48 protein-coding genes, 11 tRNA genes, 3 rRNA genes and 1 other annotated feature (2 of these 63 only partly in view) are annotated in these 57,671 nt (G+C 52.5%); of the genes, 59 read left to right on the top strand and 3 right to left on the bottom strand.

Annotated elements, in window-relative coordinates; genetic code table 11:
* From minC to yajC, 44 genes are all read left to right on the top strand, one after another.
* A protein-coding gene (gene minC, locus MKX76_RS15190) for a septum site-determining protein MinC (protein ID WP_007130724.1) crosses the window boundary here: on the top strand, positions 1-50 show its 3' portion. 613 nt of this gene lie to the left of the window's left edge; the window shows 50 of its 663 coding nt (coding positions 614-663); the start codon falls outside the window, past its left edge; its stop codon occupies positions 48-50.
* A 3-nt stretch (positions 51-53) separates the two neighbouring features.
* A complete protein-coding gene (gene minD / locus MKX76_RS15185; protein ID WP_007130723.1) occupies positions 54-848 on the top strand; it encodes a septum site-determining protein MinD in 795 nt (264 codons plus the stop codon).
* A 280-nt stretch (positions 849-1,128) separates the two neighbouring features.
* Positions 1,129-2,049 carry a M23 family metallopeptidase gene (locus MKX76_RS15180; RefSeq protein WP_341034089.1) on the top strand — a complete coding sequence of 307 codons (921 nt, stop codon included), beginning with the start codon at positions 1,129-1,131 and terminating at the stop codon, positions 2,047-2,049.
* Entirely contained in the window at positions 2,042-2,896 is an 855-nt protein-coding gene (locus MKX76_RS15175) for a M50 family metallopeptidase (protein ID WP_007130721.1), read from the top strand. The genes MKX76_RS15180 and MKX76_RS15175 overlap by 8 nt, the downstream gene beginning before the upstream one ends.
* 123 nt (positions 2,897-3,019) lie before the next feature.
* Positions 3,020-4,261, top strand: coding sequence for an Rne/Rng family ribonuclease (locus tag MKX76_RS15170; RefSeq protein WP_210095141.1), 1,242 nt, complete (start codon positions 3,020-3,022; stop codon positions 4,259-4,261).
* 56 nt (positions 4,262-4,317) lie between these two features.
* Positions 4,318-4,402: a sequence feature (ribosomal protein L21 leader region), on the top strand.
* Between the two features lie 13 nt (positions 4,403-4,415).
* Complete coding sequence (rplU, locus tag MKX76_RS15165; protein ID WP_007130719.1) at positions 4,416-4,727, top strand: 50S ribosomal protein L21; 312 nt, start codon at positions 4,416-4,418, stop codon at positions 4,725-4,727.
* Between the two features lie 13 nt (positions 4,728-4,740).
* The gene (locus MKX76_RS15160) at positions 4,741-5,073 is read left to right on the top strand and encodes a ribosomal-processing cysteine protease Prp (protein WP_077569218.1); all 333 of its coding nucleotides are present in this window, start codon (positions 4,741-4,743) and stop codon (positions 5,071-5,073) included.
* A gap of 17 nt (positions 5,074-5,090) precedes the next feature.
* Complete coding sequence (rpmA, locus tag MKX76_RS15155; protein WP_007130717.1) at positions 5,091-5,402, top strand: 50S ribosomal protein L27; 312 nt, start codon at positions 5,091-5,093, stop codon at positions 5,400-5,402.
* Positions 5,403-5,706: 304 nt separating this feature from the next.
* Positions 5,707-6,447 (top strand): Spo0B domain-containing protein, encoded by a 741-nt coding sequence (locus MKX76_RS15150; protein ID WP_007130716.1) that lies wholly within the window; start codon positions 5,707-5,709, stop codon positions 6,445-6,447.
* Positions 6,448-6,460: 13 nt separating this feature from the next.
* Positions 6,461-7,771, top strand: coding sequence for a GTPase ObgE (gene obgE, locus MKX76_RS15145; RefSeq protein ID WP_007130715.1), 1,311 nt, complete (start codon positions 6,461-6,463; stop codon positions 7,769-7,771).
* 254 nt (positions 7,772-8,025) lie between these two features.
* Positions 8,026-9,357: an SPFH domain-containing protein gene (locus MKX76_RS15140; protein ID WP_341034087.1), complete on the top strand. Its 1,332-nt coding sequence runs from the start codon at positions 8,026-8,028 to the stop codon at positions 9,355-9,357.
* Positions 9,354-10,118 (top strand): hypothetical protein, encoded by a 765-nt coding sequence (locus tag MKX76_RS15135; RefSeq protein WP_210095139.1) that lies wholly within the window; start codon positions 9,354-9,356, stop codon positions 10,116-10,118. The genes MKX76_RS15140 and MKX76_RS15135 overlap by 4 nt, the downstream gene beginning before the upstream one ends.
* A gap of 28 nt (positions 10,119-10,146) precedes the next feature.
* The gene (locus MKX76_RS15130; protein WP_341034085.1) at positions 10,147-10,896 is read left to right on the top strand and encodes a hypothetical protein; all 750 of its coding nucleotides are present in this window, start codon (positions 10,147-10,149) and stop codon (positions 10,894-10,896) included.
* Positions 10,897-11,142: 246 nt separating this feature from the next.
* Positions 11,143-11,439 (top strand): transposase, encoded by a 297-nt coding sequence (locus MKX76_RS15125; protein WP_341034084.1) that lies wholly within the window; start codon positions 11,143-11,145, stop codon positions 11,437-11,439.
* A gap of 11 nt (positions 11,440-11,450) precedes the next feature.
* Positions 11,451-12,311 (top strand): IS3 family transposase, encoded by an 861-nt coding sequence (locus MKX76_RS15120; RefSeq protein WP_341035047.1) that lies wholly within the window; start codon positions 11,451-11,453, stop codon positions 12,309-12,311.
* A 450-nt stretch (positions 12,312-12,761) separates the two neighbouring features.
* Positions 12,762-13,199, top strand: a complete 438-nt coding sequence (locus MKX76_RS15115; protein WP_077569210.1) for an ACT domain-containing protein — start codon at positions 12,762-12,764, stop codon at positions 13,197-13,199.
* Between the two features lie 60 nt (positions 13,200-13,259).
* Positions 13,260-14,546 carry a homoserine dehydrogenase gene (locus MKX76_RS15110; RefSeq protein WP_007130710.1) on the top strand — a complete coding sequence of 429 codons (1,287 nt, stop codon included), beginning with the start codon at positions 13,260-13,262 and terminating at the stop codon, positions 14,544-14,546.
* Positions 14,547-14,615: 69 nt separating this feature from the next.
* A complete protein-coding gene (gene thrC / locus MKX76_RS15105) occupies positions 14,616-15,689 on the top strand; it encodes a threonine synthase (protein ID WP_028407032.1) in 1,074 nt (357 codons plus the stop codon).
* The gene (gene thrB, locus MKX76_RS15100; RefSeq protein ID WP_028407031.1) at positions 15,686-16,654 is read left to right on the top strand and encodes a homoserine kinase; all 969 of its coding nucleotides are present in this window, start codon (positions 15,686-15,688) and stop codon (positions 16,652-16,654) included. Before thrC ends, thrB begins: the two co-directional genes overlap by 4 nt.
* Positions 16,651-17,538: a prephenate dehydratase gene (pheA, locus tag MKX76_RS15095; RefSeq protein ID WP_007130707.1), complete on the top strand. Its 888-nt coding sequence runs from the start codon at positions 16,651-16,653 to the stop codon at positions 17,536-17,538. The genes thrB and pheA overlap by 4 nt, the downstream gene beginning before the upstream one ends.
* Positions 17,539-18,423 carry a branched-chain-amino-acid transaminase gene (ilvE, locus tag MKX76_RS15090; RefSeq protein WP_007130706.1) on the top strand — a complete coding sequence of 295 codons (885 nt, stop codon included), beginning with the start codon at positions 17,539-17,541 and terminating at the stop codon, positions 18,421-18,423.
* A gap of 165 nt (positions 18,424-18,588) precedes the next feature.
* Complete coding sequence (locus tag MKX76_RS15085; RefSeq protein ID WP_341034082.1) at positions 18,589-20,334, top strand: LysM peptidoglycan-binding domain-containing protein; 1,746 nt, start codon at positions 18,589-18,591, stop codon at positions 20,332-20,334.
* 621 nt (positions 20,335-20,955) lie between these two features.
* Positions 20,956-22,509 (top strand): 16S ribosomal RNA (locus tag MKX76_RS15080).
* Between the two features lie 439 nt (positions 22,510-22,948).
* Positions 22,949-25,994 (top strand): 23S ribosomal RNA (locus tag MKX76_RS15075).
* A 254-nt stretch (positions 25,995-26,248) separates the two neighbouring features.
* Positions 26,249-26,365, top strand: a 5S ribosomal RNA gene (rrf, locus tag MKX76_RS15070).
* The 16S, 23S and 5S rRNA genes sit together here with 11 tRNA genes alongside, the layout of an rRNA operon.
* Positions 26,366-26,374: 9 nt before the next feature.
* A tRNA-Asn gene (locus MKX76_RS15065) sits at positions 26,375-26,450 on the top strand.
* Between the two features lie 5 nt (positions 26,451-26,455).
* Positions 26,456-26,547: transfer RNA gene (locus MKX76_RS15060), tRNA-Ser, on the top strand.
* A 17-nt stretch (positions 26,548-26,564) separates the two neighbouring features.
* Positions 26,565-26,639 (top strand) — tRNA-Glu (locus tag MKX76_RS15055).
* A gap of 4 nt (positions 26,640-26,643) precedes the next feature.
* Positions 26,644-26,719 (top strand) — tRNA-Val (locus MKX76_RS15050).
* Between the two features lie 70 nt (positions 26,720-26,789).
* Positions 26,790-26,866 (top strand) — tRNA-Met (locus tag MKX76_RS15045).
* A 29-nt stretch (positions 26,867-26,895) separates the two neighbouring features.
* Positions 26,896-26,972: transfer RNA gene (locus MKX76_RS15040), tRNA-Asp, on the top strand.
* 14 nt (positions 26,973-26,986) lie between these two features.
* Positions 26,987-27,062 (top strand) — tRNA-Lys (locus tag MKX76_RS15035).
* 22 nt (positions 27,063-27,084) lie between these two features.
* Positions 27,085-27,159, top strand: a tRNA-Gly gene (locus tag MKX76_RS15030).
* A 3-nt stretch (positions 27,160-27,162) separates the two neighbouring features.
* A tRNA-Arg gene (locus MKX76_RS15025) sits at positions 27,163-27,239 on the top strand.
* Between the two features lie 50 nt (positions 27,240-27,289).
* A tRNA-Leu gene (locus tag MKX76_RS15020) sits at positions 27,290-27,369 on the top strand.
* 10 nt (positions 27,370-27,379) lie between these two features.
* Positions 27,380-27,453, top strand: a tRNA-Pro gene (locus MKX76_RS15015).
* Positions 27,454-27,588: 135 nt separating this feature from the next.
* Positions 27,589-28,302, top strand: a complete 714-nt coding sequence (locus tag MKX76_RS15010) for a BofC C-terminal domain-containing protein (protein ID WP_007133158.1) — start codon at positions 27,589-27,591, stop codon at positions 28,300-28,302.
* Positions 28,303-28,641: 339 nt separating this feature from the next.
* Positions 28,642-29,145: a crossover junction endodeoxyribonuclease RuvC gene (gene ruvC, locus MKX76_RS15005; protein ID WP_028404989.1), complete on the top strand. Its 504-nt coding sequence runs from the start codon at positions 28,642-28,644 to the stop codon at positions 29,143-29,145.
* Entirely contained in the window at positions 29,142-29,759 is a 618-nt protein-coding gene (gene ruvA / locus MKX76_RS15000; RefSeq protein WP_007133161.1) for a Holliday junction branch migration protein RuvA, read from the top strand. Before ruvC ends, ruvA begins: the two co-directional genes overlap by 4 nt.
* 34 nt (positions 29,760-29,793) lie before the next feature.
* The gene (gene ruvB, locus MKX76_RS14995) at positions 29,794-30,801 is read left to right on the top strand and encodes a Holliday junction branch migration DNA helicase RuvB (protein ID WP_077569201.1); all 1,008 of its coding nucleotides are present in this window, start codon (positions 29,794-29,796) and stop codon (positions 30,799-30,801) included.
* 60 nt (positions 30,802-30,861) lie between these two features.
* Positions 30,862-32,943 carry a SpoIID/LytB domain-containing protein gene (locus MKX76_RS14990; RefSeq protein ID WP_341034080.1) on the top strand — a complete coding sequence of 694 codons (2,082 nt, stop codon included), beginning with the start codon at positions 30,862-30,864 and terminating at the stop codon, positions 32,941-32,943.
* A 6-nt stretch (positions 32,944-32,949) separates the two neighbouring features.
* Entirely contained in the window at positions 32,950-33,981 is a 1,032-nt protein-coding gene (gene queA, locus MKX76_RS14985; protein WP_341034078.1) for a tRNA preQ1(34) S-adenosylmethionine ribosyltransferase-isomerase QueA, read from the top strand.
* 19 nt (positions 33,982-34,000) lie between these two features.
* Positions 34,001-35,140: a tRNA guanosine(34) transglycosylase Tgt gene (tgt, locus tag MKX76_RS14980; RefSeq protein WP_007133165.1), complete on the top strand. Its 1,140-nt coding sequence runs from the start codon at positions 34,001-34,003 to the stop codon at positions 35,138-35,140.
* Between the two features lie 48 nt (positions 35,141-35,188).
* Positions 35,189-35,491 (top strand): preprotein translocase subunit YajC, encoded by a 303-nt coding sequence (yajC, locus tag MKX76_RS14975; RefSeq protein WP_007133166.1) that lies wholly within the window; start codon positions 35,189-35,191, stop codon positions 35,489-35,491.
* An 87-nt stretch (positions 35,492-35,578) separates the two neighbouring features.
* Here the strand turns inward: yajC and MKX76_RS14970 are convergent, their stop codons facing one another.
* Positions 35,579-35,968, bottom strand: a complete 390-nt coding sequence (locus MKX76_RS14970; protein WP_007133167.1) for a TIGR04086 family membrane protein — start codon at positions 35,966-35,968, stop codon at positions 35,579-35,581.
* A gap of 449 nt (positions 35,969-36,417) precedes the next feature.
* On the opposite strand from MKX76_RS14970, the gene MKX76_RS14965 reads away from it, so the two are divergent.
* A complete protein-coding gene (locus MKX76_RS14965) occupies positions 36,418-37,365 on the top strand; it encodes a DUF421 domain-containing protein (RefSeq protein WP_007133168.1) in 948 nt (315 codons plus the stop codon).
* On the opposite strand, the gene spoVB is transcribed toward MKX76_RS14965, so the two are convergent.
* A complete protein-coding gene (gene spoVB, locus MKX76_RS14960; protein WP_251537947.1) occupies positions 37,362-38,960 on the bottom strand; it encodes a stage V sporulation protein B in 1,599 nt (532 codons plus the stop codon). The two genes, MKX76_RS14965 and spoVB, sit on opposite strands and share 4 nt — an antisense overlap.
* Positions 38,961-39,164: 204 nt before the next feature.
* Between spoVB and MKX76_RS14955 the strand changes: the two genes are divergently transcribed.
* The 6 genes from MKX76_RS14955 (at position 39,165) to MKX76_RS14930 (ending at position 45,784) form a co-directional block, all read left to right on the top strand.
* Entirely contained in the window at positions 39,165-39,425 is a 261-nt protein-coding gene (locus MKX76_RS14955) for a post-transcriptional regulator (RefSeq protein WP_007133170.1), read from the top strand.
* 131 nt (positions 39,426-39,556) lie between these two features.
* Positions 39,557-40,807 (top strand): protein translocase subunit SecD, encoded by a 1,251-nt coding sequence (gene secD / locus MKX76_RS14950; RefSeq protein ID WP_007133171.1) that lies wholly within the window; start codon positions 39,557-39,559, stop codon positions 40,805-40,807.
* Positions 40,797-41,717 (top strand): protein translocase subunit SecF, encoded by a 921-nt coding sequence (gene secF / locus MKX76_RS14945; RefSeq protein WP_007133172.1) that lies wholly within the window; start codon positions 40,797-40,799, stop codon positions 41,715-41,717. The genes secD and secF overlap by 11 nt, the downstream gene beginning before the upstream one ends.
* Positions 41,718-41,813: 96 nt before the next feature.
* Positions 41,814-42,782, top strand: coding sequence for a cation diffusion facilitator family transporter (locus MKX76_RS14940; RefSeq protein ID WP_007133173.1), 969 nt, complete (start codon positions 41,814-41,816; stop codon positions 42,780-42,782).
* 60 nt (positions 42,783-42,842) lie between these two features.
* Positions 42,843-45,242, top strand: coding sequence for a single-stranded-DNA-specific exonuclease RecJ (gene recJ / locus MKX76_RS14935; protein ID WP_007133174.1), 2,400 nt, complete (start codon positions 42,843-42,845; stop codon positions 45,240-45,242).
* Positions 45,243-45,268: 26 nt separating this feature from the next.
* Positions 45,269-45,784 (top strand): adenine phosphoribosyltransferase, encoded by a 516-nt coding sequence (locus tag MKX76_RS14930; RefSeq protein WP_007133175.1) that lies wholly within the window; start codon positions 45,269-45,271, stop codon positions 45,782-45,784.
* A 330-nt stretch (positions 45,785-46,114) separates the two neighbouring features.
* On the opposite strand, the gene uraA is transcribed toward MKX76_RS14930, so the two are convergent.
* Positions 46,115-47,416 carry a uracil permease gene (uraA, locus tag MKX76_RS14925; RefSeq protein ID WP_007133176.1) on the bottom strand — a complete coding sequence of 434 codons (1,302 nt, stop codon included), beginning with the start codon at positions 47,414-47,416 and terminating at the stop codon, positions 46,115-46,117.
* A 334-nt stretch (positions 47,417-47,750) separates the two neighbouring features.
* Here uraA and MKX76_RS14920 point away from each other — a divergent pair, with 334 nt between their 5' ends.
* The 8 genes from MKX76_RS14920 to MKX76_RS14885 form a co-directional block, all read left to right on the top strand.
* A complete protein-coding gene (locus MKX76_RS14920; protein ID WP_341034074.1) occupies positions 47,751-49,937 on the top strand; it encodes a RelA/SpoT family protein in 2,187 nt (728 codons plus the stop codon).
* A 116-nt stretch (positions 49,938-50,053) separates the two neighbouring features.
* Positions 50,054-50,500 carry a D-aminoacyl-tRNA deacylase gene (gene dtd, locus MKX76_RS14915; protein WP_007133178.1) on the top strand — a complete coding sequence of 149 codons (447 nt, stop codon included), beginning with the start codon at positions 50,054-50,056 and terminating at the stop codon, positions 50,498-50,500.
* A gap of 473 nt (positions 50,501-50,973) precedes the next feature.
* Positions 50,974-51,480 (top strand): type 1 glutamine amidotransferase domain-containing protein, encoded by a 507-nt coding sequence (locus MKX76_RS14910; RefSeq protein ID WP_007133181.1) that lies wholly within the window; start codon positions 50,974-50,976, stop codon positions 51,478-51,480.
* A gap of 78 nt (positions 51,481-51,558) precedes the next feature.
* Positions 51,559-52,005 carry a hypothetical protein gene (locus MKX76_RS14905; protein WP_007133182.1) on the top strand — a complete coding sequence of 149 codons (447 nt, stop codon included), beginning with the start codon at positions 51,559-51,561 and terminating at the stop codon, positions 52,003-52,005.
* 692 nt (positions 52,006-52,697) lie between these two features.
* Complete coding sequence (gene hisS / locus MKX76_RS14900; RefSeq protein WP_007133183.1) at positions 52,698-53,951, top strand: histidine--tRNA ligase; 1,254 nt, start codon at positions 52,698-52,700, stop codon at positions 53,949-53,951.
* A gap of 47 nt (positions 53,952-53,998) precedes the next feature.
* Entirely contained in the window at positions 53,999-55,774 is a 1,776-nt protein-coding gene (aspS, locus tag MKX76_RS14895) for an aspartate--tRNA ligase (RefSeq protein ID WP_007133184.1), read from the top strand.
* A 31-nt stretch (positions 55,775-55,805) separates the two neighbouring features.
* Complete coding sequence (locus MKX76_RS14890) at positions 55,806-56,561, top strand: tRNA threonylcarbamoyladenosine dehydratase (protein ID WP_007133185.1); 756 nt, start codon at positions 55,806-55,808, stop codon at positions 56,559-56,561.
* 230 nt (positions 56,562-56,791) lie between these two features.
* A protein-coding gene (locus tag MKX76_RS14885) for a HelD family protein (RefSeq protein ID WP_341034072.1) crosses the window boundary here: on the top strand, positions 56,792-57,671 show its 5' portion. Its footprint extends 1,292 nt past the window's final position; 880 of the gene's 2,172 nt are visible here — the first part of the coding sequence; its start codon is at positions 56,792-56,794; the stop codon falls past the right edge of the window.

The raw sequence follows: 57,671 nt of genomic DNA, 5'->3' as shown, positions 1-57,671 counted from the left end.
GCAACATCTCACGTTTGGGTCGGGATTTTAATGTGTTTAAAGGGGTGTAGTACATGGGAGAGGCAATCGTCGTAACTTCTGGTAAGGGCGGAGTCGGTAAAACGACGACATCGGCGAACATCGGCACAGCTTTAGCACTCTTGGGAAAAAAAGTGTGTTTGGTGGATACGGATATCGGTCTGCGCAATTTGGATGTCGTCATGGGCCTGGAGAACCGGATTATTTACGACATATGCGACGTTGCAGAAGGGCGATGCCGGCTCAATCAAGCGTTGATCAAGGACAAGCGCTTTGACGATCTGTATATGCTGCCTGCAGCCCAGACGAAGGATAAGAACGCGATTTCTCCGGATCAAGTGAAGGATATCGTTCTCGAACTCAAGAAAGAATTCGAATACATCATCATCGATTGCCCTGCAGGAATCGAACAGGGCTTCAAGAATGCAATTGCCGGCGCCGATAAAGCCATCGTCGTTACGACGCCGGAGAACGCAGCCGTTCGGGACGCAGACCGGGTTATCGGGCTTCTGGAGAGCTCCCATGTGGAATCGCCGAAGCTGATCGTGAACCGGATCCGTCCGAACATGGTGAAGACCGGCGACATGCTCGAGATTGAAGATGTGCTGCAGGTGCTGAACATCGATTTGATCGGCATCGTGCCCGATGACGAGAAGGTGATCAAGGCGGCCAATAGTGGGGAGCCGACCGTAATGAATCCGGATTCCCAAGCGGCGATCGCCTATCGGAACATCGCACGCCGAATTCTTGGTGATACCGTGCCTCTGATGCAGATTCATCAGAAAAAGGGCATGTTCACCAAGTTCAAGAAGTTTTTCGGAATGGGTTAAGCGAAGTTTCAGTTTCATATAGAGCAGCAGGGGTATCCCAACAGATCTTGGATCTGGCGGGATACCCCTTTTTTTCTGTTGGAAGCCGCTCCGTATAGAAAAGGTTCTCGACAGCCTGAGGGGTTCTCAAGAAGGCAACGGCATTTCTACCGGATCCGGCTCATCAAGATGAGCAGGGCTTGTTCTAAACGGCTTTCCCTCCCTCATATGATAGGACAAGAAGAGATCTGCCGAAGGATCTTGAGGCAGACAGACAAACAAGCCCCAAGGGGGAGAGCTTATGGACGTTAAATCCTCAGTGAAACATCGTAGGGAAGCCCGAATCCGGGAGCTGCTCGAGGGCGGGCAGCATTCGCTCCCGCCGGACAAGTCGTGGCCGGCGCTGCCTGGACAAGCGGAGACGGTCAAGCCGGAAGCCAAAGAGCCCGAGGGGGCTCAGAATTCGAAAGTCAGACCGGCATTGCCCGATCGGTCCTCGGCCGATATGGAGCCGGATCCCGAGCGGCTCTGGAAGCAGCAGGGATATCGCGGCTGGTACGACACTATAGATCCCGGCGACGCTCCGAATCCGCCGCGAAGGGGATCCTTTCTGCCCGGCCTTGTTCGACGCCTCGTCGTGAGCGCGCTGCTGTTCGGCATCGTGTGGGGGATATTTTCCATGCAGCAGCCATGGGCTCTGCGAACGCAGGCCTTTATCATCGAAGGGCTGAGCCGTGAGATGGATTTCCGCGCGGCCCAGGTATGGTACGAAGAGCATTTTGGAGAAGCTCCATCCTTTATTCCGATTTTCGGGCAAACCGATGAGCACTCCACCAAAGTGAATGCATCCACATCGCTCATTCCTCCGCTTGAAGGCAGGTTGGTGCAATCCTTTGCTGTAGATCTGAAGGGAATCGTGCTGGAAGCCGCAGGAGGATCGTTATCCCAGCGGGCGGTCAGAAGCATTGAGACCGGCCGGGTACTGGAGGTGACAGAGCATCCGGAGAACGGGATATCGGTTTTAATTCAGCATACGGGAAACCGGAAGGCGATTTACAGCAGACTGGCGGAGACCGGGCTGAAGGTCAACGATTGGGTGCAGGGCGGAGATCCGATCGGTACGCTTCAATCGACGGATTCGGGCAGTCCCCCGACGCTTTATTTTGTTCTCAAAGAGGGCAACCGGGACGTGGACCCTGCGGAAGTGATGCCGCTTGATTAATTTTAAGGGGACAGCCCTGTCGCTGCATCCGCTTTTTGTCATCGTCATGCTGGCTTCCGTCGTAACGGGACGTTTTCTCGAGCTGCTTACATTATTCATCATCGTCTTTATCCATGAATTAGGTCATGCCGCCGCCGCTGCAGCGATGGGGTTCAAGGTGAGAGCCATTCAGATGCTGCCGTTCGGCGGCGTTGCTGTTATAGAGGACGATGGGCGGATGACGGCATGGAAGGAAATCGTCATCGCGCTTTCAGGTCCGCTCCAAAATGCCATCATGATCGGACTTGCCCTCTGCTGCCGCTGGGCCGGCTGGGGAGACGAGGCGATGCTGGCTTATATTATCCAGGGAAATGTGATGATCGCTCTATTCAATCTCCTGCCGATTCTGCCTCTTGATGGAGGAAAGGTGCTCCAGGCGCTGATCAGTTTAATCGCTCCTTACCACGCAACGCTGGTATGGACTTCCCGGGCCGGCATATGCGGCAGTCTGCTGATGATCGCTTACGGACTTGCTCCCTTATCCTCCGGCGGCGGGATCCGCCTCAACCTGCTGATGATCGGGCTGTTTCTGGCATACTCCAACTTTGAGGATCACCGGAATGTACCTTACCGTTTTCTCCGATTTCTTGTGCAGCGCAGCGAGATTTATGAACGAAATTTGGAGCGGCTCGGACCTGCACAGCCGATCGTAGCCGATTCTGCGAAACCTTTGAGTGATATCATGCGTCTATTTAAAAGAGAGAAGTATCATTTGATATATGTGATGGGCGGACCGGGCCGTTTGCTCGCCGTTGTGCCTGAACAGCATGTCATCTCTTCGTACTTCGCATCAAATGGACCACCCTGATATGCGTAAAATCGTAAACATCATGAGGGAGACACAGGGTGGGGCCGATTCTGTCTGCTTCATTCATCCAAATTGTGGTAGGATAGAATCATAGAGTTCGTCTTCCGTTTGTGAGGTGAAGCCATGAGGCAAATGATCGTTCATTGTGAACATGAGAACATTCAGATGGCTCTCATCGAGGATGGGAGATTAGCGGAGTTCGCGGTTGAGCGAAATTCCGAGCAGAGTGTAGTCGGAAGCATTTACAAGGGAAAGGTTGTCAATGTGCTGCCCGGGATGCAGGCAGCCTTTGTCGATATCGGACTGAAGAAGAACGCATTTTTATATGTTGATGATGTGCTTCATCCGCATCTTGAGAAACAGCCGAAGCAGAAACCCTCGATCTCGCAGCTGCTGACCGTCGGCCAAGAGCTGATCGTTCAAGTGATGAAAGAGCCGAGAGGAGGCAAGGGAGCCAGGGTGACAACGCATTTCTCCCTTCCGGGCAGATGCATGGTATACATGCCGACAGCCGATTATGTCGCCGTCTCGAAGAAGATCGAGCGCGATGCGGAGCGCAGCCGGCTGAAGGGGATTGGAGAGCAGCTGCGGACCGGGGAAGAGGGCATCATTATCCGGACGGTTTCGGAGGATGAGCCCATCGATTTTATCCGCAGTGATCTTGAGTTTTTAAGGGAAGAATGGGCGAGAATAACGGAAAAGGCACGGAAGCTTCAAGCTCCCGCTTTGCTCCATCGGGATCTTGGCCTTTTGCAGCGCCTGATCAGGGATTCATTTGATCCTTATGAGGATGAGCTCGTGATTGACAGCCTGCCCAAAGCCGAGGAGACGATTAGCTACCTGAAGGACAGCGTCCCGGGCATCGAGCCAAAGGTTATCCATTATTCGGAGAGCGTCCCGCTCTTCCAGGCTTACGGGATTGATGATCAGCTGAAGACCGGCTTCGCAAGAAAGATTGCGCTGCCGGAAGGGGTTACGATCGTCATTGACCAGACGGAAGCGATGACCATTATCGATGTCAATACCGCGAAATATATCGGCGGGGATAATCTGGGCGAGACGATTCTCCAGACCAACCTGCTGGCCGCTCGCGAGATTGCACGCATATTGCGGCTGTGGGACATCGGAGGGATCATCATCGTCGACTTCATCGATATGGAGCGCGAGGAGCATCGGCATCAGGTAGCGGCGGCAATGGAGGAGGCGATCCGGAAGGATCGGAGCAAGACCTTTGTCGTAGGCTGGACCAAGCTGGATTTGCTGGAAATGACCCGTAAGAAAGCGAGAGAGAGCATGCCGCTGCCCTTTGCCAAGCCTTGCGGTGCCTGCGGAGGGAGAGGCTTTGTTCTTCCTTCTGGAGGTTGACGTTGAATAAGGATTATGATATTATCATTGGGTATGTGTGAAGTAATCTATTGCTGCACATGCTGTAACCGCTCCGGTTGGGTTTATAAGCGCTGTTCAGGTAAGGACAGTCACCTTTTCCAGGCGAGTCTGAGACATAGGGAGGTGCAAGCAAATGTACGCTATTATCGAAACAGGCGGTAAGCAATACAAAGTTCAAGAGGGCGATGTATTGTTCATCGAGAAGCTGAATGCAGGTGACGGAGAGAGCGTGACTTTCGACCGTGTACTGGCCGTTTCCAAAGAGGACGGACTGGTAGCAGGTACTCCGGTTGTAGCCGGTGCAACTGTGACTGCGAAAGTGGAGAAGCACGGTAAAGGCCGCAAGGTCGTTGTATACAAATACAAGCCGAAGAAGAACTACCACAAGAAGCAAGGTCATCGTCAGCCTTATACGAAAGTAACCATCGAGAAGATCCAAGCGTAAGAGGGTGCGGTAAGTGATTACGGTACAGATCCTGCGCGGGGAAGATGGACGAATCCGTAGCTTTAAGGTTGAGGGACATGCGGGCTATGCCGATCCCGGACAAGATATCGTGTGTGCCGGAGTATCCAGCATCACGGTGGGGACGGTCAATTCCGTCGAGGCTCTTACCGGAACCGTTATGGAGACCCGGATGAAGGGCGGCTTTCTCAGCGCGAATCTTCCGAAGAGTGCAGACGAATCTGCATCGGGTCAAGTTCAGCTGCTTCTCGAGTCGATGGTTGTCATGTTGCAGGGAATTGCCGATTCATACGGCAAATATATACGAATACAAGAATTGACTACTTAAAGAAGGAGGTAGACAACATGTTGAAATTGGATCTTCAGTTATTCGCATCGAAAAAAGGTGTAGGTTCCACGAAGAACGGTCGTGACAGTGAAGCGAAGCGCCTTGGCGTGAAGCGTGCGGACGGTCAAGTTGTGACCGGCGGCAGCATCTTGGTTCGTCAACGCGGTACGAAAATTCACCCAGGCACGAACGTGGGTATCGGTAAAGACGATACTTTGTTTGCGAAAGTGGACGGCGTTGTGAAATTCGAACGTTGGGGCCGTGACCGCAAGAAAGTGAGCGTCTACCCGGTTGAAGTCGCTCCTGTAGCGGCTGCAGTGGAAGCTTAATCGTTTCTTATACTGCTTACAGAAGAAGCCTTTCGGCATCGTTGCCGGGGCTTCTTTTTTTAATTATAAGAAGGGGCTTGCTTCACTCCGTGGGCGGGGTATCCGGTCGTCGAGTTGGTTAGCATCTTCGAAGCCAAGGTGGAGTAACCGTTAGCCTGCAGCGCCTTCGATCGCTGGCCTTCCACCGTAATTCGTATTGAAATTTGCCAAGATCATCATCCAGGGGATGAACCGTGCGGAAAGACTGTGATATACTGAGATCTGGTGAATGTAACCAATTGCTGTTGAAAGACGAGGAGAAGCGATGAAATCCTGGATATGGATAACGGCTGGGGCCGGTTTAACCTCAGTCTTGCCGGTAGCATGGATGGTATGGAAGCCTAGTCTCGCAGCGGGTGCCGTAACGGCGATCTGGGCTGCGGCTGCTTCGGTTGGCGCTGCATGGCTTGTGCTGCGGTCGGAGAAGCGCAGGCAGCAGGCGATCGTTCGGAATATGGAGCACGCGTCGATTCGGATGTTGAATCATCACCGACATGATTGGATGAATGAACTTCAAATTTTATACGGCTATATTCAATTAGGCAAGCTTGATAAATCCGTGGCTTGTGTGGAAAGAATAAAAGAGCGGATGGCGCTGGAGAGCAAAATATCCAAGCTGGGCATCCCTTCTCTGGTTTTTTATTTACATTCATACCGGACCTCCGGCAACAATCTGCAGCTGGAAGTTGACATTGTGGATCAAGTCCAGTTGGAAGGCAAGGTCTCGCCAGGAACGGCCGATCGGGTGGCCGAAACGATTATTCGGACGGTCAAGGCTTTCCAGATGAGCGGGAAGGCGTCATGGGGAGAAACCCGGGAGTTAGCGTTAACATTTATGCAGCAGGAGCATGAGCTGATTGTATGGGCACAGGGTGAAGGAGACTTCGGAGAACCCGACAGCTTAAGGCTTCAGATCGAACAAGCCGTACAGGACGAAGGCGTTCGGGTGGAACAGACGGAGCCGGGGGAACCCACGTACCGCTTATACCTGCCGTTAGTGACTTGAGGAAGGTGATATCATGTTTGTAGATAAAGCGAAAGTTTACGTAAAAGGCGGAGACGGAGGAGATGGCCTCATTGCATTCCGCCGTGAGAAGTATGTGCCTGAGGGCGGCCCTGCCGGCGGTGACGGCGGCAAAGGCGGCGATGTCATATTTCGAGTGGATGAAGGACTGCGTACGCTGATGGATTTCCGTTACCAGAAGCATTTTAAGGCCAAGCGCGGAGAAAAGGGACGGAACAAAAGCCAGCATGGCGCCAACGCTGAAAATTTGATTGTGCGCATACCGCCCGGCACGATCCTGATGGATGACGACACGGGCGAAGTGATCGGGGATCTGACCCGGCATGGGCAGCAGGTCGTTGTAGCCAGAGGCGGACGCGGGGGACGGGGAAATATCCGTTTCGCAACGCCAAACAATCCTGCGCCGGAGCTCGCCGAGAACGGTGAAGAGGGCGAAGAGCGATACGTCGTAATGGAGCTTAAGGTTATGGCCGATGTCGGCTTGGTCGGCTTCCCGAGCGTCGGCAAGTCTACGCTGTTATCGGTCGTTTCCGCCGCGCAGCCTAAGATTGGAGCCTATCATTTTACGACCATCACGCCAAATCTCGGTATGGTGGAAGTGGGCGATGGCCGAAACTTCGTCATGGCCGATCTGCCCGGATTGATCGAGGGCGCCCATGAGGGCGTCGGACTCGGACATGAGTTCCTCCGGCATGTAGAGCGGACGCGCGTCATTATTCATGTGGTAGATATGGCCGGTACGGAGGGCAGGGACCCGTTCGAGGATTGGGAGAAGATCAATGATGAGATCAGGCTCTACAATGCGGCTCTGATGGACCGCCCGCAAATTGTGGCTGCCAATAAGATGGATATGCCTGAAGCCGAAGAGAATCTGGCCGTCTTCACCGAGAAGGTAAAGGCGATCCGCCCGGACATTGAAGTTATGCCCATTTCTTCACTGACCCGTCAAGGGATCCAGGAGCTTCTGTACCGAACGATGGATATTCTTGAGAGCATGCCGGAAGAGCCAACGGTGGAAGAGGTGACCGAGGTTGCCGAGCGGAAGGTCTACAAGTTCAAAGCCCAGAATGACAACTCGTTCACGATTACCCGCGACAATGAAATGTATGTCGTGCACAGCGAACGGATCGAGCGGATGCTGAAGCGGATGCAGATGAATTCGCATGACGCGATTCTGAAGCTTGCCCGGACCATGCGCCATATGGGTGTGGACGAGGAGCTTCGCAAGCGCGGTGCAACGGAAGGAACAATTGTACGAATCGGCGATTTTGAATTCGAGTTTGTTGAAGGAAGCAGCTATTATTAAGAGCAGAACAGAAGGATGGAACATCCCCCAATCGGGGCCTTCGAGCGCCGCTGATTTTGTTTGATAAAGAGATACCGCTAAGTCTGTATGCAAGCAGGATTGGCGGTTTTTTTGTACGCTAAAGAGCGCGAATATGCCCGCATTCCCAAATTTTTCATCCATTTACCAGTCAAATCGTATACAATAGTAGTACATTTGTACCTTTTTTTATTGATCATCAGATCGGACGAACCGTGCAAAAGGAGAGCAGAACTATGGCAATCATTGACGTTGTTAAATTTGAAGGCCCGCCGGATGTGTTTGCTTGGCGTTATCCGAACCAGGAACTGGGCACCTGGACCCAACTTATCGTTCATGAATCGCAGGAGGCGATTTTATATAAGGGCGGCCAAGCCTTGGATTCCTTCTCTGCAGGCAGGCATACGCTAAGCACTGCAAACATTCCGATTTTATCGAATATCATCAATCTTCCGTTCGGCGGCAAATCCCCGTTTACCGCTGAAGTATGGTTTATCAACAAAATGCGCTCACTGGATGTGAAGTGGGGGACGAGCGCGCCGATACAGCTCCAGGATCCCAAATATAATATTATCGTCTCCGTGCGGGCATTCGGACAGTTCGGGGTCCAGATCAGCGATCCGAGAAAATTTTTGGGGAAAATGGTCGGCACGCTGCCAACCTTTGATCAAAGCACCTTGGTCAAATATTACCGGGGGGTGCTTATGTCCAATATTAAGGATATCATCTCCTCGTACATCATTTTCAAAAAAATCAGCGTCGTCGAAATCAGCGCCTATATGACGGAAATATCAAAGCACATTATGGAAGCGATTGCTCCATCGTTCGATGAGATGGGGATTACGCTGCTCAATTTCTTTGTCGATTCCATCAACATACCGGAAGATGACCCCGCGGCTCTTCGAATTAAGGAAGCATTGGCGAAGAAAGCGGAAATGGACATTATCGGCTATACATATCATCAGGAGCGGACCTTCGATACGCTGGAAGGAGCCGCGAAGAATCCCGGGAGCCCGGCGGGAATCATCGGCAGCGGGCTGGGCGTAGGGATCGGCATGGCTGGTCCGGTATATGAGACGATGACCCGAGTGTTAAGGGACACTGAGGTACCGACTGCGGACGGCCCCGGACTGAAGCCAAGAGCCTGTACCGAGTGCGGAACGTTGATCGACGAGCATTCCCGGTTTTGTTCAGGCTGTGGTCAGCCGGCCCATGTGCAGAAGCCGGACAAGCCGGCTCGCGATATTTTGTGCACCGATTGCGGTCATGTGATCCCCCGTCATGCGAAGTTTTGCCTGAACTGCGGAGATCCGTACAGAGCCTGCCCATCCTGCGGCTATGATTATCCGGCGAATGCCAAGATATGCGCGGAATGCGGCGCCCAGCTGCCAATCCCTTGCCGGGAATGCAGCAACTTGCTGGACCCGGGGGCGAAATTCTGTCCGAACTGCGGAGCAAGCCATAGGCTTCAATGCACTAACTGCAATCATGAGGTACAGCCGGGGCAGAAGTTCTGCATGGAATGCGGGCATCGGTTAATGGAAAGTGAAAGCGGTGATCCATCATGACGTCAAGAGTCGCAACTCGAAACGGTTTCTGGTTGGCTGCCGCGATCGTGCCGGTGGCAACGATACTGCTATTCGGTTTTATTGGCGGGCTGACCGATATCAACGCGTGGATGTCCGGCATTGCCATTGGTTTCGCTGAGGCGTCTGTGCTTCTTTTTACCGGATCCTGCATCCATCAACGCAGACGCAAAGCTGCTGCCTCCAAGGCCCCTTTTACGATCGCCATGGGCTTCATTATCGGGGTGTATGCCGTATCCGTCATCCTTGAGGTGATTTTGCTGGGAAACCTGTTTAAGCTCTCAGGGCCGGCGTATCTCAAAATCCATGCGATGACGTTATTGGGATTTGCCGTTGTTTTGGCTTTAGTCTCTCTGATCGGCAGGTATGCATTCGCTCATGAGGAGAAGGAGGGGGAGCACACAGCAAGGAAGCGTGAAACGGTCGCTTGGGTTGGAGCGATCCGGGGAAAGCTGAACCTGCTGTCAGGCGAGGATATCCCCTTGCTGGACCGGGATTTGGCTGAACTGGAGGAGACGCTTCGCTACAGCGATCCCATTCCCCATGCCTCCCTCCATGAAATGGAGCATTTGATCCGGGAGAAAATCGCGGTATTGGAGGATCAGGTGACACTGATCGGTGAAGTCAGCGCCGAAGCCCGCCCGGAGGTGGCCGAGGAAACGGCACGCATGATCCGGGATATCCTCAGAACGGTGCAGGACCGTAATATGCAGCTTTTACATGCAAAAGCAGGTTCTACATAAAAGCAGATCAAGGAGATAACGTATGGGTATGCCTTTGAAACCTTATAAATTGAAATTTTCCACAACCGATGCCCTTATCCTCGTGGCTGCCGTTTTATTTTTTCCGCTAGCTATGGTGCTGGCCGCCATTCGAATGATTGCCACCCAGCGACGAAACAGCTGCAAGGGGAGAAATTACAGGCTCTTGGGCTGGGTATTGCTAATTACGTTTATGGTCCTTGAGTTTTTGATGATCGTCGGCAGCACCGGCACCGGGGAGACCGGGAGTCTTACGGAAGTCACGATCTTCTTGGGAATCGTTTTTCTGCTTCCGGCAGTCATTTTGTTCGTGATCGGACACAAGCGGGACCAAAGCTTCGGAATGCTGATCGAGGTTTATACGGATGCCATCGTGCGAAGGAGGCTGTTCCATATCCCGTACATTGCCCAGGCGGTTAGGCAGGGACCGGAGCAGGTGATCCGGGATTTGAATGATATGTTTCGCATGCATTTGCTCCCCCATGGACGGATCGAGAACGGCGTCGTGAAAATCCCGTCCTTGCGGAGCCGGGAAGACTTCAGCGAAACCAGTGGTGCACAGAGCCTTGATGAGCAGCTGAACTCGGTCCTGAATCAAGCAGCCGTGATTTTGACGGCAGAGCGGACGGAGACACCGGAAGAGGACGGCCCGTATTGGATAGAATGCCCCGGATGCGGTGCGAAATCGTCCGTGGCCCGCGGCGAGCACAAGGAGTGCGACTATTGCGGCACGCTGCTGAGGCACAGCAGGATCGGGTAGACGGAGGGTTCGAAAAAGGGGGATCTGCCCAAGCCCCTTCTAAAGCACTGGTCGCCTTGATCGAGTGGCCCCAAGCGTGTAAGGATAAAAGCCGGCCTGCGCGACAAGTCCCTTTTAGGGACTTGTTTGCTACTGTGGCGCTGGATTGGGCGCGACAAGTCCCTTTTTGCAGCTAGAATAAAAAGTGGACACCCCTTAGTGATAAAACGATAATGAAACAAAGCAGACGAGAGGGTGTCAAAAAAAATGAGTGGCAATAGACAACATTACAACGAGACATTTAAGCGTGAAACCGTAAAGTACGTGCAAGAACAGTTTAAGACGCTGGAGCAGATCGCCGATGAGTTGAACATTAATCCAGGCACATTACGCAACTGGGTCAAAAAGTATCGAACATTCGAGCACGAGCCTGTCAATCATGGGGAAACCTTACGTCAGCAAACCCAACTTATCGAAGATCAGAAACGCGAAATTGATGATTTGAGAGAAGAAATTGCGATCCTAAAAAAGGCCATGCACATCTTCAGCAAAGAAAAGAACTAAGGTTCCAGTTTATCGAAGATCATCGCTCCGAGTTTCGATTGGAGAAGATGTGCGTTCTCTTTCACGTGTCTCGGAGCGGTTATTACAAATGGCGTACCTCTGAAGCTTCTGAACGGGAAAAACGTAAGGCAACGCTGGCTGAACGTGTGAAATGGCACTTCTATGACTCCGATGAAACCTACGGCAGTCCCCGAATACGAAACGAGCTGGTGAAGGAAGGATGGACGGTATCGGAACGTACGGTGGGCCTCATTATGCGCGAACATGGCCTTCGTTCATGCATGGCCCGTAAGTTCCGAGTGGTTACGACCGATTCCAAGCATGATCTCCCGATTGCCCCTAACGTGTTGGAACAAAATTTCAAAGCCACAAAGCCCAACGAAAAGTGGGTCGCTGACATCACGTACATCCCCTGCCGCCAAGGGAAACTCTACCTTGCGAGCATCCTGGATCTGTACACCAAACAAATCGTCGGTTGGAAGCTAAGCGATCGGATGACCACAAACCTTACCCTCGATGCCCTAAAGATGGCGTATGCTGCTAAGAAGCCTCCGAAGGGATTGATTCACCATTCCGACCGCGGTTCGCAATATGCCGCTAAAGAGTACCGTGAACAGTTGAAGCAATTTAACATGAAGCCCAGTATGAGCCGCAAAGGAAACTGCTACGACAACGCCTGTATTGAAGCGTTTCACAGTATCCTAAAGCGAGAATTCATTTACAGCAAACCTAAGTTTAAAACAAAAGAGGAAGCCGGGCAGAAGCTGTACCGTTACCTTGAATTTTTTTACAACCGAAAACGTTCTAACAGTACGATTGGGTATATGTCCCCGGTGCGTTTTGAGCAGTGCTATTACGAGTACATAGCTTAGCTTAGAGGTGTCTACTTTCTTGACAGAAGAGCATTTAGGGACTTGTTTGCTACTGTGGCGCTGGATTGGGCGCGACAAGTCCCTTTTAGGGACTTGTTTGCTATTTCAGCGCTGGATTGGGCGTGACAAGTCCCTTTTAGGGACTTGTTTGCTTCTTCAGCGCCGGATTGGGCGCCACAAGTCCCTTTTAGGGACATGTTTGCTGTCGCGGGCCCGAGTACTTCATTCTCAACTTTAAGCGTAGTATGGGCGTTTTTTCTTCGCTAAATTTACAATTTTACAGGGTTAACGATGAGTTCCTATAAAATTTGCGATATAGTATAGGTTATAGCCTGGACATGAAGATGCTGCCAACGCGAAAAAAGGGACATTTATGTATTGCCCTTGCCCGATATATCCAGTATAATGTCCACTATACGAAAACAGTAGTCTTTGAGGAGAGGACGTTTTGTGAAGGAACGCTATTATTTGGTCCGGGAAGACATCCTTCCCGAAGCTGTGGTCAAAACGATGCAGGTGAAGAAGCTGCTGGCCTCCGGCGACGTCAAGACGGTCCATGAAGCTGTTGAGCAGGTAGGGCTTAGCCGCAGCGCCTTTTATAAGTATAAGGATGGCATCCATCCGATCAATCAGCTGGAGCGGGATGAAATTGTCACCATATCGATTGATATGGAGCACCGTTCGGGGATGCTGTCAGAGGTGCTTGGATTGGTTGCCGGTGAAGGCGGCAATGTGCTGACCATCCACCAGAGCATTCCTTTACAGGGGATCGCAAACGTGGTGATCTCTGTTGAGGTCTCCCGTTTGATTGAAGAGCTCGACGATTTGTTGGACGGTCTGCGCCGGATCACCGGCGTACGCAAAGTACAGATGATCGGGCAAGGATAATTCGTTTCATAAGTTAAGTAAATCGCTTATTGTGATGGGATACGGGAGGTAATTGTAGGAATGAAGCCGGTGAAGATAGGACTTTTAGGATTGGGAACAGTAGGAACTGGGGTTGTGCGAATTGTAGAAGGTCATCAGGAGGATCTGAGCAGCCAGGTCGGATCACCGATCGTGATCGAGCGGATTGCGGTGAAGCATCTGGAGAAATACCGCAGCGTCAGTGTGGATCAGAGCAAGCTGACGGAGGATCCGTGGGAAGTGATCCGGGATCCGGAGATTGATGTCATTGTGGAAGTTATGGGCGGCATCGATCAGACGAAGACGTACATTTTGGAAGCGCTGGACCGCGGCAAGCATATCGTGACGGCGAATAAGGATCTGATGGCTCTGCACGGCGCCGAGATTTTGGCAAAAGCGCAAGAGAAGCAGTGCGATGTATTCTATGAGGCAAGCGTAGCCGGCGGTATTCCGATTATCCGGACGCTGATTGAAGGCTTCTCATCGGACCGCATTATGAAGATTATGGGGATCGTGAACGGTACGACCAATTATATTTTGACGAAAATGAGCCAGGAGGGCGCATCCTTCGAGGACGTACTGGCTGAAGCGCAGGCGCTCGGCTATGCGGAGGCAGACCCGACCTCAGATGTGGAGGGCCTGGATGCGGCACGCAAGATGGCGATTCTCGGAACGCTTGGTTTCCGGACGAATGTCGAGCTGCAGGATGTATCGGTCAAGGGAATCTCTCAAGTAACCAAAGAAGACATTTCGTACGCCAAACGTCTGGGCTATGAGATGAAGCTGCTCGGCATCGCGGAGCGTCAGGACGACGAGGTCAGCATCAGCGTGCAGCCGACCATGGTACGCACGGGACATCCCATCGCAGCCGTTAACGGTGTTTTCAACGCCGTCTACGTCTATGGGGAAGCTGTAGGGGAGACAATGTTCTACGGTGCGGGTGCCGGCGAGATGCCGACGGCGACCTCCGTTGTGGCGGATCTGGTCGCGATCATCAAAAACTTGAAGCTTGGCGTGAATGGTCTGAAAGCGATCGTTCCGTATAAACAGAAGAAGCTTAAGACGGATGAGCAGATTTCGTATAAAAACTTCATTCTGCTGCATGTCGATGATAAAGCGGGAGTACTCGCCCAAATCACCCAAGTGTTTGCACAGCATGACGTAAGCCTGGAATCGGTCGTCCAGCAGCCGAATGACCAGAATCCGGATGCAGAGATCATCATCGTCACGCACCATGCGAGCAAGGCAAATATGGATAAGGTGCTGAATCATTTCGAGGGCCTGGAGGTTATTCGGCGGATCAAGAGCGTCTACCGCGTAGAAGGCTAACCCATAAGACCGCGAAGTGAGCATCAGAGCCGAGACTATATTTTTTCATAGAAAAGGAGATCATGAGAGATGCCGTACGAAGGACTGCTTCAAACTTATAAAGAATATTTACCCGTTAATGAACAAACCCCGCTGCTGACCCTTAAAGAGGGGAATACGCCCCTGATCCGCGCCGAAAACCTGTCGGAGGAGCTAGGAATCGATCTGCACTTTAAATTTGAAGGCCTGAATCCTACAGGCTCCTTTAAAGACCGGGGAATGGTGATGGCGGTAGCAAAGGCGATGGAGGAAGGCAGCCGCACCATTATGTGCGCCTCGACCGGCAATACCTCCGCTGCAGCGGCTGCTTATGCGGCGCGTGGCGGGTTGAACTGCATCGTTATTATCCCGAACAACAATATTGCCCTGGGCAAACTCGCACAGGCGATGATCTACGGCGCCAAAGTGATTGCCATCGACGGCAATTTTGACCGCGCACTGGAAATCGTCCGGGAGATCACGGCTAAGCATCCGATTACCCTCGTCAACTCCGTGAACCCGTACCGGATTGAAGGGCAGAAGACGGCTGCATTCGAAGTGGTTGATCAGTTGGGAAAAGCGCCGGACGTGCTGGCGATCCCGGTTGGGAATGCGGGCAATATCTCCGCATATTGGAAAGGCTTCAAGGAATACCATGCAGCCGGCAAAGCGGCTTCGCTTCCTAAAATGCTCGGCTTTGAGGCCGAAGGAGCCATGGCCATCGTGAAAGGCGAGCCGATTGCTAATCCGGAAACGGTCGCAACGGCAATCCGAATCGGCAATCCGGCCAGCTGGAAGACGGCGGTTGCTGCAGCCGAGGAGTCCCGCGGCCAGATTAACTATGTAACCGATGAGGAAATATTGGAAGCCTACCGCAAAATCGCGTCACGTGAAGGAATCTTTGCCGAGCCGGGATCCGCAGCTTCGATTGCAGGCGTATATAAAATGAAGCGGGAAGGATATTTTAAAGGCGGGGAATCCGTTGTCTGCGTTCTGACTGGACATGGATTGAAGGATCCGAACATCGCGATTTCAACCGTCAAATCGGAACCGCTGGTCGTATCCGATACGGAGTCCGCAGTCATGGAAGCCATCGCGAAGCTTGAAGGGGCTGCGCAGGTATGAGTTTGTCCCAAGGCGTAAGGGTGAAGGTTCCGGCCAGTACGGCCAACCTCGGTCCCGGATTTGATACGCTCGGCATGGCATTGTCACTATACTCCTGGATCGAGCTGAAGCCGGCTGATCGCACTGAATTTCATCTCTACGGGGACGAGATGAAGGGAGTGCCGGTCGACAAAAGCAATTTGATCTATAAAGTGGCGCAAATGGTGTTCGATGAAGCAGGAGAATCGGTTCCCGAGCTTGAAATATCGATGTATTCCGACATTCCGTTGGCCCGGGGACTCGGCAGCAGTGCTTCCGCCATCGTTGGCGCCTTATTCGCGGCCAATGCGTTGATCGGCTCTCCGTTGTCTGAGGCCAAGCTGTTCGATATGGCGACTGCCCTCGAGAAGCATCCGGACAACGTTGGCGCCTCGTTATTTGGCGGCATTATTACGGCGGTATGGGATGGAAAGCATGCGGATTATATCCGGATCGACCCGCCGGCCCGTCTCGGGACGGTGGTCGTCATTCCGGATTTCCACCTGGCCACGTCCAAAGCACGGGAGGCGCTGCCTGCCCAGGTCAATTTGGCCGATGCCGTATATAATATTAGTCGATCGTCCTTGATGACGGCTGCCCTGTCGGCAGGCCGCCTGGATCTTGTACGTGCAGCGATGCAGGACCGCATTCACCAGCCTTACCGGGCACCGCTCGTGCCCGGGATGCCGAGAATTCTGGCGGAAGCGCCTGATCAAGGCGCACTGGGGGTCGCGCTCAGCGGAGCAGGCCCGACGATCATCGCTTTCGTGGATCGTGACGATCGGCGTGTGGATGATCTCAAGGCTTACTTGGTGAAAGCGATGGAGGCCGAAGGCATTTCGGCCTCGTGCTTCTGTCTGGACCCGGCAGCCGAGGGCGTCCGGACGATGGACGACATCAACAACAGATCCTTTTTGGATATGATTAGAGGGGAAGTTACCGCATGAAAAAAATAGCCTTGTTGCCCTCAGGATCGGTATCTCATGAAGCGATACGATATCTTCTTGGCGATCAGCCTGTCGAGCTGGTCCACTACAAACTGATCTCTGATGTGTTCATGTCTACGGTCGAAGGCAAGAGTGATTATAGCGTCATTCCGATTGAGAATACGATTGAGGGCTCTGTAAGCCTCCATATGGATTGGCTTGTCAATGAGGTGGATATGCCGATGCAGGTGGAGTGGGTGTATCCGTCGATTCAAAATTTGATCGGCAATGCTTCGGAATTCCGCGGACCCGATGGAATGATGGATTTCAGCAAGATTACGAAAATCTGGTCCCATCAGGTTGCGACTGCCCAGTGCCGCCAATTCCTGGCCAAAGCAGCCCCTCAGGCGGAGCTTGAACAGGTTGGCAGCACGTCCGAAGGCGTTAAAATCGTAAAAGAAAATCCGGGCAAAGGGTGGGCGGCCATCGGAACATCCCTCGGTGCAGCGGAGCATGGATTGGATCTGCTCGCAGAGCGGATTACGGATCACGACAACAATTACACCCGGTTCGTGCTGATCGGCCATGAGCCGATCGCCATTGACCGTTCACCGGAGCATGTCAAGACGAGCATTCTGGTTACGCTGCCGGAAGATGTGCCGGGTGCGCTGCATCAGGTGCTTTCGGCATTTGCGTGGAGACGGCTGAACCTGACCCGAATCGAATCCAGGCCGACCAAGAAAAAGCTCGGCAACTATTATTTCTATATTGATGTAATGGCTCCGGCCGATTCCGTTCTGTTGACGGCCGCCATGGGAGAAATCGAAGCGCTCGGATGCCAAGTCCGCACGCTTGGATCGTATCCGGGTTACGCCTACGAAAGCGAGAAATTGGGGGTAAAGTAAATGTCTGAGCAATGGATCTATTTAGACGGAGAATTTGTCACGAAAGAGAATGCGAAAGTTTCGGTATTTGATCACGGCTTCCTGTACGGGGACGGCATTTTCGAAGGCATCCGGATTTATAACGGCAACATCTTCAAATGCAAAGAGCATTTGGACCGTTTATACGATTCGGCCAAGTCTATCGATCTAGTTATTCCATTGGCCTACGATGAGCTGCTGGAGGCAATGGCGGAGACGATTCGCCGCAACGATATGAGAGACGGCTACATCCGCCTCGTCGTGTCGCGCGGTGCCGGCAATCTGGGGCTTGATCCACGTCGCTGCCCGAAACCGACGGTGTTGATCATTGTCGAACAGTTGGCAATCTATTCTGAGGAAGCTTATTTGAACGGCTTGCGGGCGGTTTCTGTGGCCCAGCGCAGAAACATTCCGGATGCGCTCAATCCGAAGATCAAGTCGCTGAACTATTTGAACAACATCCTCGTTAAGATCCAGTCAAACTTCGCAGGGGCCGATGAAGCCATTATGATGAACGCTCAAGGGTATGTTACGGAGGGTTCGGGAGACAATATTTTTATCGTGAAAAATGGTGTCGTCACAACGCCGCCTTGTTACCTGGGCGCACTTGAAGGCATTACGCGCCAGGCGATTATCGAGCTGTGCGGCAAGCTTGACATTCCGCTTAAGGAAGAGCCTTTCAGCATGCATGATGTGTATATCGCCGACGAGGTATTTTTCACAGGTACGGCCGCCGAGGTCATCGCTGCACGCGAAATTGACGGGCGCACCATCGGAAAAGGGCAAGCGGGTCCGATTACGCTCCGATTGCTTGAAGAATTCCGGAAAATCGTTGAGATTGACGGGTATAAAGTTTGGGAATCCTAAAGATTACGGACAAGTAAATCAAGCTTATTGAACAATCCTTTCATGTCGATGAAAGGATTTTTTTTGTATCGAGGGATGTCAATCGCCCATTTCTTGCATAGGATGTAGTAACGAACACGGGCGAATAACCATGACGCCTAGAAGAGTGTAGGAGGTTTTAGCGGCGTGAAGATACACATCGTCAAGGAAGGCGACACCCTATATGAGCTGTCCAAAAAATTTGACGTACCGTTAACGAAGATCATCGTTGCCAACCCGCAGCTGGTCGATCCGAATAAGCTTGATGTCGGGGCTAAAATTAAAATTCCGACAGAGCCCGTTCCGGTACCTGGCGGCAGCCAGCCAATTATCCATAAGCACACGGTAAAGCAAGGGGATTCTCTATGGAAGCTGTCCAAAGCTTGGGGAGTGACCCTGAAAGAAATTATCGATGCCAACCCGCAGCTTAAAAATCCGAATGCCCTTTTGGTGGGAGAGATTGTGAACATCCCGTCATCTGGCATTTATACGGAGACGGGGGACAGCGATGGCGTAACGATGAGTGCTGAAATGGCTCCAGGCAAAAAGAAGCCGGGCAGCAAGGATTACACGGGCGTCAAAGAAGAAATTACCCAGCCCGTACCGCAGCCGCCGGTGGCCCCGCCACAGCCAATGCCAGAGCCGCCTGTGTTACCGAAGCTACCGGAGATTGCGCCTCTGCCGGAGGAGCCTAAAAAGGTAGAGCCGGAGTACAAACCGGAGATTAAGCCCGAGATTAAGCCCGAGTACAAACCTGAGATTAAACTCGAGTATAAACCGGAGATTAAACCCGAATTTAAACTAGAATACAAACCGGAGTATAAGCCAGAGTTCAAGCCAGAATTTAAACCGGAGTATAAACCGGAATACAAACCGGAATACAAACCGGAATACAAACCGGAATACAAACCGGAATACAAACCTTTTGAGCCGGAGCAAATGTATCCGTTAAAGACAATGCCAATGCCGCATCCGGTTCTTCCGGTCGATGAACCATGCCCGAAGGTTGCTGATTTCCATGTCCAACCTTTCATGCATCCATGTCCGGAGTTTCCGATTCACCATGTTCCGGATCATCCATGTCTTGGTCCGTACCAACATCACCATCATCATGGATATCATGAGCCTCAGTTTACGATGCCGCAATACGGTTATCCGGAATCCCCATGCGGGTGCCATGAACCGGTAAAATGGCAAGGAGAGAGCGTTCATCCATACTACCACGTGCCACAGCCGGCCGTTCCGGCGTCCTATGGAGAAGCTTGGGGAAATGCAGCGGGAGGTTATCCGGGATTGTCCGGGGACTCGGTTGGGATGGAGTATTCCCAGGTATCCGTTTCCGAGTCCTATACGGCAGGAGTTACTTCTAACTATATGCCGTACTCGGAACATCACGGGATTTCGCCGCTTGGCTACGCCTCTTCACCTTGCGGCTGTCAGGGCGGAGAAGTTAGTCCTTTTTACGGTATGCCTCAAAGTTATCCATATGCTAACCAGGGCGCATCGGAGAATGCAATGCCTTATAATTGGCAGCATGGTGCCATGAATTCGTCGGGTGCCTACAGCGTTCCTTCGGCACCGATTGGAGGTTTCGGCGCAAATCCATCATTCATGAACCCTTATGAACAGATGTGGATAGACCGTCAAAATGAAGAACAAGGAGTAGGAATTGCTTCAAGCTTTACGGAAGATGCATCTCCAACGAATCATTCAGTTGAAGAGAGCGATCAGGAAGCTGAAATTCGTGACGCTGCAATTGAAGAGAATAGTAAGACGGCCAAGGCAAAGGTTCATCGTCAGACGGGGGGGAAAGCCTCCAGAACTGCAGCCAAGAAAACACGGAAGCCGCAGTCGGCAAAGAACAAACAGCAAAACCCATGGATAAAAGGATAAAGGTTTAGCGAAAAAATAAGGGGTAACAGCTTAGAGGTAAGTTGTGAGTGGTTTAGAGCCATGTTAGGATTTTTAGTAGAAGGGCGGCCGGTCACCGGCCGTCTTGTCTCATTATAGTAGGGATACAAAGCGTGGTAAAATATAGGGCGGAACGAGCTTTAAGTGCTTTGAAAGCCACTCTTTAATTAGTACAAGCTGCAATAATGGATTTGGAAAAAATTATGCATTGTTAAACAGTATTGATTCATGATATATTATAAATCTAGTCGCGAAACGAACGCCTTTGCGGCAGGGAAGAGGTCGATGAATAATTTTTGGTTTCGATTTTAAGAAATCAAAAAAACTTTAAAAAACCTCTTGCATTATCGAAATGAATATGATATATTATAAGAGTTGCTGATGCGAACGAGATTCGCCGGTAACGAAAAGGTTGATCTTTGAAAACTGAACAACGAGTGAGTAAAACGAACCGCTTCGGCGGGGAGTTACAATAGAGGATTGAACAAATTCTCGTCAGTTTTTCTAAATGAGCTTAATCGCTCTTTCAAGACTCACCAGATTTGATTCACTCATCCGAGTGGAACCCAAATCCGGCGAGGTCGATCGTCCTTCGGACGATCTTTATTGGAGAGTTTGATCCTGGCTCAGGACGAACGCTGGCGGCGTGCCTAATACATGCAAGTCGAGCGGACTAATGGTTTCCTTCGGGAAACCGTTGGTTAGCGGCGGACGGGTGAGTAACACGTAGGCAACCTGCCCTCAAGACTGGGATAACTACCGGAAACGGTAGCTAATACCGGATAATTAAACCTGCTGCATGGCGGGTTTATGAAAGGCGGAGCAATCTGTCACTTGAGGATGGGCCTGCGGCGCATTAGCTAGTTGGTGAGGTAACGGCTCACCAAGGCGACGATGCGTAGCCGACCTGAGAGGGTGAACGGCCACACTGGGACTGAGACACGGCCCAGACTCCTACGGGAGGCAGCAGTAGGGAATCTTCCGCAATGGGCGAAAGCCTGACGGAGCAACGCCGCGTGAGTGATGAAGGTTTTCGGATCGTAAAGCTCTGTTGCCAGGGAAGAACGTCTCATAGAGTAACTGCTATGAGAGTGACGGTACCTGAGAAGAAAGCCCCGGCTAACTACGTGCCAGCAGCCGCGGTAATACGTAGGGGGCAAGCGTTGTCCGGAATTATTGGGCGTAAAGCGCGCGCAGGCGGTTCTTTAAGTCTGGTGTTTAAACCCGAGGCTCAACTTCGGGACGCACTGGAAACTGGGGAACTTGAGTGCAGAAGAGGAGAGTGGAATTCCACGTGTAGCGGTGAAATGCGTAGATATGTGGAGGAACACCAGTGGCGAAGGCGACTCTCTGGGCTGTAACTGACGCTGAGGCGCGAAAGCGTGGGGAGCGAACAGGATTAGATACCCTGGTAGTCCACGCCGTAAACGATGAATGCTAGGTGTTAGGGGTTTCGATACCCTTGGTGCCGAAGTTAACACATTAAGCATTCCGCCTGGGGAGTACGGTCGCAAGACTGAAACTCAAAGGAATTGACGGGGACCCGCACAAGCAGTGGAGTATGTGGTTTAATTCGAAGCAACGCGAAGAACCTTACCAAGTCTTGACATCCCTCTGAATCCTCTAGAGATAGAGGCGGCCTTCGGGACAGAGGAGACAGGTGGTGCATGGTTGTCGTCAGCTCGTGTCGTGAGATGTTGGGTTAAGTCCCGCAACGAGCGCAACCCTTGATCTTAGTTGCCAGCACTTCGGGTGGGCACTCTAAGGTGACTGCCGGTGACAAACCGGAGGAAGGTGGGGATGACGTCAAATCATCATGCCCCTTATGACTTGGGCTACACACGTACTACAATGGCTGGTACAACGGGAAGCGAAGCCGCGAGGTGGAGCCAATCCTAAAAAGCCAGTCTCAGTTCGGATTGCAGGCTGCAACTCGCCTGCATGAAGTCGGAATTGCTAGTAATCGCGGATCAGCATGCCGCGGTGAATACGTTCCCGGGTCTTGTACACACCGCCCGTCACACCACGAGAGTTTACAACACCCGAAGTCGGTGGGGTAACCCTTACGGGAGCCAGCCGCCGAAGGTGGGGTAGATGATTGGGGTGAAGTCGTAACAAGGTAGCCGTATCGGAAGGTGCGGCTGGATCACCTCCTTTCTATGGAGAATCGTCTTCTGCAACGAAGACATTCAAATATGGCTGACCGCAAGGTCGCCGATTCCTTTGCGAAAGCAAAGAACCAAATCAGGTTTAGGCCTGTTGCTCACTCGTTGGTCAGTTTTGAGAGTTCAACCTCTCAAGCTTGTTGATTCCAGATCTTTCTTGTAGACAAGATCGCTGAGAATTGATAAGATATTATTCCGGTCGTTAAATGACCGAATGAATTTGATCCTTGAAAACTAGATAACGAAACGAATTTGCGTTTTAGAAATATCCTTTTAGCTGAACTTGTGTCAAAACAAGTTTCAATAAAAAAGTAGCACGCGAAGGTTTTGGGATCATCGATCCTTTGGGAGCTTGTTTCACCATTGAGTGGTTTTATCCAATCAGGAAACAAGCGGACAACAGAGCGATGAGCACAATAACCGGAGCATAAGGTTAAGCTACTAAGAGCACACGGAGGATGCCTAGGCGCTAGGAGCCGATGAAGGACGTGGCGAACAACGATACTGCCTCGGGGAGCTGTAAGCAAGCTTCGATCCGGGGATGTCCGAATGGGGAAACCCAGCTGGTGTAATAGCCAGTTACCCGTATCTGAATACATAGGATGCGAGGAGGCATACCCAGGGAACTGAAACATCTAAGTACCTGGAGGAAGAGAAAACAAGAGTGATTCCGTCAGTAGCGGCGAGCGAACGCGGAACAGCCTAAACCAGAGAGCTTGCTCTCTGGGGTTGTGGGACGTCTCACATGGAGTTACAAAGGTTTAGATTAGACGAACAGGTCTGGAAAGGCCGGCCATAGAAGGTAAAAGCCCTGTAATCGAAAATGTGAACCCTCCGAGACGGATCCCGAGTAGTGCGGGGCACGTGAAACCCCGTATGAATCCAGCAGGACCATCTGCTAAGGCTAAATACTCCCTAGCGACCGATAGTGAAGCAGTACCGTGAGGGAAAGGTGAAAAGCACCCCGGAAGGGGAGTGAAATAGAACCTGAAACCGTGTGCTTACAAGAAGTCAGAGCCCGATCTATGGGTGATGGCGTGCCTTTTGTAGAATGAACCGGCGAGTTACGTTCCCATGCAAGGTTAAGGCGAGAAGCCGTAGCCGCAGCGAAAGCGAGTCTGAATAGGGCGCTTTAGTATGTGGACGTAGACCCGAAACCGTGTGATCTACCCCTGTCCAGGGTGAAGGTGCGGTAACACGCACTGGAGGCCCGAACCCACGTACGTTGAAAAGTGCGGGGATGAGGTGGGGGTAGCGGAGAAATTCCAATCGAACTCGGAGATAGCTGGTTCTCCCCGAAATAGCTTTAGGGCTAGCCTCGGAAATTAGAGTCGTGGAGGTAGAGCACTGATTGGGTGCGGGGCCCGCAAGGGTTACCAAGCTCAGTCAAACTCCGAATGCCATAGACTTATATCCGGGAGTCAGACAGTGAGTGCTAAGATCCATTGTCAAAAGGGAAACAGCCCAGACCATCAGCTAAGGTCCCCAAGTGTGTGTTAAGTGGGAAAGGATGTGGAGTTGCACAGACAACCAGGATGTTGGCTTAGAAGCAGCCACCATTTAAAGAGTGCGTAATAGCTCACTGGTCGAGTGACTCTGCGCCGAAAATGTAACGGGGCTAAACACACCACCGAAGCTATGGCTTGAATCGACTTCACTGCTTCTTTGAGGTAGTGAGCCTGAGTTGAATATTTTTGTCAGACTTGAAATGAAATCAAGGATGACCAAATGCTCTCAGGGGTTAAACACACTTCGAAGGCGGAGTGAAGTCGATTCAGGGGTAGGGGAGCGTTGTATGCAGGTTGAAGGTGTACCGTAAGGAGCGCTGGACAGCATACAAGTGAGAATGCCGGTATGAGTAACGAAAAGATCAGTGAGAATCTGATCCGCCGAAAGCCCAAGGTTTCCTGAGGAAGGCTCGTCCGCTCAGGGTAAGTCGGGACCTAAGGCGAGGCCGAAAGGCGTAGTCGAAGGACAACAGGTTGAAATTCCTGTACCACCGTAAACCGTTATGAACGATGGGGTGACGCAGGAGGGTAGTGACGCGGACTGATGGATGTCCGTCCAAGCAGTGAGGCTGATGTGTAGGCAAATCCGCACATCGTAAGGCTGGGCTGTGATGGGGAGTGAAAATTACAGTAGCGAAGGTCATGATCTCACACTGCCAAGAAAAGCCTCTAGTCAGGTGAAGGTGCCCGTACCGCAAACCGACACAGGTAGGCGAGAAGAGAATTCTAAGGCGCGCGGAAGAACTCTCGTTAAGGAACTCGGCAAAATGACCCCGTAACTTCGGGAGAAGGGGTGCCTCGGTAGGGTGAATAGCCCGAGGGGGCCGCAGTGAAAAGGCCCAAGCGACTGTTTAGCAAAAACACAGGTCTGTGCGAAGCCGCAAGGCGAAGTATACGGGCTGACGCCTGCCCGGTGCTGGAAGGTTAAGGGGAGCGGTTAGGGGTTAAACCCGAAGCTGTGAACCGAAGCCCCAGTAAACGGCGGCCGTAACTATAACGGTCCTAAGGTAGCGAAATTCCTTGTCAGGTAAATTCTGACCCGCACGAATGGCGTAACGACTTGGGCGCTGTCTCAACGAGAGATCCGGTGAAATTTTAATACCTGTGAAGATGCAGGTTACCCGCGACAAGACGGAAAGACCCCATGGAGCTTTACTGCAGCTTGATATTGGATTTGGGTACGATCTGTACAGGATAGGTGGGAGCCTAAGAAGCATGAGCGCCAGCTTGTGTGGAGGCGACGTTGGGATACCACCCTGATCGTATCTAGGTTCTAACCTGGTACCGTGATCCGGTACGGGGACAGTGTCAGGCGGGCAGTTTGACTGGGGCGGTCGCCTCCTAAAGAGTAACGGAGGCGCCCCAAGGTTCCCTCAGAATGGTTGGAAATCATTCGAAGAGTGCAAAGGCATAAGGGAGCTTGACTGCGAGACCTACAAGTCGAGCAGGGACGAAAGTCGGGCTTAGTGATCCGGTGGTACCGCATGGAAGGGCCATCGCTCAACGGATAAAAGCTACCCTGGGGATAACAGGCTTATCTCCCCCAAGAGTCCACATCGACGGGGAGGTTTGGCACCTCGATGTCGGCTCATCGCATCCTGGGGCTGAAGTAGGTCCCAAGGGTTGGGCTGTTCGCCCATTAAAGCGGTACGCGAGCTGGGTTCAGAACGTCGTGAGACAGTTCGGTCCCTATCTGTCGTGGGCGTAGGAAATTTGAGAGGAGCTGTCCTTAGTACGAGAGGACCGGGATGGACGTACCGCTGGTGCACCAGTTGTTCCGCCAGGAGCATGGCTGGGTAGCTACGTACGGACGGGATAAGCGCTGAAAGCATCTAAGCGTGAAGCCCCCCTCAAGATGAGATTTCCCAGTATGTAAGACCCCTTGAAGACGACGAGGTAGATAGGTTGGAGGTGGAAGTGCAGCAATGCATGGAGCTGACCAATACTAATCGGTCGAGGGCTTATCCTAAAAGCTTTCTGAAAGAAAGCTCGCTACGGAAGCATGAACAAACACCCCAAAAAGTGAAGCGAAGCTTTGAAGCGGATGCCGAATACTTTTCGGGGACCCCGATCCAACATTCGGGAAATGCTACGGATTCTAATCAACGCAAAGACGTTTCGTATCTAGTTTTCAGGTGATCAAACCCGATTTGCAGGTGTACAAGCTGCACATGCAATGAAGATGATTACGGCATTTGGCGATGCCGCATCCTGAATTTAACGTTTGGTGGCGATGGCGGAAGGGTTCCACGCGTTCCCATACCGAACACGACCGTTAAGCCTTCCAGCGCCGATGGTACTTGGACCGAAGGGTCCCGGGAGAGTAGGACGCCGCCAAGCGGTACATATTCCCTGATAGCTCAGTTGGTAGAGCACTCGACTGTTAATCGAGTTGTCACAGGTTCGAGTCCTGTTCGGGGAGCCACTTATGGAGAGGTGTCCGAGTTGGCCGAAGGAGCACGATTGGAAATCGTGTAGGCGTCAAAAGCGTCTCGAGGGTTCGAATCCCTCTCTCTCCGCCAGCAAGGACTTTATATACGGCCCGTTGGTCAAGGGGTTAAGACACCTCCCTTTCACGGAGGTAACAGGGGTTCGAATCCCCTACGGGTCACCAACATGGAGGCTTAGCTCAGCTGGGAGAGCATCTGCCTTACAAGCAGAGGGTCGGGGGTTCGATCCCCTCAGCCTCCACCATTAAATATCCCCAAAAAGATAAAGCAAAGGCTTTACAAGTGGTTTTATTAGGGGAGCTTATACACAATGACGCGGGGTGGAGCAGTTCGGTAGCTCGTCGGGCTCATAACCCGAAGGTCGCAGGTTCAAATCCTGCCCCCGCAACCAATTATATCGCATTAGCGATCAAGCCTCATGGAACTGTGGTGTAGAGGCCTAACATGCCTGCCTGTCACGCAGGAGATCGCGGGTTCGAATCCCGTCAGTTCCGCCATTTTTAACAAATGGGAGCCATTAGCTCAGTTGGTAGAGCACCTGACTTTTAATCAGGGTGTCGAAGGTTCGAGTCCTTCATGGCTCACCAGTGTTACATAAATCTTGATATTGCGGACGTGGCTCAGCGGTAGAGCATCGCCTTGCCAAGGCGAGGGTCGCGGGTTCGATTCCCGTCGTCCGCTCCATTTGCGCCCTTAGCTCAGCTGGATAGAGCGTTTGACTACGAATCAAAAGGTCGGGAGTTCGAATCTCTCAGGGCGTGCCATTGATTGATGTGCGCATTCATCATGAATTAACTTAAATGATTATCCTTACGCCGGTGTGGCGGAATTGGCAGACGCGCGCGACTCAAAATCGTGAGGGAAACCGTGGGGGTTCGAGTCCCTTCACCGGCATTTTAAATAACGGGACGTAGCTCAGCTTGGTAGAGCACCTGGTTTGGGACCAGGGGGTCGCATGTTCAAATCGTGTCGTCCCGATTGAAGCAAGGACCATTTTCAGAATTTCTGAAGATGGTCCTTTTGTCGTTGCGCACTTTCGGTACAAGGGATGTCTGAATAATTTGGCAGCCTTGCGGTCACAATATGAAAAACATTGAATAGAAGGGGATAACCTTGAGTGTTTTTCAATTCCTAAGAAAAGTGTTCCGCAAACGACGGAGACGCTGGAGACGGGCCATCTGGTCCAGTTCGATCCTTGCAGCGGCCATGATCTTCATTTGGTCTGGCCAGACGCTGAAGGATCAAATGAATATGCTGCTCACCGATAGCCGCGGTGAAAAACCGCTCGCGCTCGAGACGATGCATTATTTGCAGATGGAAGAAGAGAAGCAAGAAGAGCGGACTTCCGAGCAGAGAAAGTTTATGCAGGAACTGAACGCATCAAAGGGGAAGAAGAAAGTACATCTGCGCACTACCTATGTATGCGGGGTGGAAGAGCAGAATATCGGGCGCCTGAATGCAGACGGCATCTATGAACTGATGAATAAAAACCCATTATGGCAGGGCCGCCTGGATGACAAAGGGGAAGTTTGGCTGGAGCAAACGGTATCCGATCTCTCCCCCAACTGCAAGAAGCAAGCGTACATGAGCGTGGATGCAAGCGGAAATTTAACTTTGTTTGAGGGACCTCCCGAAGAAGAGAAGGTTCTCCGCACCTTTTTCCAATTAGATATCGGTTCGATGGAGTCCTCCTTGCCAAAGGATGTCATCCAGCAGCTTCAGGAGGGGATCCGGATTCAGGATATGGATGAATACAACAGCGTCTTGTCGACGTTTAGTGATTATGCGCGGGATATGGCCGAAAATGTGATGAAGCCCAGCTCCTGAGCGAATCCGGACGAACCGGGTCGACCGTTTTTCGACAATGCCACATTTTTGCTGCTCTATTGTTACACCGCAACACCGCAACTGTCTGGTGCTGATCTGCACCAGGCAGTTTTTCTTTTTCAGTTGCGCGCAGCAGGCCATGCGGTCAAGAACGGAGCGCAATTTATCCGCCCACAAGCCTAATAGAAGCCTCCCTTAAAAAAGGAATCATAAGCTTAGGGAAACAATGTGAAAATAGGCACAAGAAAAGGTTCAAAGTTTTTCCTCAACTAAAGGTCGATCTTTTGTTATAATGGGAGAACGATACATATGTTCGCTTCATCAGAGGAGAGGTTAGTATTGCGTATTTTAGGCATTGACCCGGGGATTGCCATCGTTGGCTTCGGGTTTATTGATAAGACGGGGAGCAAGGTGTCGCCGGTGCAGTACGGCTGTATCCAGACCGAAGCGCATACGCCCGAAGAGGAAAGACTTCATCAGGTTTATGAGGGCATGCTGCAGTTGATTGATAAATATGAGCCGGAAGCCGTGGCTTTCGAGAAGCTTTTTTTTAACCGGAATGTAACGACGGCGATGACGGTATCCCAAGCAAGAGGCGTGCTCATTCTCGCAGCCGTTCAGCGGGGACTTCCCATTGCCGAGTACACGCCTATGCAGGTTAAGCAGGCGATTGTAGGCTATGGGAAGGCGGAGAAGAAACAGGTACAGGAGATGGTAAGGATGTACCTGAAGCTTGCGAGCATACCGAAGCCCGACGACGTGGCTGATGCGCTTGCTGTCGCTATATGTCACGCCCATTCCTATACGTTAAATTCCAGATTAAACGAGGTATTGAGAAAATGATTGATTTTTTACGTGGACAAGTCGTCCATCTCGAGAGTGAATATATCGTGCTGGATGTGCATGATGTAGGGTATCGCATCTTCTGCCCGAACCCGTATGCCTTCGCCAAAATGGAAGGAGTCGTCACGGTGTATACCCACCATCATGTACGCGAGGATGCGATTCTGCTGTTCGGCTTCCCGACACGGGAAGAGCAGCGGTTATTCCGCAAGCTCATCGAAGTATCCGGCATCGGCCCGCGGGTGGCGCTCGGAATATTGGGCGGCGGCTCGCCGGATCATGTGGTATCGGCCATCTACCAAGAGAATATTTCATTTCTGATCAAGCTGCCGGGGATCGGGAAGAAGACCGCCCAGCGCATGATTTTGGATCTGAAGGACAAGCTGGACGGCTTCAGCGATGCCGCTATGGCGACAGGACTGTTCGCCCTGCAGCAGGAGCAGCCGGAAGAAAGCGGTTCGGCTTGGACAGAAGCCCGCGAGGGGCTGAAGGCGCTCGGGTACACGGACAGCGAACTGGATAAAGTATGGCTGAAGATTAAGGATTCCATAGGCAGCGGAGAATCGGTCGATGTATTGATGAAACGGGCACTGCAGCAGCTGTATGCCGGTTAATAGCGTCGTCTGCAGGAGAGGAGTTTAACTTAAGATGGACGATCGAATTATTACTGCGAATTTAATGATGGAGGACCAGGCGGTAGAGCTCAGCCTGCGTCCCCGGTATTTGGCCGAATATATCGGACAAAATCAGGTAAAAGAGAATTTGAAAATCTATATCGAGGCAGCGAAGATGCGCAAGGAAGCGCTGGACCATGTGCTGCTGTACGGTCCCCCGGGACTGGGGAAAACGACCCTTGCGAACATTATCGCCAATGAGCTTGGCGTAAATCTGCGTACGACCTCGGGACCCGCCATCGAGCGTCCCGGCGATTTGGCTGCCCTTCTTACGAATCTGCAGGAGGGCGATGTTCTTTTTATCGACGAAATCCATCGGTTGCATCGGACGGTCGAGGAGGTCATGTATCCGGCAATGGAGGATTTTGCGCTGGACATCATGATCGGCAAAGGGCCGAGCGCACGCTCGGTCCGGCTGGATTTGCCGCCCTTCACGCTCATAGGCGCCACCACGAGAGCGGGATTGCTCTCCGCCCCGCTGCGCGATCGCTTCGGGGTTGTCAGCCGGCTGGAATTTTACACGGTGGATGAGCTAAGTTATATCGTGTCCCGCGGCGCGGACATTTTAGGTATCGAAATATTAGGGGATGCCGCAGAGGAAATTGCCCTTCGTTCGCGGGGGACGCCGCGGATTGCAAACCGGCTGCTGAAGCGCGTCCGCGATTTCGCACAGGTACGAGGCGACGGGATGATTACGACCGACATTGCAAAGGAAGCGCTGAGAATGCTGCAGATCGACCCGATGGGGCTTGATCTGATCGATCATAAAATGCTTCATGCCATGATCAAGAGCTTCCGCGGCGGGCCGGTCGGCCTGGATACGATCGCGGCTACGATCGGCGAAGAGAGCCAGACCATCGAGGACGTGTACGAGCCGTATCTGCTGCAGATCGGGTTCCTGCAGCGTACACCGCGGGGGCGGGTCGTGACACCGAACGCATACCATCATTTAGGCATCCCGGTTCCGGAGGATCGCCGTTAGAAGTTTTAAAAGGACAATAGCTTATCATTCTATCCTTACAGCTCCAGGAGGTTTGTAGACATGAATATAAAGGGGAAGAGGTCATTTCTCCGCAGAACTGCCGCAGGCATGGCGGCAGCTGCTCTTGCCGCAAGCATTTGGGCCGCACCTGCCGCGCACGCTGCCGCCCCGTCACTTGACACGATTCGGGTAGCGATGTTCCTGGATCTTGGAAGCCAGTACAGATCCACAGTGAATGCCGTTACCCTGCAATCCGAGGAGGCCCTGACGGTTGCATTAGACAATGCCGGAGCCCAGGACGCGATGACAAGCATACCGGCTAACCAACAAACGCGCATGAGCGTCGATTCTTACCGGGTGAAGGTACTGGAGACGACAGATTGGAAAACGGCTGCCGAAGCCGCCAAAAAGCTGCAGGCAACGAGCGATAAACCAATGCTGTTTGTGGACGGCAAGGTGTACAAGCTGTATACGGGCATGTATGCATCGGAGAAGGCTGCATCCGATGCGGCAGCGAGAACAGCCAAGACGGCGGCTGCCCATTTGAACGGTCAGACCCCTTCGGTACGGGGCGGACTCCATCTGTCCGCAGGCTCCTTCGCAACGGAAGCGCAGGCGGAAGCAGCGCGTGCAGCCTATGCTGCTGCCGGCGTTGACGCATTTAACGTCATGACCCAGGCAGGTTATGAGGTTTGGGTCGGGGAGGCTGCCAATGCATCGGATTTGGCCGCTGTCCAGCAGCAAGCCGCTGCTGCAGCGCCGAATCCCCTTGTTGAGACGAATACCAAGACCCCGGGATTGATCCTCCGCAGGGACGCCGGTCTGAACCTGGCGGCTGCTCAAGAGGTTCAGCACTTTATGCTGTCAGGTGAGCTGGCCACGCTCAAGGTGTCGGGGACAGCGGGCACCGGAATCCATGTGAAAGAACGTTCCGACCGAACTTACCGCGGAGCGATGGAGATCGGCAAGAAGAACGGGCAATTGTATTTGGTTAATGAGCTGCCGTTCCAGCAGTATCTATATTCGGTAGTAGGAGCCGAAGTGCCTTCCTCATGGGGGGCCGAGGCTTTGAAGGCACAAGCCGTTGCCGCAAGAACCTATGCGCTGTTCCAAGGAACCAAGTTTGAGGTCGCCAATGTCGTCGATACAACGCTGAGTCAGGCTTACTACGGTACGGCCTACGAGTATCCGAGCGTCGTGCAGGCGGTGGACGCCACTGAGGGAGAAGTCGTCATGAAGGACGGCAAGCTGGTCGAGACGGTGTTCTCCTCCAACGCGGGAGGCATGACCTCTGACCCTGCAGAGGTATGGGGCAATGCCAACAATGTATTCGCGGCAGTCGAGAGTCCGGGCGATACGTCGGCACAAGCCGCGTTGAAATCGTGGTACCACGTTCTTCTGCCCAGCGGGCTCACGGGCTATGTCCGGGAAGATAACGTGAAGGAGACAGGCAGCAAGACTGCCGCAGACCTCCCTTATATGACCGTTACGTCTAAGGACACGAATGTGCGTCCGCTGCCCCTGATTCAATCCGATGCTAAGCCTGTAGCCCAAATGAATCCGGGCGATACGGCGGTCGTTCTGGACAAGGTGGCGGAATCGAACAGCTATGCGTGGATTCGGGGCCCGTTCACGTCCGAGCAGCTGCTGGCTTCGCTGAAAGGGAAGACGTCTAGCGCCCTCCCTTCAGCCATAACGTCGCTGACGGTGACCGAGCGCGGTCCTTCAGGCCGGGTTTTGTCCGTCAACGCCAATGGCCAGCAGCTGGATGTGAAGTACCCGGATGTGTACCGTTCGGCATTTAACGGACTGCCCAGCACCTTGTTTGATATTGAACCGACCGGAAGTTATACTGTATTGAGCGCGAATGGTGCAGAATCAACGGTTTCGTCCGGAGAGAGCGTTACGGTTGTCTCAGGCAACGGAAGCGCCAGCGTAAAGGGCGCCGGTACCGTTATTTTGAGCGGTGAAGGACAAGCCAGAGCCGTTGACAGCAAGGCTGGCTTTAAATTTACGGGCAAAGGGAACGGCCACGGCCTGGGCATGTCCCAATGGGGCGCCAAAGGAATGGCGGATCAAGGGTATGATTATAAGCAGATCCTGCAACACTATTACCGCGACACGATTATTACGAAGGAATGACCGATCATGAATGTGGATTTATACGATTTTGAATTGCCGGAGCGTTTGATTGCGCAGACTCCCTTAAAGGAACGCAGCGCTTCCCGGCTTCTTGCCTTGAATAAAGAGGATGGAGCGATGTCCCACGGGACCTTTGCCGATATCGTTGGTTTTCTGAATCCGGGTGACACCCTCGTTCTTAACGATACCAAGGTCATCCCCGCCCGATTGTTCGGCGAGAAAGAGGAGACGGGTGCGAAGGCGGAGGTGCTGCTTCTGAAGAACCTTGGGGAAGACCGCTGGGAAGCGCTTGTCAAGCCGGGCAAGAAGCTGAGACGCGGAAGCACGATCTCCTTCGGAAACGGGAAGCTCAAAGCCGTTATTGAAGAAGAGGGGGATATGGGAGCTCGGACGCTTCGATTCACCTATAAAGGAATTTTCCAGGAGATCCTGGATGAACTGGGTCAGATGCCGCTGCCTCCTTACATTAAGGAGAAGCTCGATGACCGTGACCGGTATCAAACTGTGTATGCCCGGAATGAAGGCTCCGCGGCTGCTCCGACGGCAGGACTTCATTTTACGGAAGCACTTCTCGACGAGATTAAGGCCAAAGGCGTGAATATCGCTTTTATTACGCTGCATGTCGGGCTTGGAACTTTCCGCCCGATGTCCGTTGAGCGGGTTGAGGATCATGTCATGCATGAAGAATACTATTCCCTCTCCAAGGAAACGGCTGAGCTCCTCAATGAGACCAAGCGTCGGGGAGGAAGAGTAATCGCGGTAGGAACGACGTCTTGCCGAACGCTCGAAACCGTGGGCGAAGCTCATAAGGGAGGCCCTCTCAGCGAGAGCAGCGGATGGACTAGCATTTTTATCTATCCAGGATACTCATTTACCGTGGTGGATGCGCTCATCACGAATTTCCACCTTCCCAAATCGACGCTGGTCATGCTCGTAAGCGCGCTGGCCGGACGCGAGCATATTCTGGAAGCTTACCGTGAAGCAGTCCGGCAGGAATACCGCTTCTTCAGCTTTGGGGACGCAATGTTTATTTATTAACTTCGGAGGTTGGTTGGACATGGCAGCTGCTGTTACGTACGAACATATAAAAACCTGCAAGCAGTCGGGAGCGAGGCTGGGAAGGGTTCACACCCCCCACGGCGTGATCGATACGCCGACGTTTATGCCGGTCGGCACGCTTGCAACCGTCAAAACAATGAGCCCGGAAGAGCTGAAGGCGATGGATGCCCATATCATTCTGAGCAATACCTACCATCTTTTTCTTCGCCCCGGGCATGAGATCGTCAAGGAGGCAGGCGGGCTGCACAAATTCATGAATTGGGACCGGCCCATCCTGACCGACAGCGGCGGATTCCAGGTATTCAGCCTTGCGGAAATGAGAAAAATTTCGGAGGAAGGCGTGCATTTTCGATCCCATTTAAACGGAGACAAATTGTTCATCTCCCCGGAAGTAGCGATGGAGATTCAAAATGCGCTCGGCTCCGATATTATGATGGCATTTGATGAATGTCCGCCTTACCCGGCGGAATACGAATACGTGAAACAATCCACTGAACGGACCTCACGCTGGGCCGAGCGGTGCCTTCAAAGCCATGCCAGACCGAAGGATCAGGCGCTCTTCGGAATCGTCCAGGGAGGGATGTACGAAGATCTCCGCCGGCAAAGCGCCGCTGATTTGACTTCCATGGATTTCCCGGGTTATGCTATTGGTGGACTTAGTGTGGGAGAATCGAAGCAGCTGATGTATGAAGTGCTGGATTACACGGTGCCCCTGCTGCCGGACAATAAGCCGCGCTATTTGATGGGAGTCGGATCACCCGACGCTTTGATCGAGGGCTCGATTCGTGGCGTGGATATGTTCGATTGCGTGCTTCCGACACGGATTGCCCGTAACGGAACAACGATGACAAGTCAAGGCCGTCTTGTCGTTCGAAATGCTCAATACGCCAGGGATTTTGGACCGCTGGATCCGGAATGTGACTGCTACACTTGCCGTAACTACTCGCGTGCGTATCTGCGTCATCTGATCAAGAGTGACGAGACGTTCGGGCTTCGTTTAACGACGTATCACAATCTTCATTTCTTGCTCGATCTGATGCGGAAAGTGCGTCAAAGTATTATGGAAGACCGTCTGCTTGATTTCCGCGATGAGTTTTTTGACAAGTACGGCCTTCATGATAATGAAAAAGGTTTCTAAGTAAGCTAATGACCCATGGGGTTTGTCGTTGAAGGGGGGGAAAGAAATATGCTTGATCAACTCGCAGCAGCACCGAATCAAGGCGGCGGAGGTCTTCTTGGCTTGATTCTGCCGTTCGTTCTGATGTTCGTCATCTTCTATTTCTTGCTGATTCGTCCGCAACAGAAGAAGCAGAAGCAGAGAACTGCAATGCTGAGCGCTTTGCAGAAAGGCGATAAAGTGGTAACTATCGGTGGCCTTCACGGTACGATTGTGGAAATTACCGATGATATCGTCGTTTTGAAAGTGAATGATGTAACGAAGTTGACGTTCGATCGCAATTCGATCAGCCATAGTGTAAACAATACGTAATCCTCAAGGCATACATATGTCCTTCGAGGGACTTGATTTGCAAGCGAAAGGCCGACTCTATTCTGGAGCCGGCCTTTTTGCTTGCTTTTATTTTTTCAAGTTAACGCCGAACATGCCTCCGATCGCACCGGCGATAAAGACGGTGGCCAGCAGGGTCAGGTCTCCAAGCGCCAGCGAGCTGTCCAGCGCAAGGAATCCGATAGCAAGCAGCGTAACACCGTACAGAAGCCCGGTTAAGCAGCCGTAATACCAGCCTCTGTTTCCTGCACGCTTTCCGCCAACACAGCCTCCGATAAACGCGGAAAGAGCATGTACGAGAAAGGTGTAGAACGATAAATCCTCTTCCGTCAAGCCGCTGCTCCACAGCAGGAGGGAGAGCGCCAGCGCGCCAAGAAACATCCAAAAAAATGAATACAAAAGTCCTGAAAGAATGGGATTGGTAACGCGAAAGGTGAATACTCGCCGGATCGGTTCCATGAATCGTTCCCCCTTAACGAATATATTAGTGCGAGTTCAAAAAGTCGGTTCTTCAGCACCGAAGCTTATGCTTCCGAAGTGCGTTTTTTCAAAACGCTTTAGGTTAGATAAAGCTAGGGCCTGAGGAGCGGAGCTACACGTTTTCTCAGAAAACGCCTTCGAAAGCATCTGCTAGTTTTGGGTACGTGAGCATCCGAAGGCCCGGCCGAATTCAAGATTCGATGCCGGGGTGCTTCTTGATTCACTGCGTGATCAAAAGACGACTTTTTGAACAACCTCTATTAGTAAATATTGTATGGCCAAGCCTGGTCAGATAGTACAACGGAAACCGCCAAATTCGATATTTGTAAGATTGCCATTAATTAATCGTCAATCTTCGAATGGGAATGGATGCCGAAGGTCAGAATAGCTGTACATGAGAATGTTCGACCAGCTAGGAGGGATTGATTATGTCTCATATTACGATTCTGATACTGCGGACGATTCTGATGTATGCGGTTATTTTTGTGACGATGCGCATTATGGGAAAAAGAGAGATCGGAAAGCTGTCCATATTCGATCTTGCCATCTCGATTATGATTGCAGAGATTGCAGCGTTTGTTCTGGAGGATGTCAACAAGCCGATTTGGGAAGGTCTCGCCCCGATTATCGTCCTCGTTGGGATTCAAGTGGGGCTGGCCTATCTTGGATTAAAATTTCGAAATATCCGTCTGTTGGCTGACGGCAAGCCTAGCATCCTAGTATCCAAGGGGAAGCTTCACCGCAAGGAGATGGCGAGGCTCCGCTACAATCTGGATGATCTGATGCAGCAGCTTCGCGGCAAGGATATAGACAGCCTGGCCGATGTAGAGTTTGCAATATTGGAAACGACCGGTCAGCTAACCATTATTCCTAAAGACAAAGAGGATGCAGCAGGCTCCTCGGCCAGCTCCTCAGGCTCGGATGATCAGGGCGGGGTTGTCGTGTCCGGCAGCGAGCAGGACAGCTCTGGATCCAGCAGCACGGCTTCCAGGTCCGATGCGGAGGCTTCCGTAGGTGGCAGTCAGCAGGGCATTTCCGGATCCAACAGCAACCCTTCGAGTTCCGGCAGCGGCTCTTCCACCTCCACCGGTGGTGCTTCCTCTGGTAACGGCAACGGGCAAACCATGTCCACCCGCAGTGCTTCACAAGAGGCAATTATCGATATTCCTTACCATAAGGTTACCTATGAAGGGATGCCGATCCCGCTGATCATGGACGGAAAGGTGCAAGATGAAAACCTGAAGCTCATCGACAAAAACCGGCCATGGCTCCAAGGCGAAATCCGAAAGTATGGTTTTAACGATTTCGAGGATGTATTCCTCTGCTCCATTGATCATAAGGGACGGATCTACCTCGACGGGAAAGAGCAGGATTAACGGCGGCTGCTGCGGTTGAGCCAAGCTCCCACCACGGGAACGCGCTCCAGATCGCGCGGCGTCACCAGTCTGGTCATAAAGATGACGGCCAAATAGACGGCGAAGCCTACGGTAACGGACGTAAGAAATTGAAGCCATGGCTGTGTACTAAACGGCAGATGGTTATATCCATAGAGAATCGAAGCCCCCATGATCAGCATGACGGCCGCCGTTTTGATGTAATCGAGCCAACGGAAGCGAAATCCGATCAGCCGGGACAGACTGAAGCCGTGCAGCACGGTGACCGCAACGCTGTTCACGAGAATGGCTATGACCGCCCCCTTGATGCCGAAGGCCGGATTGGATGCCAGATAGACGATCAGGCTCATTTTAATCAGGGCTCCGATCAAAGTGTTGACAAGGGCTCTTCCTGGCCGATCCAGCGCCTGCAGCGCTGCTTGTAGCGGGGACTGCACGTAAAGAAACAGCGCGAAGGGAGCCATTATTTTAAGCATGGTTCCGACCTCCCGGTTATCGTACAGAAGCAGGCACAGCGGTTCGGCCAGGACATACATAACAACGGCAAAGGGGGCGCCTGATACGAGAGCCAGTCGAAGTGACTGGTTCATCCGTTTATGTATGGTCACCCGGTCATTACGCGCGGAGGCCTCCGAGAGAGAAGGAACCAGGGAGATGGCGAGTGATACCGTGAGCGCCCCCGGAAGCAGCAGCAGCGGTATGACCATCCCCTGAAGGGCGCCGTATTGGGCGGTCGCGACGGTTGTAGCGATGCCGGCCAGAGCAAGGCTGCGGTTCGTAAGAATGGTTTCAAGCAGGTAGGAGAAGGAGCCTACCATTCGGCCTCCGGTGACCGGAATCGCGATTCCTGCCAGCCGCTTCAGAATCCCTCGGGTTGTATCCGCTGATTCTTTTAACCCGGATGTGTCCGGAGGAGGCGATTTGGGCAGGAGCTTGCCGTTTCGGCGCTCTTCGCCGGCATACTGCAGCAGCAGGGCAACCATCCCGATCAGTTCGCCTACGGCAGTGCCAAGCATTGCTCCAGCCGCTCCGTACTCGATGCCTTTAGGCATGAGGAGATGGGCAAACCACAGCATGCATACGATTCGGACGATCGTCTCGATGACGGAGGAGCTCGCGGAGGGAATCATGTTTTGTTTGCCCTGGAAGTAGCCCCTGTATACGGAAGAGACCGCGATGATAATAAGCATGGGCGTCATGCTGATGAAGGTCTGGAACACCCGCTCGTCCGGCAGAAGGACCCCCGTGACCCAAGGAGCCAGCAGCAGGCTCAATGCCATAAAGAGCGTTCCGGCTGTCAGCGTCAGCATCAGGCTGACTTGGAGAATTTGCTTGGAAGCATCCCGCTTTCCGGCGCCTTCCGCTTCGGCGACCATTTTGGCAATGGCAAGCGGAATTCCGCCGGTAATGATCGTAACAAGAACGATAAAGAAGGGATAACCGAGCTGGTAAATGCCAACGCCTTCCGGACCGATGATTCGTGGCAGGGCGATGCGGGGAATGAAACCGAGGATACGGTTCAGTATGCCTGCAGCTAGTAAGATTAATGTTCCTTTGATAAACGATTGCTTGTTCACTGTCCATCCCACTCCCTGGTTGAGGCTGAATTTAAGGGCTTGTTTTCCTGTATGAACCGCCAAATTAACGTTATTCTTATGGATATGCCCTACCTGTCCCATATGATGACTTTACTTTTTGACGCGGTCATGGTACGAATAGAAGGAAACAGGCTTTAGGAGTCGAATCTATCAAAGGAGACGACAGGGAGGAGGCTATACGTCATGGAACAACTGACACCTATGACTGAGGACGAATTGATGAGCACCATCGAAATGGTATGCCAAAGCAAAGTCGAGGAGATGCACCTCATAGGCTACGAGCACGTGACGACGGATGATATCTGGAACTGCGTCAATAGCAAATATGAGAAGGAAGGCGTTCCGTCCCTCCATAAACTGGTCAACGATATCTTATCTTTAAAGGCAATGAGCTTAATGAATTATATGACAATATCAGCATATAAGGGATCGTCTTTCGATTAATGAAAGAGGTCCCTTTTTGACTTGCCGTATATATGATTGATCCTCATCCCGACAAATTTTGATAAATTGACTGGGTTTTATGACATCGCTATAATAGGAATATTGAGTAAAAAGGGGGAAAAAGGGACGGCATGAAAAGAATCATCAGTTTCATCGTTACCGTGCTCGGGCTTACCATTATAATGGCCGTTACAACTCCAGGCTTGCTGAAAGATGTCCGCCTAGGTCTAGATCTGAAGGGCGGCTTTGAAATACTTTATGAAGCGGAGCCGTTGATGGAAGGGCAGCAAGTCACGAAAGAAGCATTGCAGGAAACTGCGAAGAGCTTGCAAAAGCGCGCAGATGCGCTCGGCACAACAGAGCCGGAGGTTACACCGGAAGGAACCAACCGCATTCGTTTGAAAGTGGCCGGCGTGACGGATGAGGCCGAGGTTCGGAAGACGATGAAGGAACCTGCAAACCTTACATTCCGAAGCAATGACGGCTGTAAAGAAGGCGAGGAGTTCTGTAAAATCGAGCTTCGGGGCAATGATTTTGTGGAGAATGGCGCATCCATTGCCTATGACCAACTGAATCAGCCTATGATAGACATTAAGGTGAAAGACAAAGCAAAGTTTGCTGAAATTACGGAACGCCTGCTCGGTCAGGAATTGGCAATCTTTATGGATGACCAGCTGCTGTCCGCTCCGACGGTACAAGCCGTGCTGACGGATGGTTCCGCTCAAATTACAGGTAGTTATACGCTGGATGAGGCGAAGCAAATCCGCGATACGATCAACCTTGGCGCATTGCCGCTCAAGCTGGTTGAGAAGTATTCGCAGAGCGTTGGGGCTACCCTTGGCATGCAGTCTCTAACGAAGACGCTTCAGGCAGGTCTTTTGGCGTCGGTTGCAATCCTGCTGTTTATGATCATCCGATACCGCATTCCTGGCTTGCTGGCAAGCTTTGCACTCATTCTGCATACATGGCTGCTGATTCTCGTGTTTGTATGGGCAGACTTTACCTTGACCCTGCCGGGGATTGCAGCGTTCATTCTCGGGGTAGGTATGGCGGTTGACGCCAACATCATAACCTATGAACGGATCCGGGAAGAGATTAGAACAGGTAAGAGCGTCGCTTCTGCGGTAAAAGCCGGAGGCAAGTCTTCGCTGCGCGCGATCATGGACTCGAACGTGACGACGATTCTCGTTGCGGCTGTCATGTTCGCATTCGGTACGGGTGCCGTTAAAGGCTTCGCCATCGTATTGATTTTGGAGATCCTTATCAGTATCGCCACGAACGTTTATTTCTCCCGTTTCTTGCTCAATCTACTTGTGAGAATAGGTTGGGCCGGCAAACCGAGCCATTACGGTGTAAAGGAGCGTGACATTCGTGAGCTTTAAAAACTTCAATTATGTCGGCAAAAGTAAAATCTTCTTTATCTTCTCTATTGTCATAACCGTTCTGGGCTTGGTATTCCTGCTGATGCGGGGGCTGAACTACGGCGTTGATTTCCGCTCCGGTTCGAACGTAGACATATCTTTTAAGCAGCAGCTGACGAGCGAACAGGTTCAGCCGGTGCTGAATGAAATCGGGATCGGCGAGGATGCCAGCATCACGGAAGGGACAGACCGCATCAATATCCGGTTCAGCGACGTGCTGAGCGAGGATCAGGACAGCAAGCTGCGGACGGCGGTTCAAAAGCTGGACCCCTCGGCTACCTTTGAAGTCAACACGGTAGATCCCGAGATGGCTAAGGAGCTTGGACGCAACGCTATCTATGCGGTGCTGCTGTCCTGTATCGGGATTATCATTTATGTCAGCATTCGGTTCGAGTGGCGGTTCGCCCTTGCAGCCATCGTAGCATTGCTGCATGACGCCTTTGTCGTCGTCAGCATATTCTCGATTCTGGGGCTGGAGGTCGACCTTACCTTTATTATCGCGGTGCTGACCATTATCGGTTATTCGATCAATGATACGATTGTTATCTTTGACCGGATCCGGGAAAATCTGCGCTTTGCCAAAATTAAACGCCGTTCCGATTTGGTCGAGCTGGTCAACAAAAGCTTGTCCCAGACGATTGGGCGTTCGATCTATACCGCATTGTCGGTGTTTATCGCTGCATTGTTCATGCTTATACTCGGCGGTGAATCGATTCGGATGTTCTCCTTGGCGATCTGTATCGGTCTCTTGATCGGTGCGTACTCGTCGATCTTCATCGCAAGCCCGTTGTGGCTTGTGCTTAAAGGGAAAAATGTCAGCAACAAGCCGCAAAAAGCAGTGAAGCCGAACAAAGATAAAATCGAGATTTAATCACATCGATCCTATACACATGAAAGCCGCGTCGCAGGCGACGCGGCTTTCAAAAGTTAGCTGCCTTATAGCGTGCATGATTGGGGGGGACCTCAAGTGAGGAACGGACGATCGAACCAAACGGAAGCTGTCCTCTGGACAGGCATTGTGACAGATTTCGCCTTGGCAGTCTTCAAAGGCATTGCCGGCTATCTGTTAAACAGTAAGGCTTTGATGGCAGATGCCATGTATTCGTCAGCAAGCGCTGCGTCGCTGCTGGCGGACCGTTTGCCGCATCTCCGGGTATTCGGGAGAAGCAGCGCTGAACGAAATAAGCAAGGTCCATCCATGCAGTCTGAGTCTGTGATCTCCATCCTAATCGCTGTATTGATTATGATGGGCGGCCTTCAAATCGGAGTTTCCGCGATCCAAACGTTTGCTTCCGGAGTCCCGGAAGCACCGGATAAAACGGCGCTGCTTGCCGTGCTCATCTCATTGGCCATCAATGAAGCGGTATTTCAGTACCAGTATCATCATATGAAAAAGAACAGAGACCATCGACTGCAGTCGATATTGGAGAACCACCGCTTTGCGTTATATTGCTCGATCACGGTCATCATCGGCGTTTTCTTGTCATTCATATCGGGGGTGTATTTTGACGGGTACGGACTTATTTATATGGATTCCGTGGCGGCTCTGATTGTGGCGTGCCTCGTGATTCGCAAAGGGTATATCTCCATCATTCATTCCGTATACGGTACGCTGACGGAAGAGAAGCGGCATGAATTCGAGCCCGAATTTATGGATACGATCCAGCGCGTTCATGGCGTCATTACGGTCGAGAAACTTAAAGTTCAGGAGTACGGCCAGGTTCGCCAAGTCAATCTGGAGGTTATGGTCAGCGTCAACCCGCGCACGTCGGTGCTGGAGGCTCAAGAAATTGCCGAACGCATTCGCAAGCTTCTGACCCATCGGTTTATGCTCGTTTCGGATGTCAAGGTTTCCGTTGTTCCGTATGATCCCGGTTATCCGTATAAGTCGAATTTTGACCTGTTGGACAATGATTCGCCAACACTGCCGCAGTAATCAAGTGATCTATACTTAAGACAGCAGGAAAGCGGCAGGAGAGAGGAAGGTGATTATCCTGTGCTGTATTCCAAATATGAATGGCGGGTAAAAGCCCCGGATCACCATACGGCACAATGGCTCGCAAAGGAAATGTCGCTATCGCCTGTTGTGGCATCATTGCTGGCGACGCGGGGAGTCTTATCCTTGGAAGACGGGAACAGATTCCTGTACGGCTCTTTTGAGCTTACCCATGATCCTTATCTCATGCAGGGAATGCGTGAGGCCGTTCCGCGTATTCGAAAAGCGCTGGAGGATCGGGAGCATATTCTGATCTACGGCGATTATGATGCCGACGGGGTTTCCAGCACCTCGCTCATGATTCAGCTAATGCGTGAGCTGGGAGCCTCCTACGATATATACATTCCTCACCGTGCGAATGAAGGTTATGGTCTACATAATCATGCGCTCGATTGGGCGCACCAGCAAGGCGTGAGCCTGGTGATCACGGTCGATACAGGAATCAGCGCGGTCGATCAGATTGCATATGCGAATGAGCTCGGCATGGATGTGATTGTTACCGATCACCATGAACCGCCGGAGCGGCTGCCCGATGCTTATGCGCTGATCAATCCGAAAATCAAGGCATGCCCCTACCCGTTTAAGGGCTTGGCTGGCGTCGGCGTAGCCTACAAACTGGCACAGGCTCTCGTCGGAGAGCCGCCAAAGGAATGGCTCGAAATCGTTGCGATCGGGACGATTGCCGATTTGATGCCGTTGACAGGCGAGAATCGCGTGCTCGTTAAGCAAGGGATCGAATCGATGCGGTCAACCCGGTATGAAGGCATTCGTTGCCTGCTTGAGGTATCGGGGGTCCAGGTCGAGCAGGTGACGGCTGTCAACGTGGCGTTTGCCATGGCCCCGAGGATTAATGCCAGCGGCCGGCTGGATCATGCCGGCAGGGCGGTTACGCTCCTTACGACGGAGAGCCGGGAGGAAGCAGAGCGGCTGGCGTTTGAGCTGGACGCCTTGAACAAGGACCGGCAGCAGGTCGTAGAAACGATCGTACAGGAAGCGATTGAAATGGTTAACGTCAAATGGGGCGAGCGCTTGCCATCCGTCATTGTACTGGCTGGCGAAGGCTGGAATGTGGGGGTTGTCGGCATTGTAGCGTCCAAAGTGCTGGAGCGGTTCTACCGGCCGGTTGTCATTCTTGGTATCGATCCCGAGACAGGCAACTGCAAGGGCTCTGCTCGTTCCATACCGGGGCTGGACATCTATGAAGCTTTAAGCTCCTGCCGGGACGTCATGGATCATTTCGGCGGTCACCCTTCGGCTGCAGGCATGAGCCTGCACCGGGACCGGCTGGACGAATTTGAACATGCGCTCCAGCAATTCGCTGATGGAGTGCTGAGGGAAGAGCATTTTACCGCAGTTTGCGAAGCGGATATGGAGTGCAGCATGTCGGACGTCTCGCTTCCCGTCATTGAACAGCTGGAGCTGCTTGGACCGTTCGGGATGGCCAACGCCGTTCCCAAGATCATTTTTCGGGATGTTACCGTACAGGAAGTACGGAAAATCGGCAAGGAAGGCAAGCATCTGAAGCTGCGGATTGCGCAGAAGGGTCAGCAGATCGATGCTCTCTTCTTCGGGAGCGGCCATCTGGCCGATCTGCTGCCGGCTGGCACGGTCTTGGATGTTCTTGGGGAGCTGTCCGTGAATGAATGGAACGGCAGCCGCAGACTCCAGCTCTTGATTCAAGACCTTCGGGTGTCTTCCAGACAGGTGTTTGATTTCCGCGGGATTTCTGAGCCTCTAAGTGCCATCAAACGGTGGAGAGCGGAGCTTGCGCCATACCTGCAGTGCTCAGCCGACAGGTCCGCCGTCGTATATGCAAAAGATTCACATCCTGAAATAAAAAGTCAATTGTATGATATGTGCCTTTGGGTATATGATAGGAATGCTGGCATTATGCCGGATAACGATATTGCTGAGAGCAAACCTAAAGAAGACACTTCCGTTTTGTTCGTGCTGGACATACCGGAGAGCGCCGAACAGCTGGATGCGATGATGGAGGCCTTCCACAACGTTCCTAATATATTCATGCTGCATCCGACTCGGAATGAGCGTGAACGACTGCTGATCCCGAGCCGCGAACAGTTCAAGCAGCTATATGTTCTGCTTGCCGGCATGGCATCCTCGCCGGTACCGGAGCAGGAAGCGGTGGCGCAGCTGAAGCGGCGAACTTCGCTGTCCTCGCGCATGCTTGCCAAAGCGCTGGATGTATTTGAGGAATTGGTGTTCATCCAGCGGGCCAAGGGATGGATTACCTTTGTTCCGAAACCGGAGAAGAAACCGCTTGATGCTTCCCGGCATTTCCGGGAATTAAGCAATCTTGCGGACATGGAACAGCATTTGCTGCATGCCGGTACTGAACAATTAACCCAGTGGATGATGTCCCGTACTAAAGATGTTTCTTAGCCGTAATGATACAGGAGGAGATTAAGTTGGATTTTAAAGATTATATTCGCGTCGTTCCCGACTTTCCGCAGCCAGGAATCAGTTTTAAAGACATTACGACGCTTCTGAAAAATGGTGAGGTATACCGCAAAGCGATCGAAGAGCTGAAAACGATGGTATCCGACCTCAAAATTGACGTGATCGCGGGCCCGGAAGCGCGCGGCTTCGTTGTCGGCGCACCGCTGGCCTATGCGCTTGGCGTCGGCTTTACGCCGATTCGCAAGAGCGGAAAGCTCCCTTACGAAACGATTGAGGTAGGATATGACCTCGAGTATGGCAAAGATCGTCTGGCTATGCATACCGACGCCATCGAGAAAGGGCAGAATGTACTGATTGCGGATGATCTTCTCGCAACCGGCGGCACCATTTCCACATCGGTTAACTTGATTCGTCAGCTGGGCGGCAATGTGGTCGGCGCTGCATTTATGATCGAGCTTGCAGATCTGAACGGGCGTTCGAAGCTGGATGGAATCGACGTATTTACGCTTATGAAATACGAGTAAACGACAAATTTTCCCGGGAAATAAAAAGGTCCTGAGCGATGGCTCAGGACCTTTTTGTGTTGGTTCAGGAGGCTGAAGAATATGCAGCCGTTAGCTCTCTTTGATCTACATTGAGATATAGCTCTCCCGGAATAATAACCTTCGATGCCATTGAGAAGGCGGTACGGAGAAGGGGTTCAAGCCCTTGATTGAAATATACTTCATGTCCATCCGATCAATGTCTTTATAACAAGGGCACTAAAAGGCTATTGCAACAGAGAATCCCGCAATTGAATATAAAAAAACAGCCGCAGGTTTGCGGCTGTTTTTCATGATGCTCCTTAGACAGCTTTAGTCCGGCGTTTTCTCGGTGATAGGCTGTTCGTTATTCTTTTCGTTAGAGAGGCCCGTTATTTCAAACAGTTTGAAGAGAATAGCGAGGCACATGCCCACGATCGTTGCCAAAGCCATACCTTTCAATTCTACCGTCCAGATCTTCAAGGAAACGCCGCTGATGCCGGTTACGAATACCAGCGTCGCCATAATCATGTTGCTTGCCTTGGAGAAATCGACCTTCTGCTCAACGAAAATTCGCAGGCCTGAAGCCGCGATTACACCGAACAGCAGCAAGGATACGCCGCCCATAACCGGCGTTGGAATATTGGCCACGACGGCCGAGAACGAGCCGGAGAACGAGAGCAGAATCGCAATGACGGCCGCTCCGGCAATGACGTATACCGAGTATACCTTCGTCAGCGCCATGACGCCGATGTTCTCCCCATAGGTCGTGTTCGGCGTCGAGCCGACGAAGCCGGACAAAATGGTGGAGACCCCGTTGCCGAGCAGGGAGCGGTGAAGCCCCGGGTCTTTCGCTAAATCCCTGCCTACAATATTGCTGGTTACGAGCAGGTGCCCGATGTGCTCCACGATCACGACGAGCGAGACCAGAATAATGCTGAAGATGGCTGTAGCGTCGAATACCGGCGTCGTAATTTCAGGCATGGAGAGGAAGCTGGCCTCGGCGATTTTTTCCGTCTCTACAACGCCAAGTGCAAAGGATAGCGCATAACCTACCACGATCCCGATCAGGATATGAATGATTTTGGGAAAGCCCCGGAACAGCACCGATCCGAACACGGTTACGCCGAGCGTTACGAGCGAGATCGTTACCGTTGTCGGATTGATGGACTCTCCTTCTGCAGGGAGTAAGCCGGCCATGTCTGCGGCGACCGGAACGAGCTCCAGACCGATCATGGCGATGATGGCGCCCATGACAGCCGGAGGGAACACAAAGTCGATCCACTTGGTTCCTGCGTACTTGACAATAAGGGCAACCAGGCAGAAGATGACCCCGGTTACGATGAACGCGCCGAGTGCTTTTCCGTAGTTGGCATCCGGGTTGCCATCCAGCACCATCAGAACCGGCGCAATGAAGGCGAAGCTTGAGCCGAGATATGCAGGAATTTTCCCTTTACAGAAAAAAATGTAGAGCAGCGTGCCGATCCCGTTCATCAGCAGGATCATGCCGGGATCCACACCGAACAAGTTAGGAACGAGCACCGTGCTTCCGAACATGGCGAACAAATGCTGAAGGCTCAGCAGGAAACCGGGGCCAAGCGGAAGCTTTTCATCAACCTGAATTTCGCGTTGCAAGTTATTCCACTCCTCTATAGGACTTTAAATATAGGACCGTTCGCGTACGATCTTTAATAGATTAAATACAATCGTTCGTTTTTTCAACAATATTTTTTGCAGTCCGTCAAAAAAGATGCAAGCCTTGTCGAATCCAAGATGTCTATCCGCCAGGAATAGGGCATAATGTATGTAACTGTTAGCGAAACGCTGTCCGTGATTGGAGAAACCCGCATACGGTTGACGTAAACCGCCACAAGCGTCATAATGAGAGGAAAACCATCAAGAGGGAACCTGCACGTTTTGACAAGGGCGGGTTCCATTTTATATAGAAAGGGAAGAGAAGGACTCCAAAATGGGCATAGAGCGATTACTCGAAAAGGCCAGCGCCTATATTAAAGAACCCGATCTTCTCCGCATCCGGGAAGCGTATGAATTTGCGGAACAAGCCCACCACGGACAAGTGCGGAAATCGGGAGAACCTTATATTCTTCATCCGCTCGCGGTTGCCGACATCGTGGTGAATATGCAGATGGATACGCTGTCGATCATCGCTGCGCTGCTGCATGATGTCGTTGAGGACACGACCGTATCCCTTGACGAGATTCGGGAGCGCTTCGGGGATACCTGCGCCATGCTGGTGGATGGGCTTACCAAGCTCGAGCGGATCCAGTTCAGATCCAAGGAAGAGCAGCAGAACGAAAATTACCGCAAAATGTTTATCGCCATGGCAAGGGATATCCGGGTCATCGTGATCAAACTGGCGGATCGACTTCATAATATGCGGACTCTGAAGTACCAGTCCGAGGAAAGCCAGCGTCGTATTTCCTATGAGACACTGGAGATTTTCTGTCCCATCGCCCACCGTCTCGGTATTTCCGCGATCAAGTGGGAGATGGAGGATATTGCGCTGCGCTACTTGAACCCGCAGCAGTATTACCGCATCGCGAATCTGATGCATAAGAAGCGGGCGGAGCGCGAGCAGTACATCGACAACGTTATCGTCTGCATCCGCGAGAAGCTGGATGAAATGGGCATTCAGGCGGATCTGTCTGGAAGACCGAAGCATATTTACAGCGTCTTTAAGAAGATGACGGTGAAGAACAAGCAATTTAATGAGATTTACGATTTGCTTGCCATTCGGATTATTGTCGACAATATTAAAGATTGTTATGCTACGCTGGGCATTATCCACACTCTGTGGAAGCCGATGCCCGGTCGATTCAAAGATTATATCGCTATGCCGAAGACGAATATGTACCAATCCTTGCATACGACCGTCGTCGGGCCTAACGGAGAGCCTACCGAGGTTCAGATCCGGACGTGGGAGATGCATCGCACGGCCGAATACGGTATCGCCGCCCACTGGGCGTATAAAGAAGGCTCTTCCGGTTCCAGCGGAAGCTTCGACAATCGGCTGACATTTTTCCGTGAAATCCTGGAGCTTCAGCATGAGACGAAGGATGCATCAGAGTTTGTTGAATCGTTAAAAATGGACTTTTTCTCGGATTTGGTATTTGTATTCACGCCGAAAGGCGAGGTTATCGAGCTGCCATCCGGTTCGGTGCCCCTGGATTTTGCGTATCGGATTCATACCGAGGTCGGCAACCGGACGATCGGGGCCAAGGTCAACGGACGGATTGTTCCGCTGGACCATCAGCTGAAAACGGGCGATATCGTCGAAATCCTAACCTCCAAGCATTCCTATGGGCCGAGTCAGGATTGGCTCAAGATCGCCCAGTCTTCCCATGCTCGGAGCAAGATCAAGCAGTGGTTCAAGAAGGAAAAGCGCGAAGAGAACGTGGAAAAGGGACGCGAAATGCTGGAGCGGGAGTTTAAGCGCCTCGGCCTTGACGTGTCCGAATGGACGACCGATGATAAGCTGATGGAAGCGGCGAAGAAATTCGCTTTCAATGATATCGAGGATATGCTGTCGGCCATCGGCTTCGGGGGCATTACCGCCGCCCAGATCTGTACCAAGGTAACGGAGAAGATGCGCAGGGAGCAGGAGGAAGCAGCCAATCAGCTGGAGATGACCTCCGAGATGAAGGAGATCAAACCGGCCGAGAAGCGCAGCCGTCCGACGAACGGCGTTCGCGTCAAAGGGATCGATAATCTGCTGGTCCGTTTTGCCCGCTGCTGCAACCCGGTTCCGGGAGACGATATCGTCGGTTATGTTACACGGGGCCGCGGCGTCTCGGTCCATCGCTCGGACTGTCCGAACCTTCCGGCTACAGGCGAAGGCGAAGGCGAAGATGCCGCTCGGGTGATCGAGGTCGAATGGGAATCCTCGGTGGAGGCTAACTACAGTGTCGATATCGAGGTGACCGGGCATGATCGAAACGGGCTCTTGAATGAAGTGCTGCAGGCCGTTTCGGAGAGCAAGACGAATATATCCGCCGTCACGGGCCGCTCGGACAAGAACAAAATGGCGATGATTCATATGACGATTCTGATTCGGAATACCGATCATTTGCATTCGGTCGTCGAGCGCATTAAACGGGTAAAGGATGTATATACCGTTCACCGGATCATGCAGTGATTCTTATTTCGTGCGGGCTTCCGGTTGCCTGATGCAATTCACGGTCTGCTGCCCTTCAGGGAGCAGGCCTTTTATTATTGTGGTAACTTATTTTTTGACAGAGGGAGCTAAGTGTTATGAGAGTTGTCATTCAGCGATGCAAGCATGCGGAGGTTACGGTTGAAGGGGAGGTTGTGGGCCGGATCGGAGAGGGGCTTATGGTGCTCGTGGGCGTGACCCATGAAGATGACGAGAAGGATGTAAAATATATAGCCGACAAGGTGGCCGGACTCCGGATATTCGAGGATGAGGAAGGGAAAATGAACTTCAGCGTCCAGGATGTCGGCGGAGCCGTGCTGTCCGTCTCCCAGTTTACGCTTTACGGCGACACCCGCAAGGGTAAACGTCCGAACTTCATGGCTGCGGCGAAGCCGGACGCGGCCAAGGCGCTGTACGAGGCGTTCAACCAGGAGCTGGCGGCAAAAGGGTTAACCGTGGAAACCGGAAAATTTGGAGCGATGATGGACGTGTCGCTTACGAACTGGGGGCCCGTAACGATTATCATCGACAGCCGTGCCTCCTAGCTCTTATCGGTGCTGACCTTTCATGCATGATCCCGGAATTTTTGGGCAACCTGTGGGGGAATGGTTCTGCTTGCACAACCAAGCGAATGAAGGAGTGATGCGACCGATGCGTCAATCCCCCAAGTCTTCCCTTTGCAGCGGGTTGAAAGCATGTGAGCCGTCTAGCGGCATAAGAGAGAGTACGGGAGTGGAGCGGCTTTCGGCTTCGCCGGAGGATCCTGTGCTGGCGTTGAGAATGAAGGGGCAATACCGAAGGCTGCTGCCGAGATGGTAGCTTCTTTATGGAATAAGAATACATGAATGGATAGAAGGTCCGGGGGATGTCCTCCGGGCTTTTTTATGTTGAAGCGGGTTATATTCAATGCGAGTCTAAGCCGGCATCCCCCTTCATTCTTGCGGAAGTTCGTTGTTATAAAAGAAGCGCGGCAGGGTAATAACAAATCGAGGACCAATCGTGAAAGGAGACATGCCAGATGAGCAAGGTTGCATTTCTGCTAGCAGATCAGTTTGAGGATTCCGAGATGAAGACCCCTTATGACGCCGTGAAGGAAGCGGGGCATGAGGCGGAGATTATCGGCTTGAAACAGGGTCAGGAAGTGAAGGGGAAACAAGGCAAGGCCTCGTATACGACCGATAAAGCGATTGCTGATGCAAATATAGAGGATTATGATGCGGTGGTTATTCCAGGCGGCTCCTCACCGGAGAATCTACGTCTGGATTCCCATATATTGCAGTTTGTCACAGCGGCAGACCGTGCGGGCAAACCGATTGCCGCCATATGCCACGGACCGCAAATTCTGGCAAGCGCCGATTTACTGAAGGGTCGAACGATCACATCGTATCCGCCGCTTCAGGATGATATGGTGAATGCCGGAGCGCAGTTCAAGGATGAAGAGGTTGTAGTGGACCGGAATTTCATTACATCCCGCACGCCGAAGGATGAGCCGGCCTTTGTACGCGAGCTGCTGAAGGCTCTCTGATTCGGCAGTGGAGGCAGTTTGTCCATGCAAGACCAGTCTTTTCAAAACGATAGCTTTTGAAAAAAAGGAGGAATGGACATGTCGAAACAAATTCAAGCTTATTTCAGGACCGAAGATGAAGCAGAGGGTGCCAGAACGTCGCTGCTGACCTACCACACCGAGCAGCTTGAGGTGGGTCAGCTGCAAGACCCGATCCGCAGCGGGGCAAATATTCTGGTGCCGCTAGTGCCTTGGAACAATTCGGGCACCGCTGGCGCGACGATGGGAGCCGGTACGGCGGCCGCGCCCGGCGGCGTCATTGGGGCACCCGGCGTCGTTATCGGAGGGGACAGGGCGCTGACCGGGGACCTCGCGGAGGACCGCGCGGACGGCGACCGTTCAGACGGATGGCGGGAAGCGGACGTGACGGACAGAGATTACGGAGAATTGAAGTATGCGTTGTCCGTTAAGGTAAGAGACGAGGATTACGACGCGATTGTCCATAAGCTTCGGGCGAACCATGCGTACGTGGAACGATTCGATTAATTACGAGACAATCAGGCTTATTCTGTTGCGATAGCGCAAGACCGGCTGATTGTGACGAGACCCGACAACCTTTTAAAGCGTTTTCTTGCTTGTAATATAACTGTAATGTTTGTTCAATCTTTCTTTAATATTAGATGCTTATAATAACAGCATGACCCCCTTTTTTATATAATATATGTTTTGGACCTACGGCATTCGGCCAGTAGGTTTTTTTCTTTTTTCGGGTTATTTCTACAAAGCTGCTTGACTTTAGCTCGGCGGTTCATTAGAATCTAAAAATATAATGTTTCGGGTATACTGATAACATCATATCGGATTTGATGACGGGACCAAGTACTCCATCCCCACAAGAACAGAGAGGAATCCCTTTGGCTGTAAGGATTCTCTTGATGAATGGACGAATGACTTCCTCGAGAACAGACGGCGAACCTTCGCACCGGCAGCCCCGGTGGCAGGAACAGTAGCCGATCTGCGCGGCCGGGCGTTACGCGGTTGAAGCGGATGCAGGATTTGCACAGAGTACATGATGTACGCCTGGGCGGGGCCGATCCGGAATGTGGGTGGTACCACGGGTGATATACGTTTATGAACATCTCTCGTCCCAGTTGTCTTTGGACAGCCGGGGCGGGGGATTTTTTAATTTCAAGCGATGTTTGTAAAAGAAAAAAGCAGTAGGATGTGGAGGGATGAAGATGGCAAACGAAAAATTTGAGAAGCCGACCGGCACGCAGGACATTCTGCCCGGAACGGTCGAGAAATGGCAGCTGATCGAGGAGAAGGCCCGGGATTTGTGCCGGAGATATAATTACCGCGAGATCCGGACGCCGATCTTCGAGCAGACCGAATTATTCGAGCGCGGAGTCGGAGAGACGACCGATATCGTTGAGAAGGAAATGTATACCTTCAAGGACAAAGGCGATCGCAGCATGACCCTTCGTCCGGAGGGAACGGCAGGCGTCGTTCGGGCCTTCGTGCAGAACAAGCTCTATGGGGAGCCGGATATTACCAAATTGTATTATATCGGTCCGATGTTCCGTTATGAGCGGCCCCAAGCCGGGAGATACCGGCAGTTCCATCAGTTCGGCGTCGAAGTGTTCGGCACGGCGGATCCGGCTGTGGATGCGGAGGTTATCGCGCTTGGCTATACCTTTTATAAGGAGCTTGGACTTCAAGGCGTGAAGGCGGAGATTAACTCTGTCGGTACGCCGGAGGTACGGGCGGCTTACCGGAGCCGATTGCTTGCTTACCTGGAACCGATGAAGGACAATCTTTGTTCGGACTGCCAATCCCGTATGGAGCGCAATCCGCTTCGCGTGCTGGATTGCAAGAAGGACCAGGACAAATTCACGGATGCGCCTTCCATCCTGGACAGCTTGGATGAGGAATGCAGCGTTCACTTCGGTAAGGTGCAGAGCTATCTGGATGCAATGAACATCGAGTATGAGATTAATCCGAGGCTTGTTCGCGGCCTCGATTATTACACGCATACCGCTTTCGAATTCAAGGCGCAGGGGATCGGCGCTATCGATACGGTCGGCGGGGGCGGACGCTTTAACGGATTGGTGGACCAGATCGGCGGACCGGATCAGCCGGGCATCGGCTTCGGGATCGGCCTCGAGCGCATACAGCTCATTTTGGAACACCAGGGCATAGACCTCTCGGGCGTAAAACCGCTGGATGTGTACTTGGTGGCCCTCGGCGAAGCAGCCGAGCGGGAAGTCGTAAAGATCATTTACGAGCTGCGCGGCAAAGGCATTTCCGCAGAACGGGACTATCTCGGGCGGAAAATGAAAGCTCAAATGAAATCCGCCGATCGTCTGAACGCGCGCTATACGGCCATATTGGGTGATGACGAGCTTGCCCGCGGGGAAATTTCGCTGAAATCCATGGAAAGCGGCGAGCAGCGCACGGTGAAGCTGGAACAGCTGTTTGAAGAACTTGTTTAACCACCCGCGATCAGCGGCTAATTATACTAAAGGGGAATGATAACAAGATGAAAAGGACGCATCAATGCGGTCTGCTGACGACCGCGAACATTGGAGAAACCGTAACGCTGAACGGCTGGGTACAGACCCGCCGCGACTTGGGTGGCGTATTGTTTATCGACCTGCGCGACCGCAGCGGCATTATGCAGGTTGTATTCAATCCGGATTTCTCCGGAGAAGCCTTGGCGGTTGCAGACAAAGTGCGCAGCGAATATGTTATTGCCGTATCCGGTAAAGTCGTTAAACGCGCGCCGGAGACGTTCAATCCAAATCTGCCGACCGGCGAAATCGAAGTTCAAGTGACTGAAATCGAGGTGCTGAACGCTGCCAAGACGCCGCCGTTCTTCATCGAGGACGGGGTTGAGGTTGATGAGCAGCTTCGCCTGAAATACCGATATTTGGACCTGCGTCGTCCGGAAATGCAGAAGACGCTGATGCTCCGCTCCAAAGCGGCCAAAGTATTCCGCGACTTCCTTGACGGCGAAGGCTTCGTCGATGTAGAGACGCCGATTCTGACCAAGAGCACGCCGGAAGGCGCGCGGGATTACCTCGTGCCGAGCCGCGTACATGCGGGCGAATTCTTCGCTCTGCCGCAATCTCCGCAAATCTACAAGCAGCTGCTGATGGTCAGCGGTCTCGAGCGCTATTACCAGATCGCGCGCTGCTTCCGGGACGAGGACCTGCGGGCGGACCGCCAGCCGGAATTCACTCAGGTCGACATCGAAACGTCGTTCATGGAGCGCGATGATCTTCTGAATATGATGGAGCAGCTCATGGTCAAATTGTTCAAGGAAACGATCGGCGTAGAGCTTGCGACTCCGTTCCAACGCATCAGCTATGCCGAAGCGATGGGCAAATACGGCTCCGACAAGCCTGATCTTCGTTTCGGGCTCGAGCTGATCGAGATGAACGATATCGTCGCAAACAGCGGTGTCAAAGTATTCTCCTCTGTTATTGAAAAAGGCGGCGAAGTGAAGTGCTTGAATGCGAAGGGCTGCGGTACCTGGACCCGTAAAGAGATCGATGACCTGGGACCATATGCGGCTCGCTACGGCGCAAAGGGTCTGGCCTGGATTCAAGTGAAGGAAGGCGAATTCAAGGGACCGATCGTGAAATTCTTTACGGAGCAGGAGATCGAAGCGGTACGCGAGCGCACCGGCGCCGAGGAAGGCGACCTGCTGCTGTTCTCCGCCGACAACAAGAAGGTTGTGGCTGATGTGCTTGGGGCGCTCCGTCTGAAAATCGGACGTCAGCTCGGTCTCATCAACGACAATGAATACAAGTTTGCATGGGTGCTTGACTTCCCGCTGCTCAGTTATGACGAAGAGGCGAAGCGTTATGTTGCCGAGCACCATCCGTTCACCCGTCCGAAGGACGAGGATCTGGAACTGATGGACACCGATCCGCTTGCCGTGCGCGCTCAAGCGTACGACCTGGTGCTGAACGGCTATGAAGTCGGCGGCGGTTCGATGCGGATCTACAAGCGCGAAATTCAAGAAAAAATGTTCGCAGCGCTCGGCCTTTCGCCGGAAGAGGCGCATGAGAAATTCGGCTTCCTGCTGGATGCGTTCGAGTACGGTACGCCTCCGCACGGCGGGATCGCCTTTGGCTTCGACCGTCTGGTGATGCTGCTGGCCGGCCGCAACAACCTGCGGGAGACGATTGCGTTCCCTAAGACGGCAAGCGCAACGGATCTGCTCATGGACGCTCCTTCCCAAGTGGACGGCGGACAGCTTGAGCAGCTGCATATCAAGCTGGCCAAGAAGCCGGGCGACGAGAAGTAAGCCGTCTGTCGATAAAGGAGGATTTGCATACATGCTGCATCAATTTTCCCGGACGGAACTAGCCATTGGCCCTGAGGGCCTTGAAATCATGAAGAACAGCACGGTCGCGGTGCTCGGGATCGGGGGCGTCGGCTCCATAGCGGTAGAGGCTCTGGCCCGTACCGGTGTCGGCCGCATCATTCTGATCGATAAGGATGTCGTTGATATTACGAACATCAATCGTCAGATCCACGCGTTGACGACGACCATCGGTCAGAAGAAGGCGGATCTGATGGTCGAGCGCGTGAAGCTCATCAATCCCGAATGCGAAGCGATCGCACTGAACATGTTCTACACGGAGGAAACTTATGAAGAGCTCTTCAAGTATGAGCTCGATTATGTCATCGACGCCTCCGATACGATCATTTACAAGGTGCATCTGATCAAGGAATGTCTGAAACGAGGGATTCCGATCATCTCGAGCATGGGAGCTGCCAACAAAATGGATCCGACCAAGTTCCAGGTGGCCGACATCTCCAAAACCTCGATGGATCCGATTGCCCGCGTTGTCCGTACCAAGCTGCGCAAGGACGGCATCAAGAAAGGCGTCAAGGTGGTCTTCTCGCTCGAAGAGCCGATGAAGCCCCGCAAAGACGTCACGGAGAAGATCGTTCCGGAGAATGCGCCGGAAATCCGTAAGGCGAAGCAGCCGCCGGCAAGCAATGCTTTCGTGCCGCCGGTAGCCGGACTCATCATGGTGAGCGTGACCGTAAGAGAGCTGCTGGAAAAGGGCGGCGTCACCGTATAACCGAAAAAATGGATCAGGCAAAAGCAGCATCCCATGGCCGGGATGCTGCTTTTTTGGCAAACGCAACTCGTCGGCCGGATCACGCAGCACGTAACAGGGTACTAGTGTAAGCGGTATGATCTGGTATAACGGCTGGAGGTATGTTACAATAGAACTCCTTTTTGTGTCACGGCTCGCAAAGCCAGGCTTTTCGATGCGAAAAAATTAGAATTCTTAGGAGGTAACTGAAAGTGTCACAATCTTTTCAAAGTGCCTATCAAGAAGAGGAGTCAAGGCTTCGCGAGGTGATCGTCGAGATCGACCGGCAGCTTGAACGGCTGCGCAGCATCCCGGTGTATACCGGACATGATTTTACGGAGCAGGTGCTCGAGGCCGGGAGGGAAGAGAAGCGGCAGGCGCTGGCCAAGAGCTTGCCTGAGCCTTACTTCGGGAGGCTGGATTTTCAGGAGAACGGGACCGGAGAGAAGAAACCGCTGTATATCGGGAAGGTAGGCTTCGATAAGGAAGAGGCTGGGGATCATCCGATGGTGATCGATTGGCGCGCTCCTGTCGCAAGCCTGTTTTATTCGTTTACGGGCGGAACGGAGCCTGCATCCTTCGAGGCGCCGGAGGGGTTGATTGAAGGGCTGGTATATCTCAAACGCAATGTCGTCATCCGGAAGCAAATACTGGAGCGGGTATCAGATACGTACAATCGCGAGAGCGGCGGTCCGGCCGTAAATGACGAGTTTCTGGTCTACCGTCTAGGAGAGAACAAGGACAACCGCCTGCGGGATATCGTCTCGACGATACAGGCTGAGCAGGACAAGATTATTCGGGCGGCGAAAAACACGGCGCTGATCATCCAGGGGGTTGCGGGAAGCGGAAAAACCACGGTAGCGCTTCATCGGCTTGCTTATTTGCTGTATCAGTACAAGGAGCAGGTCCATGCGGAAAAAATGATTATTTTTGCACCGAACCTGATGTTTCTGGACTACATATCCGACGTCCTGCCGGAGCTGGGGGTTGGAGATATCCAGCAGCGCACCTTCGGCGACTGGGCAGCCGAGCTGCTTGGAATCGAGCTGTTCTCGGGAGACCACGCGCAGACGCTTCATCGGTGGTTCGAGA

Origin of the sequence: Paenibacillus sp. FSL R5-0810 (genome assembly GCF_038002285.1) — a bacterium.
Classification (GTDB): Bacteria; Bacillota; Bacilli; order Paenibacillales; family Paenibacillaceae; genus Paenibacillus_AQ; species Paenibacillus_AQ lactis.
This window is presented reverse-complemented; position numbering and strand designations above follow the sequence as displayed.

Bases quoted from the DNA above. Each gene is read 5' to 3' on its own strand.
- minD (WP_007130723.1), top strand. From the start codon at position 54: ATGGGAGAGGCAATCGTCGTAACTTCTGGTAAGGGCGGAGTCGGTAAA.
- MKX76_RS15180 (WP_341034089.1), top strand. From the start codon at position 1,129: ATGGACGTTAAATCCTCAGTGAAACATCGTAGGGAAGCCCGAATCCGG.
- MKX76_RS15170 (WP_210095141.1), top strand. From the start codon at position 3,020: ATGAGGCAAATGATCGTTCATTGTGAACATGAGAACATTCAGATGGCT.
- rplU (WP_007130719.1), top strand. From the start codon at position 4,416: ATGTACGCTATTATCGAAACAGGCGGTAAGCAATACAAAGTTCAAGAG.
- rpmA (WP_007130717.1), top strand. From the start codon at position 5,091: ATGTTGAAATTGGATCTTCAGTTATTCGCATCGAAAAAAGGTGTAGGT.
- MKX76_RS15150 (WP_007130716.1), top strand. From the start codon at position 5,707: ATGAAATCCTGGATATGGATAACGGCTGGGGCCGGTTTAACCTCAGTC.
- obgE (WP_007130715.1), top strand. From the start codon at position 6,461: ATGTTTGTAGATAAAGCGAAAGTTTACGTAAAAGGCGGAGACGGAGGA.
- MKX76_RS15140 (WP_341034087.1), top strand. From the start codon at position 8,026: ATGGCAATCATTGACGTTGTTAAATTTGAAGGCCCGCCGGATGTGTTT.
- MKX76_RS15135 (WP_210095139.1), top strand. From the start codon at position 9,354: ATGACGTCAAGAGTCGCAACTCGAAACGGTTTCTGGTTGGCTGCCGCG.
- MKX76_RS15130 (WP_341034085.1), top strand. From the start codon at position 10,147: ATGCCTTTGAAACCTTATAAATTGAAATTTTCCACAACCGATGCCCTT.
- MKX76_RS15125 (WP_341034084.1), top strand. From the start codon at position 11,143: ATGAGTGGCAATAGACAACATTACAACGAGACATTTAAGCGTGAAACC.
- MKX76_RS15110 (WP_007130710.1), top strand. From the start codon at position 13,260: ATGAAGCCGGTGAAGATAGGACTTTTAGGATTGGGAACAGTAGGAACT.
- thrC (WP_028407032.1), top strand. From the start codon at position 14,616: ATGCCGTACGAAGGACTGCTTCAAACTTATAAAGAATATTTACCCGTT.
- thrB (WP_028407031.1), top strand. From the start codon at position 15,686: ATGAGTTTGTCCCAAGGCGTAAGGGTGAAGGTTCCGGCCAGTACGGCC.
- pheA (WP_007130707.1), top strand. From the start codon at position 16,651: ATGAAAAAAATAGCCTTGTTGCCCTCAGGATCGGTATCTCATGAAGCG.
- ilvE (WP_007130706.1), top strand. From the start codon at position 17,539: ATGTCTGAGCAATGGATCTATTTAGACGGAGAATTTGTCACGAAAGAG.
- ruvA (WP_007133161.1), top strand. From the start codon at position 29,142: ATGATTGATTTTTTACGTGGACAAGTCGTCCATCTCGAGAGTGAATAT.
- ruvB (WP_077569201.1), top strand. From the start codon at position 29,794: ATGGACGATCGAATTATTACTGCGAATTTAATGATGGAGGACCAGGCG.
- MKX76_RS14990 (WP_341034080.1), top strand. From the start codon at position 30,862: ATGAATATAAAGGGGAAGAGGTCATTTCTCCGCAGAACTGCCGCAGGC.
- queA (WP_341034078.1), top strand. From the start codon at position 32,950: ATGAATGTGGATTTATACGATTTTGAATTGCCGGAGCGTTTGATTGCG.
- tgt (WP_007133165.1), top strand. From the start codon at position 34,001: ATGGCAGCTGCTGTTACGTACGAACATATAAAAACCTGCAAGCAGTCG.
- yajC (WP_007133166.1), top strand. From the start codon at position 35,189: ATGCTTGATCAACTCGCAGCAGCACCGAATCAAGGCGGCGGAGGTCTT.
- MKX76_RS14970 (WP_007133167.1), bottom strand. From the start codon at position 35,968: ATGGAACCGATCCGGCGAGTATTCACCTTTCGCGTTACCAATCCCATT.
- MKX76_RS14965 (WP_007133168.1), top strand. From the start codon at position 36,418: ATGTCTCATATTACGATTCTGATACTGCGGACGATTCTGATGTATGCG.
- MKX76_RS14955 (WP_007133170.1), top strand. From the start codon at position 39,165: ATGGAACAACTGACACCTATGACTGAGGACGAATTGATGAGCACCATC.
- secD (WP_007133171.1), top strand. From the start codon at position 39,557: ATGAAAAGAATCATCAGTTTCATCGTTACCGTGCTCGGGCTTACCATT.
- MKX76_RS14920 (WP_341034074.1), top strand. From the start codon at position 47,751: ATGGGCATAGAGCGATTACTCGAAAAGGCCAGCGCCTATATTAAAGAA.
- dtd (WP_007133178.1), top strand. From the start codon at position 50,054: ATGAGAGTTGTCATTCAGCGATGCAAGCATGCGGAGGTTACGGTTGAA.
- MKX76_RS14910 (WP_007133181.1), top strand. From the start codon at position 50,974: ATGAGCAAGGTTGCATTTCTGCTAGCAGATCAGTTTGAGGATTCCGAG.
- MKX76_RS14905 (WP_007133182.1), top strand. From the start codon at position 51,559: ATGTCGAAACAAATTCAAGCTTATTTCAGGACCGAAGATGAAGCAGAG.
- hisS (WP_007133183.1), top strand. From the start codon at position 52,698: ATGGCAAACGAAAAATTTGAGAAGCCGACCGGCACGCAGGACATTCTG.
- aspS (WP_007133184.1), top strand. From the start codon at position 53,999: ATGAAAAGGACGCATCAATGCGGTCTGCTGACGACCGCGAACATTGGA.
- MKX76_RS14890 (WP_007133185.1), top strand. From the start codon at position 55,806: ATGCTGCATCAATTTTCCCGGACGGAACTAGCCATTGGCCCTGAGGGC.